The following is a 57,671-nucleotide window of genomic DNA, read 5'->3' on the forward strand; positions in this document are numbered from 1 at the left end:
AATGACAATCCTATGAATGTGCATATAGATAGCAATGATATCAATACCCTAAATCAAAGCTTTGATTTCATGGAAGCTTTAGGAAGTGATTTTACAAATACTTATCTTCAAAATAAAGGTGTAACAGAAATTAAAAATATCCTTCAAGCAAAAACAAACATACAAGCACTCATAAGAAATGTAAACAATCTTGTAAATATCAAAACACCAAAGAAGATCTTGATAAAGCCATTGATGCTTACAATGCTTACGTAGCTTTAATCAATCAAGGTGCAGCAAGTTCTAAAGATGCGGAATTTATTTCACTTAAAAACAAAGTAAATGATCTTTATGCTAAAGCACAAGGATATCTTGATACTTATAAATTTGATGATACTTTAAAATCTTATAAAACACAAGCCTTATCTCAAAGTAATAATCATTTTAGCATCAAAGGAGAATTTGATACTAAACTAGCTTCTTTAGATTCTGTTTTAGATAAGCCAAATAATGAAGGTGGAGATACAAGCAATCCTGAAGCAAATGCTCCACTTCCTTTCTCTGAAGCTTTACTTACTCAAATGGATAAAAGTGTTTTAAAACAAGATGAAGATGATAAAGAACCTACAGTAGATGAAGCCAGCACTCAATTAAGTGGTAATGCTTGTATAGTATCAGATAATTTTAAAGCAGGAAATCCTTGCTCAAGATAATTAAATTCCAAAAGGTTAAAAGCCTTTTGGATCTTGTTAAAAATTAATAAAACAAAATTTAAAGATTAAAAATCAAAAAAGATTGATAATCAATCAAACAAATATAAAAAATAAAGAAAAATAAAAAGATAAAAAGAAAGAAAAAATAAAAACAGAAAAAGCAAAAAATAAAAAAGATTAAAAACTAAATCTATAAAACAAGCTCTTATGAAATCATTAAAAAGGAAAAACACAAATGAAACGCATTATCTTACTATCTAGTTTAGCTATCTTAAGCCTTTATGCTAGCGATACTAAAGATAATAAAAAAACCATACAAATGTTAGAACAATCTCCTTATAAAGAAGATGCTAACTTAAAAAACTACAACAACACTTTAAAAGTAAAAGATGGAGTGATTATCATAGATCATTCTAATACTAGTGATAATAATAATTCAAAAACCATCAACACAAAGAAAAACACTCAAAAAGATAATAACAACACTCAAAAAAATCAACCTAATTTGTCTAATGATAATACTTTAAAAACTAAAACCCCAAATTCAAACACTCCTTCTTTAAAAAATACTTCTAAAGAAGAATCAATTCATAAAGTTAGCTTTAGCTTTCATATTACCAATAAAAACATAAACTTTAAAGATCTAGGTTTAGATGAGCAAGTTTTACAAGAAGCCTTAAACGATTACAAAAAAGAAAGTATTTCAGTTCAAGACTTACAAGATATAGCCAATATTATTTCTTATTATGTTCAAGTTAGTGGTTATCCTGCTGCTACAGCTTATATCCCACAACAAGAATTAAAAGATCAAATTCAAATCAATATCACCTTAGGTGTTTTAGGTAAATATGTGGTTCAAAACAATTCTAGTGTAAGAGATTATGCTATAGAAAGTAAATTACCTAATCATAAAAGGCGAAATCATCACTACTAAATTAGTAGAAGATGCAGTTTATAAAGTCAATGAAATGTATGGGATACAAACTCTTGCTTCTTTAAAAGCAGGAGATAATCTAGGTGACACAGATATAGTGATAGAAACCACCCCTAGTGATAGCTTTGTTTCTGTATTGTTTTATGGGGATAATTACGGTATAAAAGAATCAGGCAGATATAGGGGTGGTACTAGCATGAGTTTTAATAACATAGCTCATCAAGGAGATAGTCTAATGCTTACTTGCAAAGAAGCGATGAAGCACAAACTAACTATGGTATAAATTATACTACTTTCTTGGGGAATTTAAAAATCACTCGAAGCTATTCTAAAGGAAACTATGCTTTATGGGGAATTTGGAGAGAATTTGACTTTATAGGAATTTCTGAAAATCTAGGTATAAATTTAAAATATCCTTTGGGGATTACGACTTATAATTCTTTTTATTTAACTTCAAGTTATTATCATAAAAAGCTTCGTGATTCTAAATTTGATATTTTAACTTTTGATAAAAGCTCTGATACAATAAGCTTTGGTATAGAAGGAGTTTATAATGGTATTGGTAATGATAGTTTTTCTTATAGTGCTAATAAGCTATGGTAATGTTAAAGATGAAGGTATGACTATAGTAGGTATAGGAACAAGCAAAGTAGGTGGAGTAGAATTTGGAAAATTTGCTAAACTCAATGTCAATCTTAACAATGCTTATTTCCTTAATGATACCTTTACTCATCTTTTTAGTTTAAATTATCAACAAGTTATCAATGGATCTACATTAGATAGTAGTGAAACCATATCTTTAGGAGGTCCTTATGGAGTAAGGGCTTATAATAATGGAGATGGAGAAGGAGATAATGCTGTAGTGGCCAGCTTTGGACTTAGAATGGCTACTCCTTTAAAAGATTTTTATATTACTCCTTTTTATGATATAAGTTATTCTTGGTATGAGAATGATTCTTATACAAACTATATGGATGCTTATGGTTTACAACTGCTTTATAATAAAACAGGGAATTTTTATGTCAAGCTTGATTTAGCTAGAGCTTTAAAGAAGTATAAGCTAGATGATGATTATAGTTCTAAAGCTTATGTAATCTTTAGAAAGTATTTTTGAGTTATTTTTGATCAAATATTTAATGCATATAATTTATATTGCCATAAAAGCTTTTAATGTTATAATTTAGCATTAAAAGCAAATGTCAAGGATAAAAATGCAAGAAAATTTACTTGAAAAACAATTTCTAAATCACCCTTTATACGCTAAAATTCAAGAACTTAAAGCTCTCAATCTTGCTTGTAATTTTTCTTTAGATGATAGTGTAAATTTATCTACAAATTCTCAAGCCAAAGATGAAATCTTAGCTATAGCAAAAGAACTTAAACCATGGAGAAAAGGTCCTTTTAAAATAGACGATCTTTTCATCGATACAGAATGGCAAAGTTTTATTAAATTCAACATTCTAAAGCCTTTCATGAACGAAATTTCTCAAAAATGCGTTGCTGATATAGGCTGTAATAATGGTTATTATATGTTTAAAATGCTTGAATTTAATCCTGCAAAACTCATAGGTTTTGATCCTTCTATCAAATACCGTTTGCAATTTGAACTCATTAACGCTTTAGCTAAAACTCCTATAAAATACGAACTTTTAGGCGTAGAAGATCTTCCAAGCTATGGCTTGAAATTTGATGTGATTTTCTGTCTTGGGGTGATTTATCATAGAAGTGATCCTATAAAAATGCTAAAAGATTTAAAAGCAGGACTTAATAAAAATGGAGTTGTTTTTTTAGATACCATGTATATAGAAGATGAGAGAGAAATCGCTCTTGTGCCTAATAAAACTTATTCTAAAATTCCAAATATTTATTTTGTACCAAGCATTAGTGCATTAAAAAACTGGTGTGAAAGAGCAGGATTTAAAGAATTTGAAGTTTTGGCTACAAAAAAAACCGATGAAAACGAACAAAGAAAAACAGAATGGATAGACTCTTTTTCGCTGGAAAATTTCTTAGATCCAAAGGATAAAAATCTTACCATTGAAGGCTATGAAGCACCCAAAAGAGTTTATATACGCATTAAAATATAAATTCTTTTTATTTTTTACCGATATTGAAAATTAGATATTTTGAAGTAGATAAGTAGAATTTAAAGGTTAGATATGGCAAAAAAAGATAATTTTGAAGAATATGCACAACTTGAAGAATACGCATCTGCAGAAGATATATCTCGCGTTAGAGCAGAATTACTCACTTGTCCTGAATTAAACACCTCGCTTGCTGGAACCATTATAGAAATTGATAAAAACTATGCCAAATCAATTTTAATAACCACAAGCGAAATGATAGCAGATGATCAAGGATTGATTTTTGATGCCTTTATTTTCACTGCGGCAAACTATGTAGCACAAGCCTCTATCAATAAAGAATTTTCAGTGATTATTGGATCAAAGTGTTTTTTTTATGCTCCGCTTAAATTAGGCGATGTTTTAGAACTTGAAGCTCATGCACTTTTTGACGAAACCTCCAAAAAAAGAGATGTAAAAGTGGTTGGACATGTTAAAGAAGTTAAAATGTTTGAAGGAACGATACAAGTTGTTAGCACCGATGAGCATATATTTAAACTCAAGCGTCCGCCACTTAACACTGTTAAACCTACAGAAAATCAAGAACAAGGTGCCAAAATCAACAATCCAGAAGCTGTAGCAGCTGCATTAATGGCCTCTGTGGGTGGAAAATAATCAAGGAGTCATTTTAATATCTACCCAATTTTTTGGGCAATCCTTATGATAAGTTCCACTTCCATCATAATACTCTTTACAATCATCATAAAAACGATTTGAAATCCCTCTTTCATTTACAAAACATCCAGAAATTCCTAAAGCTAATAGCACCATTAAAGTATATTTTTTCATGTTTTTCCTTAGAATTTATTGTGTTTTCTCCATTTATAAGGCTCTATAGGATTACTCTCTTTCCAAAGACCTAAATGATTTTTCTTAGCATTTTCTTGTTCTTTGGTATAAGCGTTACTATAGTAAGTATCAGCCCAAGCATAGCCTTTGCTTACCAAAAATCGATTAATATCAACATCATTAAGCTTTACAATAGCAACAATTCTACCATAAGTATCTTTATTTTTATAAATAATTTCAACTTGTTTGCCACTTAAAATTCTACTTAAAGCTTCTTTTGACTGCTTTCCAAAACTTTGTTTAAGTTCTGGTGCATCTATACCAAAAAATCTTATTCTAGCGAGTTTGTTTTCATGATTAACTTCTATAGTATCTCCATCAATAATTCTAACTACTTTTCCTTCAAAACTAGAATTTTGGGCAATATAGTTCTGGATAAAAACAACTACAAGAGTGAAGATTAATACAGAAAAAAGTTTTTTTGGATCACTTAATAATTTTCTTAGATTAAATAATTTTTTATAATTTATTCTCATTTTTTAATCATTTTGCCTTTAAATTTTAAAAAATATGCCATAATTTTATCAAAACAAAGGAGATAAAATGCAAAATGTTATAGAAAATTTTAAACAATTATGCAAAATTCCTCATTGCAGTTATGAAACAGAACAAATGAAAGAATTTTTAAGCTCTTACGCCAAAGATAAAGGCTTTAAGGTGAGTGTAGATAAGGCAGGAAATATCCATGCCATAAAAGGCAAACCAAAAATTTGTCTACAAAGCCATTATGATATGGTCTGTATGGGCGATGCACCGAACTTAGAAGTTTATGAAGAAAATGGCTTTTTAAGAGCCAAAAATTCAAGTCTTGGTGCAGATAATGGCATAGGTATAGCCATCATGATGAGTGCTATGGCTGAATTTGAAAATTTAGAATGTCTTTTTACAAATGATGAAGAAGTAGGACTCATGGGAGTGAATTCACTCGAGCACACTTTAGAATCTAAAATGCTTTTAAATTTAGATCATGAAAGCGATGATGAGATCATGATAGGCTGTGCAGGTGGAGTAGATATAGAAGTAAGTTTGTCTTTTAATACCCTTAGAAAAAAGGGTAAAATTTATGAGCTTTGTGCGCAAAATTTTAAAGGTGGACACTCAGGCATAAATATCATACGCAATGAAAAAAGTTCCATCAAAGAAATGGCTAAATTCATACAAGAAAATGAAGGAGAAATCATTTCTTTTGAAGGCGGAGAAAGAATCAATTCTATACCTAAACACGCCAAAGCTTTAGTGCATTTTAAAGATGAAGTAAAGAGTAATAACTGGATAAAATGTGAATTTAAAGAAGAAGGCGAATTTGAAATTTGCGATCAAAGTAAAAAACTTTTAAGCCTTATAAATTCTTTCACTCATGGAGTTAGAGCTTATGATGAAAATCTAGATATAGTTCAAACAAGCATTAACCTAGCTACTTTAAGAATGCAAGATAACCAAATCAAATTCGCACTTTTTGCAAGATCTAATATACTTGATGGACTTAAGCAAGTAGAATTTGAAACTTTAGAATTTTTCAAGGCTTTTGATTTTAAAGTAAGAAGTTTTAATTTCTATCCACCTTGGGAAGGCAAACCAAACGCACTTAGCGACATGGTTTTTAAAGCGCTTAAAAAAGTATCGCCTAATGCCAAAGTTTCAGCTATCCATGCAGGGCTTGAGTGTGGCATTATAGAGAAAAAACAAGAGCTTTTATGCGCTTCTATAGGCCCAAATATCTATAATCCTCATTCAACTGATGAGCATTGTGAAATCGCTTCAGTTGAAAAAATATCTAAGGTTGTTTTTGAAGTTTTAAAAGACAATGCTTAATTCTTTAATCTTGCTTCTTGCAAAAACGCGTTTTAACAAAAACACGCAAAGCAAGGAACAAGATCCCACTATAGCAAGATAAATACCCAAATACTCTTTATAAAAAGCATTAACTATAAAAGGGGTTAAAAAACCTAAAATCGCATAAGAAATATTATAAGCAAAACTAAGCCCGCTAAATTTCAGTTCACTTTTAAAAATTTGCGTCATAAAAACAGGCGCGAAAGTAATAATACCTTGTGCAAAACAAGCCAGTAAAAAATAAAATAAAAAATTCTCATCATAAAAACTAAAAAGCACACCAAAAATAATAAAAGCTATACTAAAAATAAAACAAATCCTATAGCTTCCCCATTTGCTTGCTAAAAAACCTTGAAATAAAGCTCCAAAAATCACCGCTAAAATAGCAAAATTTTGCACCCATAAAGCAGAAGTTTTACTCATAGCTAAAAGACTTTCAAAATACTTAGGTAAAATCATCAAAGTTGCCACACCGCTTGTTAAAACCATGGTCATTAAAAAACAAACAAGCATACTCATTTTATGAGTTTTTAAAGCTTCGAACAATGGAAAACTTAAAATTTTCTTTTCATTTTGAACTTTTATAAATTCTGGAGTTTCGCTGAGTTTATTTCTTAAAAACAAAGCTAAAATTCCAAAAAATCCTCCTATGATAAAAGGAATTCTCCAAGCATAGCTTTGAACTTCTTCTGGGGTAAAATAAGATCTTATGCCTAAAGTGGCAATATTTCCTAGCAATAAACCTATGGTTAAAGTCGCTGAAATAAAACCAAGAGCTAAAGGAATTTGACGCCCTTTGACAAATTCGCTCACATAAATCCAAGCTCCGCTCACCTCAGTTCCAACGGCTAAACCTTGCAAAATGCGTATAGTAAATAAAATCAAAGTAGCAAATATACCTATACTTTCATAACTTGGCAAAAAAGCTAAAGCAAAACTAGGCAAAACCATCAAAAGCATAGAAATATAAAAAATATTCTTTCTTCCATATCTATCAGCAAAATGTGCCATCACAATAGAACCAAAAGGACGCGCTAAATAAGCAGCACCAAAGGCTATATAAGCATTTATCTGCATCCAAAAAGCATCATTTTGCGGAAAGGATACCTTAGCAAAAATATCCAAAAAAAAGGCAAAAAGCACAAAATCATAAAATTCTAAAATTCCACCCAAAGAAGCATAAATAATATTTTTGTATTTTTTTTGCATATTTTATCCTAAATCAACTAAAGGGCAAAAAGCCCTTTATTAAATTTTTCCACCTTCAATCACTACATCATCGGCCTTAACATCATCTCCAAAATGAGCTTTTAAAGTTTCATCATAAGCCTTGTGAAAAAACTGCTCTTGGCCTAGTTTGATGATCAAATTATCGATAAATTCTTTAAGTTCTTTATCGCCTTTTTTAACCGCTGGTGCGATAACATCTTTGTTACCTAACTCTTTAATACCCATTTTAAAATCAGGATGATCTTTCACCCAAGCAAAAAGTAAGGTATTATCATGACTTAAAGCATCGCCTCTTTTATCCATCAAAGCGGCAAAGGTTTCGGTATTTTGATCATATTTTAAAGTTTTAATATTAGGATAATTTTGCGTAAAATAAGCATCTGCTGTTGTGCCTTTGTTTAAAAGCAAGGTTTTATCTTTTAAATCTTCTACGCTAGTTATATTACTATCCTTTGGTACAGCTACGCCTAAAGCTACCTTCATATAAGGCAAGCAAAAATCAACCTGCTCGGCTCTTTCTGGAGTTTGAGTAAAATTAGCCAAAATAATATCTACTTTATTTGATTTTAAAAACTCAACCCTATTTGCAGCTTCAACAAGAACAAATTGCACCTTATTTTCATCGCCAAAAAGTTCTTTTGCTATGCGTTTAGCTAAAGCTATATCATAGCCTTGATTGTTTCCTTTTTCATCCACATAACCAAAAGGTGGTTTATCGCCAAATACCCCAATCCTAACAACTCCATTTTGCTTGATCTTATCAAGAGAATTTAAAGTTTTAGAGTCAGAATTTCCTCCACAAGCAGCCAATACTACTGCAACAAAGGCCGTTAAAACACTTAGAAGTATTTTTTTCATACATTTCCTTTCTTTAAAAATAAGCTTAAAGCTATTGCAAAAATATATAATAATTGCAAAGTTAATTATACTTAAAATTATAAATAATGCATTTGAAACAAACTAAAAAGATTTTCCTATGTGTAAAAATGTAATTAATCTCACACTCTCTTTTAGCATTGTTTAAATTTTAAGTAAAAAAAGATATAATCTTTTTTTAAATTTTTAAGGAGAAAACTATGAAAAAAGGTATTTTTCTCTCTATTGGAATAGCTGTTTTGTTTTCAGCTTGCGGAAATTCCATAGATGAAAAAACAGTTAAAAAATATGAAAATCAACTAAATCAAACAGTTAAACAAGAAATTGCAAGCCTTTCTCAGGATTCTGGAATAAAGATTGAATTTTCTGATTTTAAATGCAATGCAGATGGTGATTTTATAGCGTGTTTAAGTCCAAATTTTAAAACTCTTACAAAAGATAATAACGATGAGTATCAAGAACTATTTCAAGCAAAAAATATCAAAATTCGCTCAAATGAAATTTACAAAGGCAAAGCAAATGCATCAATTAGCATTAAAGAATATTACAACGATCTTTTTAAAAACCAAAAAAGCATACAATCAAATTTGGTTTTTGAAGATTTTAAACTTGGAGAAAAAGTTGTTAGTGACATCAATGCAAGCTTATTTCAACAAGATCCAAAAATCAGCTCTTTTATCAATAAATTAAGCTCGGATTCTTATACTTTATCATTTGATAACTCCATAAACAAACAAGAAAACAATTATCTAGATAATCTTGATATAAAATTTTATAACGCAAAATTAAATTTCAATACAAATCTAAATATAAATCTAAAAGAAGATTTGCTTAATTACCTTGATTCTAAGGGTATAAAATTTAACACTCAAACTTTAGTTATGGATAAACAAGCTATCAATGAACTTCTTAATATAGCAAACTACGAACAAGCTTCAGATTTTAGCAATACAATCCAAAAATACATCATCTTAAATAATTTTAAAATTGATTCAACTCTTAAAACCGAAGGCGTATTTAGTAGCTATATAGCAACTGCTAAGGAAAATTTACAAACCTTAAAAGCTCAAAGTCAAAATGAAGAACAAGCATTAATCTTTGATAAAGCTTTAGCTATTTTAAACAATATCACTCAAAATGATGATTATAAACTCAATCTTGATTTAAAATTTAAAAACATCCCTGTTAGTGACTATAGCACACAGGGAATCGACAGCATAGAAAAACTAAGCATCAACAATCAAGACGCCACAGAAGCGTTAAAAATTATACTTCCATTTATCATGTTTTCTATGTTAATGGGCGGAGCGTCATTTTAAATTTTAAAATGATAAAAACTTCAAAAACATTAAAAGCAAGATTAAATTCTTTGCTCTTAATGTTTTCATAATATTAACAAAAAAGGCTAAAATGAAAATTTTATTCTCCCCTAGCGAAAGTAAAAATGAAAATTGCGTAAAAAATCCTATCAATGAAAACTCATTTATATTTAAAGAATTATTTCCTTATAGAATGGAAGCTTTAAAGCATTATGAAGAATTTATCAAAAACGCAAGTTTACAGAATTTACAAGAACTTTTTGGCATTAAAAATGAAAATGAAATTGATAAATTTAAACACGACTTAAAACAAGCTCCCACCCAAGAAGCTATATTGCTTTATACTGGGGTAAGTTATGAATATCTTAATTTTAAAGCTTTAGATAAAAAAAGTCAAGCTTATATTTTAGAAAATACTCTTATATTTTCTAATCTTTTTGGCATTGTAAGAGCTAATGATACCCTACCCTTTTATAAATTCAAGCAAGGGGCTAAAATAGGAAATTTTGCCATAGAAAAATTTTATAAAGAACATTTTAGTAAAGCCTTAGATGAATACTTAGAAAATGAAGAAATACTTGACCTTAGAGCAGGATTTTATGATAAATTCTACACCCCAAAAAAGAAATTTTATACTTATAAATTTGTAAAAAATGATAAAGTCATCAGTCATTTTGCTAAAGCTTATAGGGGAATTTTACTCTCCATAAGTGCAAAAAACCAAGTAAAAAACAATAAAGAGCTTTTAGCAAACCTTCCTTCAAACCTAAAACTCAAAGAAATTCAAATCAAAGGTTTAAAGGAAGAAATTGTGCTTGAAATTCTAGATTAGTTTTTATTTTAAGTATTTTAAAGCTAGCTTCGCATAATAACTTGCAGCCCTAGCTAAAAGCTTATCATTAAAAACATAACTAGAATTATGTAAATAAATGTCGTTTTCATTTTCTAAAAAAGCATAGGCACATTTTTTCATTTCGCAAAAAAATCCAAAATCCTCACTTGCCATTAAAGGACGATGATTAAATTCACAATTTTTTTCGCCAAATAATTCTTTTGCAACCTCACTAGCAAAATCCACAGCTTCATCGTTATTCATAGTCACTGGTGCAACAACATTTTTATTGATTTTAATCTCTATATCATTAGCCTGCGCAATACCTTTACAAATTTTATAAATTTTTTCTTCAGTTAGCTTTCTAGTTTCATTATCTAATGCTCTAACACTCATTTTAATCGTTGCAATATCTGGAATGATATTAAAAGCATGTCCTGCATTAAAAGCTCCTATGCTTACAACTGCTGAATTTTGAGGATCAACATTGCGAGATACTATGCTTTGTAAAGCCACAATAAGCAAAGAAGCAGCATAAATAGGATCTTTTGCCTTTTCTGGAGCACTTCCATGACCACCCCTTCCAATAACTTCAATACTATAACTATCCGAAGAAGCCATCATCGCACCTTTTTTAAGATAAAATTTCTTATCGCTACCAAAAGGCATATTGTGCCATCCAAAAACATAATCACTATCAAATTTTTCAAACAATCCATCTTCTATCATTGCCTTAGCACCACCCAAACCCTCTTCAGCAGGTTGAAAATAAAGATTTAGAGCGCCATTAAAATTCTGACTTGCTAAATATTTTGCAGCAAGCAATAAAGAAGTAGTATGTCCATCATGACCACAAGCATGCATTACATTTTCTTTTTTGCTTTTATAAGGCAAATTTGTGCATTCTTGTAAAGGCAAAGCATCCATATCTGCACGAAGTCCTATTTTTTTATCGCTATTTCCCTTTTTTAAAACCCCCACAACGCCTGTTTTTCCTATTTCCTCATAAACCTCATAACCAAATTCTTTTAATTTTTGCGCCACTAATTTTGCAGTACATAATTCATCAAAACCAAGCTCAGGATTTTCATGAATTTGATGACGAATTTTTTCAAATTCGCCTTGTAAGTCTAGTATTTCTGGAATTAAATTCATTCTATTTTTCTCCTTGTATAAATTTTTCTCTTCTAGGTAAAACAAATTGTGCTAAGATCGCTGAAATAAAAATCAAAGCAAAAATATAAACAAAACCCAAAGTAAAACTATGGGTTTTATCAACACTCCAAGATACTACCCATAGATTAAATGATAGTATAACAAAGGTAATACTCCAAAAAGCACTCATAATATAAGCAGTTTGATTTGGATTGGAATTTTTTAGTTCTGAAGGTAAATTAAAGAAAAATGGAAACTACATAGAATAAAAAATGCCTGATAACACAGCAAAAATCTGTATCAATACTAAATTTTGTAAAAATAACATACAAAATCCGCATATAAAAATACACGCTCCTCCAGACAATAGCATTATTTTAAAAGAAATATTTTTTCTTTTAAAAAATAATCCAAGATAAGGACCAAAAATAATAGCAAAATTAGCCAAGGCTGGAATTTCTTTTTTAGCAAAATCAGCTAATTCTTTACTAAAACCTGCATATTGTGCATAAAAAGTTGGTAAAAAAGTAAAAAGAGAATTTAAAAATAAAATAGGCCCTATGTAAAAAATAATCATACCCCAAGTAACACGAGATTTTAGAGCATAAATAAGATCTTTTGCATTATTCTTTTTTTCTTCTTTTTTATTCTCATCTTTACCTACAAAAAGCCACAAAATCAATAAAATCAAATTAATCCAAGCATAAAATGATAAAGAATCTCTCCAATTTCCAAAATAATTTGAGATGCTTTCAGCTAAAACAAGTCCTAGGGTAATGCCTACTAAATTTGAAGTTATGTTAAAACTAATTACAAAATGTAAAGCTTTTTTTCGAACCATTGCTGTGCAATAGGCACTAAGCAAACTAAAGCACAAGCTGAACCAAGCCCTGTTAAAAATCTTATAATCAAAATACCACTATAACTATCTACAAAACTTAAAAATATACCCGAACTCATTAAAATACAGCCTAAAAAATATCCCTTTTTTAATCCGAATTTATAAACCAAAAAAGCAGTAAATGAAGCACCAAAAATTTTCGCAACCACTATCATGCTAGTGATTAAAGTAGCTTGCTGAGTATTTAGGGCAAGATCGTTTGAAATCAAAGGCATTAAAGACCCTGTTGCTGCCCAAGAGATACTAAAAACAGCATAAACACTAAAAATGATAAATTCAACTCCAATGCGTCTAAAATGAAATAAAAGTGATTTTTCCATATTAAAATCCTTTTTAGATATTTATTAAAATATAACATAAAAAAATAAGATATTTATTATCTTTAATTATTTTTTTTAATTTAATTATTTTTTTATATATTTTTTTGTTACTTTTTGAAAATTTATATATAAGTTTAAAGATAAAAAAACTAAAATACAAAATAAAAAACCCGTAAAAGTTTTTTGAAGTATTTAAATGATATATTTCAAAATCTAGTTTTAAAAAGGAAAAATATGGAATTTTTAGCATTTATTTTTTTGATTATTATATTTTTATTTGTAGTCTTTATCATCGTTACTCGCTATGAAAAAAAGATAAAATTACTCAACCAAAACATACAAAATATGAAAGAAGATATAGCCGATCTTAAAGAAACAACTCAAAAAAATCGCTCTTTAATTGAAAAAAATCGCTCTAATATAGAAAATATAATAAAATAAAACTAAGAAAGATTTGCGATAAGCTTATAGTGTTTTTTCTGATTTATCATTAAAGTAAAAATTTTTTCACTTGAATTTTCGCTTTTATTTTTATAAATCATACTTTTTAAAAACGGAAAAAGCATCGTACTAGAAGTTTTACCTTGTAAAATAATATGCATAGAGCCTTTTAAAAATCCGTACTTATAGCTCATACCGCTTGGAAATATATCAAGATTAAAACTTAAACTATCTTCATTACTATCATAATTTAAAATTTCAATTTTAACAAAGCTAATTTCTTGATCTTCTTGAGATAAATTTTTAAAAATTTCAAGTTTTTCATGTTTTTTGATAGTAACAACTTCTTGCTTACTTTCTTTAAAATCAGAAAGAAAATTTTCATTTTTAAAAATTCTTGAAAAAAATTTTAAATTTTTAAATTGCATACTTGTTTGTTTTGTGTTTTCATGTATTATTTTTTCGGATTTTAAGATGTTGTGTTCTATATCATCTTCTTGGTTTTGATTATCTTTGTTTGATTTCATGTCAAAATCTTCAACGATAATCATATCTTCAGTATCACAAATATTAAAATGTTTTACAATTTCTTCAAAAGTAAAACTGTCATCACTAAATTCCAAAAGATCTACATTTGAAGTGATAAAATCAACACCATCTCGTTCTTCAATCTTATCTTTAATCACAAAAGCATCAACACAAAAGCACGATCTTTGAATTTCATATTCAGAACTTTTGCCTTTAAATACTATCTTCATCATCACAAAGCTTTTGCTATAAGTTCTAAAGGACTAGCAAAAACAACCTTGCTTGAATTTTGTTCTAATGCATTTGAAATTTGCATTCTACAAGCTGAACACTCGGCACTTACCACACTAGCCTTACTTTCATCGATCATTTGTGCTTTTTTAAGCCCTACACTTAAAGCTCTATCATAATAATCCGTTTGCATACTCACCCCGCCAAAACCGCAACAAGTATTAGAATTACTCATTTCTACAAAATGATAATTTGTTTTTAAAAGTTCTCTTGGCTCTTTAAAAACCCCTTGCATTTTTCTTGCATGGCAAGGATCGTGATAAGTAATGCTATAATTAAATTTATTTTTTGTTTTTAAAATTTCTTCCAAAGAAGTAAATTTATAAAAATACTCGCTAGCCATATATATCTTAGATGACACACATTTTGCGCGTTTTGCCCAGTCTAAATCATTTTGCATTATAAAAAAATGTTCATAATCTATCTTTAACATAGCCGAACAAGTGGCCTCAGGAACTATAATAGCATCTAATTTTTCTAATTTTTTTTCAAAATACTCAATATTTTTTTTAGCCAAAACTTCAACACTTTTAAAATCACCCGTAAAAAATTGCGGCGCTCCACAACATACTTGTTCTTTCATCAAATCCACATTGATTTTTAATTCCTTAGTGATTTTAAGCACCGCATTAGCCGTATCTATGTAAAAATAATTCGCCAAACAACCTACAAAAAAACCTATTGTTTTTTCTCCATCATTATTGATAAATTTTGGATTAGAATTTAAGAAACTTTTTTTATTAAAACTTGTAAGTAATCTTCCCTTTTTAACAAAAGGCATGGAAAATCTTGCCTTCATACCTGTATTTTCATTCTCATTTTGAATTTTAAACGCACAACTTTGAAACACATAGCCAAGCTTAGCTACCAAATCTAAAATTTTGCGTCTTCTTAAAAAGAAAAAAATAAGTTTTTTATACCAAGCTATACCAAATTTTTTAGCTATATCATAACGAACTTCTTCTATGGCATTATCTACTCTTAATTTACTCGGACATACTTCAACACAATTGGTGCATAAAAAACAAGATTCAAAAACTTTCTTAGCTTCTTTATCAAGCTCTAGACTTCCCTCTTTATAAGCAGTTAAAAGATCTAAAAATCCTCTTGGACTAGTAATTTCATCGCGATTTTCTTCATGTATAGTACAAACAGGTATACATTTGCCACATTTAACGCAAGCATCACTTATTTGACTAAATTTCATCTTACACCGTTTTTGAGAATACTTTTTTATCTTCACTAATGTTTTTCATATAAGCATCAAAACACATAGCAATATTTCTTATAAGCAAAACACCTGTTTCATTGACTTTGATAAAATTTTCATCAAAATTAACAAAATCTTTGTATTCTTCTAAAGCTTTTAAATCCTCTTTAAAATACTCCTTAAAATCAATGGAAAATTCTTTTTCTATTGACTTAATATCAAGCTTAAAATTTGCCATTAACTCCATAATCACTGCTTTTCTAAGCTCATCATCATCGCTTAAAATCACACCTCTTTCAAAAGGTAAAACTCCTCTATCTAATGCAGCTTCATAACTTGACATATCTTTAAAATTTTGTGCATAATGTCTTTGTCCTTCGCCTATACTTGTAAGCCCAACACCGACTAAATCAGCACCGCCTTTGGTGGTATAACCTTGGAAATTTCTATGTAAAGTTCCATTTTCTAAAGCTTTAAAAAGCTCATCATTTTCTTTTGCAAAATGATCCATTCCTATCATTTTATAACCATTTTTGCTTAAAAATTTCTCACAAAATTCTAAAATTTCAAGCTTAACATCAGGACTTGGCAAGGTATTTTCATCAAATTTTCTCATATTTTTCTTAAGCCAAGGCACATGAGCGTAATTAAAAATCGCCAAACGATCAGGGTTTAAAAGCATAACTTTTTCTAAAGTTTGTGTAAAGCTTTGTAAATTTTGATAAGGCAAACCATAAATTAAATCCATATTTACAGACTTTATGCCTTTATTTCTTACAAGATTTAAAGCATTTTGTGTTAATTCAAAAGACTGGATGCGATGAATTTCTTTTTGAACTTTTTCATCAAAATCCTGCACTCCAAAGCTAATACGATTAAAGCCATTTTGCGTTAAAACTATGGCTTGTTCCTCATTTAAAAAACGCGGATCGATCTCACAGCTAATCTCTGCATCTTTAGAAAAATTTCCAAAAACAGATCTGATTTTTAAAATCAAACTTTGAAGTTGTTTAGCGCTAAAAAAAGTTGGAGTTCCGCCACCAAAGTGCATTTGCACCACTTCTCTTTTAGTATCTAAAATGGTACTTAAAATATCAAGCTCTTTAAAAATATAAGTTAAATACCTTTCTTTACTCTCTTCTTTTGCAGTATAGATGACATTGCAACCACAAAAATAACAAGCACTCCTACAAAATGGTAAATGAAAATAAAGCGATAAAGATCTATCTTGTTTTTTTAAAATTTCTATATATTCTTCGTATTTGAAATTTGCATTAAACTCTACTGCTGTAGGATAAGAAGTGTAGCGTGGTCCTGCTTTAGAGTATTTTACAAAAGCTTTATAATCTCTCATTTTGGTTTACCCTTTCTATCATCGCTTGCATATCTACAAATAAATTTGGATGCTCTTGTTTGATTTTAGAAATTAATTTTTCAAGATCAATACTAACTTCCATGGTACCATTTTGCGCCTTTTGCTTGATCTCATCCATAGCAACCGTCCAAACATCGTTAAAATCTACAGGAATTTGTTGATAAATCGCCTTTTCTAAACGCAATTCAAAATTCTCTTTTTGACTTTGTTTTAAACTTTCAAGTATATTCTTAAGACTTTGTAAAGAAAGCAAAGTGTGAATTTCATCGTTTTCATCGATCACAAACCAAGGCTCAGGAGAATCAAAACTTCCATTTTCAAGAACTAAACATTTTTCGTTTTCATTCTCGCTTTGCTTCATTTTAAAAATCGTTCTATCTTTTTTCTTTATTCCTAGATTTTGACTAAATTCATCAATGCGTTTTAAGCAAGTGCTATACTTTTCTAGCTCTTTCATTCTCTTCCTCTCTGATTATCCAAAAAGCAAAGCAAGGCTTTTACCACATAAAGGCGATTTCTTGCTTCTTCAAAAATCACATCTGCATGTTTTTCAAAAATTTCTTCACTCACTTCATAACCCCTATAAGCAGGCAAACAATGAAGCAATATCGCGTCTTTATTGGCAACGCTCATAGCCTTTTCATCGATCATAAATCCTTCAAATTCTTTAATCTTGCGTTCTTTTTCATTCTCTTCGCCCATGGAAACCCAAGTATCGGTAATGACTACATCTTTATCCTTTAAGGCTTCAAATTTATCATAGCCTAAGGAAATTTTAGCTCCTGAAATCAAAGCCTGTTTCATAGCAAATTCCCAAATTTCAGGGCTAATTTTATAGTTTTTTGGCATAGCTATACTAATTTCAAAGCCCAAAATCGCAGCCGTAATAAGCCAAGAATTGCACATATTATTACTATCTCCGATAAAAGCAACTTTTGCTATACCATTTTGCATTTTATTCCATTCTTTGATAGTAAACAAATCCCCTAAAACCTGAGTAGGATGATAAAGCTCGCTTAAAGCATTGATCACAGGAGCTTTAGAATATCTTGCAAATTCGAGTAAAGTTTCATGTTTATTGACCCTCATCATCACAAAATCAACCATCGCCCCTATCACCCTAGCCGTATCCTTTACAGGCTCACCACGACTAAGTTGTAAATCATTGCTGCTTAAAAACAAAGCCTTTCCGCCAAGCTCTGTTATGGCTAATTCAAATGCCATTCTTGTTCTTGTAGAGTTTTTCTCAAAAATCATTGCTAAAGTTTTATCTTGTAAAAGTTTTTTAGGCTCTTTTTTAAGCTCGCTAGCATGATTTACAAGGCTTAAAATTTCCTCCTTAGAAAAATCTCTTAAAGTTAAAAAATGTTTCATTTTTCTCCTTTTAACATTTTAGCTAATTCTTTAGCATGATAAGTGATGATAAGCTTTGCCCCTGCTCTTTTAAAAGCTATTATAGTTTCATACAAAACTTTTTCATAATCAATCACTCCTGCATTTTTAGCTGCCTTTAACATAGCATACTCTCCGCTTACATTATAAATACACAAAGGCAAGTTAGAATGAAGGGATATTTCTTTAACCACATCAAGATAAGCAAGAGCAGGTTTTACCATTAAAATATCAGCTCCTTGTGCTTCATCCTCTAAGCTTTCTTCTAAAGCTTCTTTACCATTAGCAAAATCCATTTGATAGCTTTTTCTATCTCCATAACTTGGAGCTGACTCTGCTACATCTCGAAATGGCCCATAATAACTTGATGCAAATTTAGTAGAATACGCCATTATAGGCAAATTTTCAAAACCTTCCTTATCTAAAGCTTTGCGCAAAGTAGTGATAACACCATCCATCATTCCACTAGGTGCTATCATATCTACCCCTGCTCTTGCATGAACTAAGGCTTGCTTGGCTGAAATTTCTAAAGTTGCATCATTATCTACGCTTTTTATTTTTGGATCGATAATCCCACAATGCCCGTGATCTGTGTATTCGCAAAAACAAAGATCACTGATTATAAAAAGATCTGGAAAATTTTTCTTAATCTCTCTTATACTTCTTGCAACAAGCCCTTCATCATCTAAAGCATCGCTTCCACAACTGTCTTTTTTCTCATTTTCTAAAACACCAAAAAGTATAATGGCTTTAATGCCTAAATTAACTACATTTTGACACTCTTTTAAAATTTCATCTAAACTCATTTGAAACACATCAGGCATAGAAGAAATTTCTTTTTTTATCCCCGTTCCATTAACCACAAAAAGCGGATAAATCAAATCATTTACACTTAAAGAATTTTCCCTTACCATAGATCTTAAGTTTTCATTAAGCCTTAATCTTCTAAATCTTTTAAACATTTTTTTGTCCTTTTTTTGCTAAAATCTTAACATAAATTTGATTATAGAGAGTAGTAAATGGAAATAAAAATTTCAGAAATTGCGAATTTACCTAGCAAATGGGGAAATTTCCAAATGCAAAGTTTCAAAGAAAACGATAAAGAACATTTATGCATATTTAAAAACACTCCAAAAGATACACTCAATCTAAGAATTCATTCAGAGTGCTTAACAGGAGATGCTTTAGGAAGTTTAAAATGCGACTGCGGAGAACAACTTGAATTTTCGCTAAAATATATAGAAAAGAATGGCGGAATGGTGATTTATCTTAGACAAGAAGGAAGGGGTATAGGGCTTTTTAACAAGGTTAATGCTTATGCTTTACAAGATAAAGGTTTTGATACGATTAAAGCAAATCATCAGCTTGGCTTTAAAGCCGATGAGAGAACTTATGAAATTGTAGAATTTATACTCAAACACTATGAAATTTCTAAGGTTAATTTACTCACAAATAACCCTGAAAAGCTAGATTCTATCAAAGAAAAAATCATCACACGCATACCGATTTTAATAGAACCTAATCGTTTTAATGTAGAGTATTTAAACATAAAACAAACTCAAATGGGACATCTTAAATAAATGATTTTTAAAGATTATGATTTTTTGCAAAACTACGATTTAAAAAACTTTGAAGAAAAGGTAAAAATTTATAAAGAATTATTATCTAAATTTAACCGCATTCACAATCTTACTCATTTAAAAAATATAGATGAAAATATCTTTGATAGTATTAAAATTTTAGATTTTTATGATTTTTCTAAAGCAAAAAATATTGCCGATATAGGAAGTGGCGCAGGATTTCCAGTTGTATTTTTAGCTTTTTTACTGCAAAGCAATTTTCATCTTTTCGAACCCAATCCCAAAAAAGCTGCCTTTTTGCGGACATTAAAAATAGAATGTGAACTTCCAAATTTACATATTTACAAAGAAAAAGTTCAAGAATACAAGAATACCTTTAAAGCTGATATCATCACTTCAAGAGCCTTAATGGATGTCAAGCCTTTGCTTGAAATTTGTAAAAATCTAAAAGATGAAAATACAGTTTTTATTTTATGGAAAGGTAGTGAAATTTATCAAGAACTTGAAAATATAAAAGATTATGAAATTTTTGAAAATAATTTAAGAAGATATTGTATTTTAAAGTAGCCCTAAGGCTACTTTTTATTCTGCTAAATCAGCATTAAAACTGATATCCACTAAAGGCCAAGAAATTCCACCATGTCCTGCAGCAACATCGCTTAATGCTTTTAATGCTTTAGAACCATTTTTAAAAGTATGCAAATCAAGTTGTCCTTTAGCTTCAAATTTATTATCTTTGATGGTATAAGTTAAAGGTACAATAGTACTTTTTTTATCCATAGTAATTTTTGCTGAAATAACGCCTTTATTTTCACCCGCAATCACATCTTGAAAAACAACTTTAATATCCGTATCTCCCAATAAAGCAGGGAAAAATACTTTTGTGATATTATTGGTTATAATATCATTGCCTTCACCCATAAAAGCATTGCTTGGCTTTATGGTAGCTTTAGCGCCTTTAAGATAACTTGCCAAATCCTTTATATTTTTAGAAAATTTATATTCTACATTTTTAAATTCACCTTTTGTTCCTATCATATCTTTAGTTTTATATCCTTCAAAAGAAACCTTTAAACTATCTTCTTTAAAAGATACAGCACTTAAAGCCGAAGCTAACAAGCAAGAACTTAAAACACTTACAAGAATTTTTTTCATCTTTATTCCTTTTTAATAAATTTAATTAATGAATTAAATTATATTCTTAGTTGATTAATAAAATAAAATTTTCTAAAATAAAAAATAATTTTTATTACCAAAGTATACCTTTAAAAGCTAAGGTTAAAAAATATCCTCCAAAAATCAAAACAAGCCCTAAAACAAAAGCCAAGCCAAATACCCTAGAGCCACTTTTTAAAAATTTTTTAAAGTCAATTTGCAAGCCTAAAGCTGCCATAGCAAAAACGATACATAAAGTACAAAGTGTTTTACCTAAAGAGATGATATCGCTCGTAGCAATACCTAAAATACTTTCTTTGCTTGCTAAATAAGTATTTAAAACTATCATGCCTAAAAATGCAAAAGCAAAATAAGGTATAGTGATACTTTTTGCAGTTTTTCCACTGCTTGAATGTTGATTTTTAGCGAAAAAATAAGTCACTATAAGCAAAAAAGGCACAAGTAAAATCACTCTCATCATTTTTATAATCACTGCAACATTAGAAGCACCTTGCTCAAATCCTGCCATATCCTTTGCCATTTCAGCAGCACCTGCGACATTTGCCACCTCATGCAACGTAGCTCCCATAAAAACACCCATAGCATTTTGATCAAAAAAAGGAAAAAGATTTAAAGAAAAAGCTATGGGATATAAGAACATAAATACAAGTCCAAAAATCACCACCGTACCTACAGCTAAAATTCCCTTAAAAGGATCACTTTTCAAACTTGACTCTAGTGCTAAAACCGCTGCCGCACCGCAAATCGCACTTCCAGCTCCAACAAGCATAGAAGTTTCTTTATCGAGTTTAAAAATTTTCGTTCCCACAAATAAAGCAATAATAAAAACAAAAAATATCACTATAGCAGAAAGCAAAAATCCTTTCAATCCTACACTTAAAAGCTCAGTTAAAGTGATATTAAAACCATATAAAACAATGCCAAGTCTTAAAAGTTTTTTCGCACTAAAATGCACTCCGGCTTGAAAATGATGTTGGTATTTAAAAAACCAAGGAGAAAGCAACACTCCTATGATAATAGCAAAAGCAGTCGCTGCTAAATGAGTGGTATCTTTGATACTTTGAACACTAGAAAGATACATAGCAAAAATCACTATACAAGCAGTAAAAAGCAAACCCTTAAAATTTGATCGCACTATAGCCACGCTATGTGCTAAAAAACTTGTTTTCATTTATTTTCCTTTTTGTAAATTTTGTGTTATTATATTTTTTTTATTAAAATTATAGAAATATATTATTTTAATTTTTATAATAAATTTTTTTTATTAAATAAAGGAATCACTCATGAAAATCAAAGATATAGAAATATTTTTAGATCTTTTAAACACTCAAAGTCCAACTCATACAGCCAACAATTTTTCCATAACTCAACCTAATGTTTCAATAGTAATTAAAAATTTAGAAAATAAATTTGATGGCATTTTATTTGAAAGACTTGGAAAAAAACTCTTACCTACACCAAAAGCTTTAGAACTAGGAAAAAATTGGTTAAAAATTATACAAGCCTACTACCAAAGCTTAGAAAAATTAAACGACGAAAGTATGCTCTTAGGGGAAATAAAAATAGCCTCAACTCAAAGCATTTCTGAACATTTTTTAGCTCCTATTTTATTTGATTTTAAGGCAGAATTTAAAAACATAGAAATTCGCTCTCAAACGCAGAATTCAAAAGAATGTTTAAATTTACTAAAAAACGGAAATATAGAATTTGCAATCATTGAAGCAGAACTTGATCCAGCTTTAGTGGAGTATGAAAATTTAGAAATAAATTTTTGGCAAGATGATGAACTTATAGTAGCTACAAGTGATAAAAAACTCAATGAAAAAGAATTTTATATCGATGAACTTTTGGAACAAAAGTGGATTTTAAGAGAAGTAGGCTCAGGCTTAAGGGATAAATTTTTAAACGAAATTGGTGCAAGCTCAAAAAAACTTAATATTTTTCTTGAACTTGATAGAATGGCTGCGATTAAAGAACTTGTTTTACAAAAAAAAGCAATCTCTATTTTTTCCAAAAAAAGCATAGAAAAAGAATTAAAAAATTCAACACTTTATGAAATTAAATTAAAAAATATCGACCTAAAGCGTAAATTTTATACCTTAAAAAGAAAAAATTATAATTTTAACAGAGCTTTAGAAAAATTTGAAAAAATATTCAAATCATAAACATAATAACCGATTTATATAGAAAGTTAAGCAATTTTTAGATAAAATCCAAAGCTTATATAAATTTCAAGGATAATCAATGAACGCCAAAACTCAAGAAGCTGAATTAGAAGAATTATTTCAAGAAAATGCAAAAGATTATATCACATATGAAAAATTGGTAAAATATCTTACAAAACAACCAAGTGCATCAACCACTAAAAAAGTGCAAGCATTAATGAAAAAACACAAAGTGCAACTTTTTTCAGCAGCTGAAATTGCACAAATGAAAAACATAGAAGATGCAAAAAGACTTCAAGAAGAAAAACAAAAACTCCAAGATACAAGCCTTGAGAACGAATTTGATTTAGCCAATGAAAACGATTTATTAGAATGGAGCAGATCAGACTCTCCTGTTCGTATGTATTTAAGAGAAATGGGACAAATTGCTTTATTAAACAAAGATGAAGAAATTGAAATTTCCAAAAAAATAGAACTTGGCGAAGATATTATCATTGATGCTTTTTGTTCTGTACCTTATTTGATAGATTTTATTTTAGATTATAAAGAACCTTTAATAAACAGAGAAAGAAGGGTAAAAGAACTATTTAAAAGCTTTGACGATGAAGAAAAAAGTGATGACAAACTTGATGAACTTGATATAGATGAAGATGAAGAAAACGAAACAGAATTAGAATCAGATGAAGAAAATACTAAAAAAAACAGCAAAAAAGAAGATGAAAGAACTTTAAAAGTTATAGAAAAATTTAAAGCTCTAGAAAAAGCTAAAAAAGATTGGCTAAAAACATCCAAAGACAAAGAAAGCGGAGATGAACTTTTAGATAAATTAAGCATTGCGTTCAAAAAAAATATTTTAAAAGAAAAATTAATGGATCTAGGCCCTACTTCAAAACTTATTAGCGAAATCGTAAAATCAATGGAAACTGCACTAAAAAGTGATGAAGAATTTGACAAAGAACTTAAGCGTTTAGAATACCGCTTACCTATGTTTTCTGATGAACTTAAAAAACGCCATGCAGATATTTTAAAAGATATTACAAAATTGAGCAAAGAAGAAATCACAGAGCGAGCTTTAGAAACAACCATGGTAAGCACTTATATGGAAATTAAAAAACTATTTCAAACTAAAGAAGCCAGTGAAAAAAGCTTTGATCTTGAAAAATCACGCTTAAAAGAAATTTTGGAGCAAATTAAACGCGGTAAAAAAATCTCTGATGAAGCAAAAGGAAGAATGGCAAAATCAAACTTGCGCCTTGTTGTAAGCATAGCTAAACGCTACACAAATCGTGGTCTGCCTTTCTTAGACCTTATCCAAGAAGGAAATATAGGTTTGATGAAAGCTGTGGATAAATTTGAATACAAAAGGGGTTATAAATTTTCCACTTATGCAACTTGGTGGATCAGGCAAGCTATTTCAAGGGCTATAGCTGATCAAGCAAGAACCATAAGAATTCCAATCCATATGATAGAAACCATCAATCAAATTAACAAAATTATCCGCGAACATCTACAAAAAGATGGAAAAGAACCTGATGTCAGTGTTATAGCTAAAGAAGTAGGTTTAAGCGTAGATAAGGTTAAACAAGTTATTAAAATCACAAAAGAACCAATTTCTCTTGAAGCTCCAATAGGAAATGAAGATGATGGTAAATTTGGAGATTTTGTTGAAGATAGAAATTCACTTTCTCCAATGGATCATATCTTAAAGGATGATTTAAAAGAACAAATTGATGAAGTTTTAGATCAATTAAACGATAGAGAAAAAGCGGTAATTCGTATGCGTTTTGGTTTAATGGATGATGAAAGTGATAGAACTTTAGAGGAAATTGGAAAGGAACTTAATGTCACTCGAGAAAGAGTGAGACAAATAGAAAGCTCAGCTATAAAAAAACTCAAACACCCTAAAGTAGGAAGAAAACTAAAAAATTATATAGAAGGTTGGAAGTAAGAGTCAATCTCCTTACTAAAAACCCAGATCTTTTTCTTCTTTTAACTTGCGTACATGTTCAAAAAAAACTAATTTTCCGCTATGTTTTTTTAAATTTTTAAATTCCTTAATATCAAATTCTAAACACAAGATAGAAGAAGTTGGAAAAGAAGCTAAACATAGCGAACTTAATAACTCTCCAAGCTCCATTAAACTAGGATTATGACCCACTAAAAATACTTCATTAAACTCATCATCAATATCTTGCAGAATTTTTAGCAAATTTTCAACATTGCAAAGATACAATCTTTCATCAAAACAAATTCTATTTTTATCAAAATTATAAAATTTGGCTATTTTTTTCGCTGTTTTAGCGGTTCTAACAGCAGGACTTGATAGCACCAAATCAGGATGAATTTCATGCGAAGCAAGATTTTTAAAAAGTTTTTTTAAATCTTCCTTTCCACTCTTAGTAAGTTTTCTTTCAAAATCATCGATGTCTTCACTCTTACTTGCTTTTGCATGTCTTATAATATAAATTTTTTTCATTTTACCTCTTTTATTTTAGCTAAAATATAACCACACATAAACCCGAAAATATGACCATACCAAGCAACATTTACCCCCATAAGCAATGGCACAAAACTCATAAGTAAAATTACCACTATAAGTCCTTTTGTGCTATTTTTATCAATAACAGCATAAAAGCCCATTAAAACACAAATTGCACCACTAGCGCCTATGACATTTATATTTTCTCCAAAATATTTAAAATCAAAATACACATAAAAAACACTTAAAAGTGAGCACAACAATCCGCCAATAAAATAAATAAAAATAAAACACAAAGCACCCAAATAAGTTTCTAACATACGCCCAAATTGAAACAAAACTATCATATTTAATATAAGATGAGTTAAATTTCCATGTAAAAACATTGAACTTAAAAGCTGCCAATAAGCTCCATTAAAAAATAAAATATTCAAACCAAGGATATTGTAATAATCATAAGAAATCAAAAAATAACATAAAATATTTAAAAAAATTAAAAAAAATGTAAGCAAAATATAAAACCTTTATTTTTTATAATATTGTCTTAAAATTCACATAAAATTCACATAAATTCTTTACAATTTTACTAAAAAATAATTTAGGAAAAATATTGAAAATTAAATTTTTAAATATTATTACTATTTTAAGCTTATCTTTAAATGCTGATATAATAATTTCTGCTGATAATTTACCGAATGTTTCTAAAGAATTTTTACAACATAATTTCAAAGCGCCTATAGGGATCGTGCAAAAAGACAAAAATTCCTATGAAGTCTATCTTAGCGATGGAACAGAGCTTGAATTTGATATAGATGGAGCTTGGAAGGAAATTGAAAATAAAGCCTTTCCTTTTGATCTAGATTTTTTACCTCAAAATTTAGCCAATATCATCAAAAACGAATTTCCAAATACAAAAGCTAGAGAAATTGAAAGAAAAATCAACCATTATAAGATTAAACTTGATAACGATATAAAAATTCTTATAGATTTTAATGGAACTATCTTATATAAAGAATTTGATGATTAAACATATCATCAAACCTGCATTATATCTTTAACATCGTCATATTCTATCTTTTCTTTTTCAAGCAAAAGCTCTGATAATTTTAAAATTTTATCCTTCATAGAATTTAAAAATTCATCCATTTCTTTTTTTTGTTCACTTAAATTTGACTCTTTCAACATATCAAAACTCAACATATAATCAAGCAATTCTTTAATCTTTAAAAAATCATCTTGCGAGTTAGTATAACTTTCATTGTAAATCAATCTCATGGCTCTAGAACCAGCCAAATAAACTTTTATACGATTGATAAGCTCTGATTTTGATCTTATATTATGCTCATATTCTTTAAAACGATCTTCAATGAGAGTGATTTTTTCAAATCCTATGTCAAAATAATACGCACTCAAAGCTTTTGCAGCTTGATAAGTGGCTTGAATTTTCTTCTCTTCATTATTAAAACTTAAAATCTTTTTCTTACCTAAAAGAACTTTATTTAATACAGCATAAAAATCGCTTTCCTCAACTAAAGCACTATTTCTTCTTAAAGCATTAATTGCTGCTTCATTGACCAAAGTTTCAAGCCCTGCTCCACTAAAACCTACGCTTGCTTTAGCGATTTTATTTAAATTGATATTATTGTTTTTATCTTTCATATAAATTTCTAAAATTTTAAGTCTATCCTTAAAATCAGGCAAAGATAAAAAAATTCTCCTATCAAAACGCCCCGAACGCAATAAAGCAGGATCCATAAGTTCGATTTTATTTGTCGCAGCTATAACTATAACCCCGCTATTGTCCTCAAAACCATCCATTTGAGTTAAAAGTTGATTTAAAGTGCTATCTCTTTCAACATTTGACATTTCTCCTCTTGCCTTACCTACGGCATCTATTTCATCAATAAAAACTATGCTAGGCGCCATCATTTTAGCTTTTGAAAAAAGCTCTCTAACTCTTTTTGCACCCATACCTACATAAATTTCAACAAAACTTGAACCACTTTGATAAAAAAATGGCACCCCTGCTTCTCCTGCAACTGCTTTTGCTATCAATGTTTTTCCTACACCAGGTGGGCCTACCATTAAAACACCTTTTGGCATTTTTACACCAAATTCTTTATATTTTTTAGGATTTTGTAAAAAATCCACAAGTTCGCTTAGCTCCATTTTAACTTCATCAACACCTGCTACATCATTAAAAGTAATATTTGAAATCACAGGTTTTATATGGGAACTTTCTAAATTTATATTTGAATTTTGAGCTTGAGTGTGATTTTGATTCTTATTTGATATTGGATATTTAGCCAACTCTTTTTTACGAGCAAAATAACCAAGACTTATAAAAAGTGCGATAATAAAAATAAGTAAAACAAAAAACACCCAAAGCGTATTATCTTTTTTAACCTCTACGGGAACTTTTGATAAAAGTGTTTTTATATCTATGCCATCTTTTATAATTACGTAATTTTCACCTTCTGCCTTAAGCCAAATTTCGTCTTTATCAATCACAGCTTTTTGGATTAAATTTTGGCTTAATAGACTTTGATAAAGATTTTCATCTATATATTTAGGTTCATTTTTAAAATATAAAATTCCCAAAAGCATACATAAAACCATAAAAGATGCTAAAATTATCTTTTTATTTTTCATTATCTAGCCTTTTAAATTTGTAAAGTTAGACTTTTCTTGTACTTCATATTCAGATATAACGATCCATTCTTTAGCTATATCTTTATCACTTTTAATTTTGATCTTATTAAAAAACTGATCATAACCCTCAAAAAAACCATCTTTTTGATTTTCTACCAAAACTTCAAGTGAAACTTGATTTTTTTTCCTAAATTCATAATTATTTTTTTCTACTATGGATTTTAAAGTGTTTAGCCTTTCTTTAGCTAAAGTTCCATTTATCACATCTTTCATGGTAGCAGAATGCGTGTTGTTTCTAGGGCTAAAAATAAAAGCATGGATATGAGTGAGTGGAAATTCTTTAAAATTTCTTAAAGCTTCTTGCCATAGCTCTTCACTCTCGCCTGGATGAGCTACTATAAAATCCGTCCCTAAAGCATATCCTTTGCTTGCTATAGTATTAAAAAGCTTTAAATCATTATCCGTATGTGATCTTCTTCTCATTATACGAAGCATTTTTTCACTTGTATGTTGCAATGCAATATGCAAATGCCTTTCAAGCCAAGCTTCATCTAAGATTTCTAAAAAACTTTCATCAAGCTGTGCAGGTTCTAAACTACCTAGCCTTATGCGTTTTATACCTAAAATTTGTCCCATTTTTTGCAAAAGCTTGCCTAGGGTTGTGCCATTTTTAAGCCCATATGAACCTATATTAGTCCCTGTTAAAACAATTTCACTATAACCATTAGCTCCCAAAATTTCAACCTGTTTTAAAAGAGCTTTTTCATCCACACTTCTTGATTTTCCCCTCACGCTAGGAATAATACAATAAGAACAAGCAAAATCACAACCTTCTTGAATTTTCACAAAAGCTTTGGTATGATTTTCATACTCACAAACTATATCTTTATCAATAAAATTTAAATTTCCAAGTTCATAAAAACTTGTCTTTGCTCCTAAAAATTCATTGATTTTATCTTTATTTGACGCTCCAAGCACTCCAAAAACTTGCTTTTTATCTAAAAGCTCCTTACCTTTGCTTACAGCACCACAACCTGTAAGTATAACTTTAATGCCTTTTTTTTGCATGGTATTTACATAAGACTTTATCCCGCTATCAGCTCCATTTGTAACCGTGCAAGAATTTACAACGATAATTTGTGCTTTATTCTCATCATTTATAATCTCATAATCTTTTACATAACTTTTTAAAAGCTCTGTATCATAAATATTTGTGCGACACCCAAAGGTTTTAAAAAAAACTTTTTCTTTCAATCCTTATTCCTTGCATGAAAATACATATTTTCATGATGTTGTTCAAAATGATTTTGATTTAAATTTCCTAAATATAAATTTTGCGATGGATAAGCAATTTTTATATCTTTATGCTTATTAAATTCTTTTATAATCTCTTTGCTAATCGTACTTCTTAATACCAAAGCCGCATAAGCATTAGTCATATACCATGCAGAAATTCTCATTCCCCAATGTTCAAAAAACATAAAAAACCTTGGCTCCACTTTAGGATTTTTAATACTATATTCATGTTGTAAACGAGCTATATTTTTTCTAGCAAGCTCAGTATAACCTTTGGCATGGCGTGTAACAATATTTTCCACAATTTCTTGAGCTTTGTCAAGATTGCTATCAAAAGTAACACTTATATCAATGCCATCAAGCACGGTTTTCATACCATGATGGGTATAATTAGCAAGCAAATTTGTAAAAACATAGTTATTAGGAATAAATATAATACGCCCACTACGACGATTTTTATTATAAGTTTCAAGCGTAAGCTCTTCATAAAGAGTAATGCGTAAAAAAGAAATGTCTATAATATCTCCTATATAGGTAGTATCATTTTGAAAAACTTTTACACGATCCCCTACTCTAAAACTTCCGCCAAAAATAATCACACACCATCCAAGCATAGACATAAACATATCTTTCATAGCAATAGCTAAGCCCGCAGAGGCAAAACCAAGTATAGTTACAAGATAAGTAATATTTTCTATATAAGCAAAGAGCAAAATAAGAAAAATAATATTTATATTAATAAAATTAATAATCTTCGTAGCAGTATAATATCTTTCACTATCCTTAATGTATTTTTTAGCAATAAATTTCAACATAAAAGCTATAGCTATAACAATAACAATAGCAACAAGTATATTTACAGCCCTTAAGCTTTGAACTTTAATCTCAGCACTTACTCGAGAAAGCTCTTCATCAATTTTTTTCTCATAAACAGAATAAGAAACACTAGCAAAATTTAAAGCTTGCTCAAATTCTTCCAGCTTTTTATCCGAAGCTTTTAAAGCTTCTATATTCTCAACACTTGGTTTAAGCTCAACTAATTCCTTAAGTTCTGAGTTTTTTTCCCTGATTTTATCTACTAAATTTTTAAAATCATTAAATTTAAATATATACTCTTCCTTTTCTCCTTTTAATTTCTTAATATGAGAAAAAGCTCCTATAATAGCCAAAGGATTAGTAAGCTTAGATAAAGTTTCTATATTATCAGGGGCACTAAGACTTTGTGCAAAATTTAAATCTTTATATTCTTTAAGCAAGTTCAATTGCTCTTCTAAATTTGCTATCTTGCGTTTAAGTTCTTCTTGTTGGTGAATATCGGAAGTCTTTTTTAAATTAAGATTTAAAATGATTAATTCATCATTTATATCTTGATATTTTATAAAATTTTCATAACGTATATTCCAAATACTAGCACTGATTACAGTATTTAAAGTATTAATTTTCTCATTTATATTATTAATAATAGTCCGATTTACATCACCAAAAGCAAAAACAACAAAAAAGGTTAAAATAATAATTTTTTTCATTGGAATTCTCTTAAAGTTGCAATTATATCTTCTTTAGAAATATCACCTTTTATCAAACCCTTACCCAAAGGACTAGCAAGAACAAAATTGATTTTTTTATTAGAGCTTTTTTTATCCATGAAAAAAGCTTCATAAAATTCATCTACATTGTTGATTTTATATGATATTGGCAAACCGAATTTAAGTAAAATATCTTTTATTCTTTGACTTTGCATTTTATCCAAAAGCCCTAAATTTAAAGCCAATTGATTTGCCATAACCATACCTATAGCCACCGCTTCTCCGTGTAAATAAAGCTTATAATCTGTAAAATTTTCTATAACATGAGCAAAAGTATGACCATAATTTAAAAGCATTCTAAGCCTTGATTCTTTTTCATCTTGTTCAACAACCCTTGATTTAAGCTCTATGCTTTTTGCTATAATCTGAGTAAAAATTTCATTCTCACAAGTAGCATTTAAGAAACTTTTTTCATCAATTTTTTCTATAAAATCAAGTATACTATAATCAAACATTACTGCCATTTTAATAAATTCAGCCATGCCTGCAGCAAGTTCTCTAGAGCTCAAAGTCTTTAAAAAAAAACTCTCACAATATACAGCTTTAGGTTGATAAAAAGTGCCAATAAGATTTTTACCAAAATTATTATTAACACCTGTTTTTCCACCTACTGCTGCATCAACACAAGCTAAAAGTGTAGTAGGAATATTTATAAAATCAATACCTCTTTGATAAATACTAGCAGCAAATCCGCCCATATCACTAATCACGCCACCACCAAAACTTATAAGTACGCTTTTTCTATCCAATTTAGAATTAAACATTTGGTTTAAAATTTCTTCCATGGTGCTTAAATTTTTATATTCTTCACCATCTTTCACAGTGGCAATAAAAATTTCTTTTGCCTTAATTTTAGAAAGTAATGTTTTCAAATGAAGACCTGAAATCTTAGGATTTGAAAGTATAAAAACCTTACTATCAAATTCTAATTCTTCAAGTTCATCAATATAAACCTTATAAGCATTTTCTTTTAACTTAACTTCTACTTGCATTGAACTACTCTTTTTGCATTTATTTTATCACATTTAATTAATTATTTATTCTACTGGTATGAAAAGTTGGTAATTTTGTCTCATTTTGTAATAATGCCTATTTAAATTTGTACTTAAATTTCTGGCAAAATCTCTATTTAGTAATTCTTTTTGAAAACTCACAAATTGTAACAAATCTTCGCGATATTGCAAATTTAAAAGAGGGTTTTCATCATTTTTATTAATAATTTGTATATTTTTATCATAAAGCTTAGATAAACTTCTAAAATACTCCTCCATATCTGTAGTATTTTGAGAATTTGGATTATAATAATATAAAATAACTCCAAAATCAAGCTGTTTACTTAAATCAGTAATGACATTTGCATTGTTTTCAAGTTCACTCTCATCAGCACTTAAAATAATCGCTTCTTTAAGCTCATCAAAAGAAGCTTCACCCACCTTCATAATAGGAATTTTTAAATCAAAAAAAGCTTGTTTTTCTTTCTCAAAATTTTTTATATCAGTTACAACTAATCCTATATCATTATTTTGCAACCACATGGAAATTTGTTTAAAATCCGTGTTGAAATAATCAAAAAACACACCTTCTTTATCCTCAGAAAGTTTTTTTAATTTTTCATACATTACCCCTAATTTAGGATTGATAACATGTATAAAAAATCTTTTTGCATTGCTTTTTTGAGTTAATTTTAAAGTAGTATCAAGCACTCTTTCTTGCATATTTTGATTCATATTTTTCATATCAATTAAAGCAAAAACATTACTTCCAAAAGGCATAGGAAATTGCCCTGCTTTGCCTCTTATATTATGAAAAATACTTTGTAAAACAACAGGATCCCCAACGATCAAAATGCTATCATTTGGCTCTAGAACAAAAGATGGTTTTACAAAATAAATTTTAGAATTTCTATAAATAAGGACTATGCGCCACCTTTTTTGTTGTATTGAACTTATGTGCCTATAAGCAAAAATAGACCCTGCTGGAATTTTTACTTCCATAATCTCTCCAACTCCAAGTCCTATATACTGAGCTGTTAAAGCAATATCTGGTAAAAAATCCATAAATCTACGGCTTAAAGTCATTCTAGCATCAGCTAAATTTGCATGAGTATCATTAACACTTAACCCCCAAAAATCCATTATTTCTATTTCTAAATTTGGATTTAAAGAACGCAAAGCCTCATAACTTTTTTTAGTTTCAAATTCATCTTGCATATAAATAAAAGCCTGTTTAAAATCCTTACTCATAATATTTTCAAGACGCGCTGTGCTTGTAGGATCAAAATAATGCAAGTCAATATACTCACTAGAAATATTTAAGTTATTTTTTTCACTATTTTGACACACTACTGTAAAAAAGTAACCTAAGCCTTTTTCAAAACAAAGCCTTTCTAAGAAATGCTTTGCTAAAATACCATCTATTATAATTAAAATATTATTCATTTTAAACTCCAAAAAGGAAATTATAACAAATGGAATTTAAATTAAAGCATAAAGATGGAATGGCAAGGGTTTGTGAAATCACTACCGCACACAGCACTTTTTTAACCCCTGTTTTTATGCCTGTTGGCACAGTAGGAGCGGTTAAAAGTCTTGATGCTAATGATATGAAAAATGAGCTTGATGCAAAAATTATTTTAGCAAATACCTATCACATGTACTTGCGTCCAACTTCCAAAGTAGTAAAAGATTTTGGAGGTTTACATGGATTTACGAAATTTGATAGAAGTTTTTTAACCGATAGTGGTGGTTTTCAAGCTTTTTCTTTAAGTAAAAATTCCAAACATTTTAATGAAGGCATAGAATTTAAAAGTCACATTGATGGAAGTCGTCATCTTTTTACTCCAAAAAGTGTTTTAGATACTCAATATGATTTTAATTCTGATATTATGATGATTTTAGATGATTTAGTAGCCCTACCCGCAACCAAAGAAAGGGTTAAAATTTCTGTTGATCGCACTATACTTTGGGCAAAAGAGGCTATTACTTATCATAAAAATATGCAAAATAAAGGTATAGGTATAGGGCAAAATATTTTTGGTATTATCCAAGGTGGTACAGATTATGAAGAAAGAAAGCGTTGCGCTTTAAGTTTAAATGAAATGCCATTTGATGGTTTAGCTATAGGTGGGCTTAGCGTGGGCGAAGAAAACGCCTTGATGTACGAAACAGTCCAAAACTTAAACCCTTATCTAGATGAAAATCGTCCAAGATATTTAATGGGCGTAGGAACGCCTGAAGATTTAGTAGAAAATGTTGAGCGAGGAGTAGATATGTTTGACTGTGTGATGCCAACTAGAAATGCAAGAAATGGAACATTTTTCACAAGTTTTGGAAAATTTAATATCAAAAAAGCAGAATTTATCAACGATCATGAAGTTATAGATTCTACTTGCTCATGTTATACTTGTCGTAATTTTTCAAGGGGTTATTTAAACCATCTTTTTAAAGCTAAAGAACTTACTTTTTTTCGTTTGGCAAGTCTGCACAATCTACATTATTATCTTGAACTTGCAAGAAAGATGCGTGAAGCAATTTTGAACAATTCTTTTACGCAATTTAAAAGAAATTTTTATCACTTAAGAGGCAAATAAAATGCTAGAACTACACGAAAATCTAAAAAAAATCCTACAAGCAAAGAATTTAGAAACTTTTTATAGTGAAATTTATGGACAAAAAATTTTTGTTTATGTGGGATTAAATTTGGAAACTTGGCTTTTTAACGATGAAAAAATTTATAAACTTCAAGATGGAGAATTTAAGCTTTCTAGCATAGAAGAATTTTCAAATTTTATTAAATCCATTTTAGAAGATTTTAAAGTACAAAATACTCATTTTCAAAACCTTTTAGAACACAAAGAAGGTATTATCTTAAAAGGTGGTTTTGTTAAAAATTTTTACAAAAAATCCTTTGTGTTAAGACAAAAAATCAACAAAAATCTAAAGCAAATTAATCTTCTAAGCGAAGCTTTCAATCTTTTGCTTAGTGAACAAGCACAATATAAAAAACATTTAAAAATTTTAAATTTATCCATCAGCATCTTAAGTAAAAACACCAAAGAACATCTAGCAAGAGTTGATACTCTTTATACATTAACAAATGCAATTAAAAATGAAAAAATGAATAAAAGTATTTATCTTTTAAGTATACTTTCTTCTATTTTCTTGCCTTTAAATTTGATCGTAGGATTTTTTGGAATGAATACTAATAATCTTTTTTTCAAAGATAGCCCTTATGGTACACTTTATATTTTTTCTTTGATTTGCTGTATTTTGATTGTAGGTTTTATATTTTATTATTCAAAAAAGACTAAAGAATTTGATTTAGATGAAGGTAAAAAAGCTAAAAAACAAACAAAATAAGCAAAATTTTGCTTATTTTAAGAATATTTATATATAATTTTAACTTATTTTTGCGCTCATAGCTCAGCTGGATAGAGCATTTGATTGCGGTTCAAAAGGCCAGAGGTTCGAATCCTCTTGAGCGCACCATATTATTTATCTTCTTTAATTTTTCTTTTAGCTAATCCCATATGCTCGTAAGCATCAATTTCTTTTTTGTAAGATCCAGAAATTTTCTTAAGTTCTTTATTTAAGTAACTTACTGTTTGTGCACTTGCATTAATATTTGCAGCCAAAGCAGAAACAAATTCTAGTTTCTTTTTTGCTGCTTCATCTAATTCTTTAGAAGTTTTTGAACCAAGTTTATGTGTCTGCACATAAAGTTTGGCAAGTTCTTTTAATTCAATATCCGTTAGTTTAACATCGGAAGCAGCAATTATCATTTTATCTAAGTCTGTATCAAATTTTTTAGTCTTTTCAGCTACATGCTGCTTTTGGCTAGTTTTTTGCTTTTTAATTGTTTTTTTGCCATCACTTGTAATAAGATAAGCAATCACGCCTAAAAACAATAAAAGCGCTAAAGCAGCACAAAAAATAACCAAAAAAATATGGTTCATTTAAAGTTTGCCCACAAAATTTCGCTTCCTTCTTGCAAAAAAAGCTAAAACCACCATCAATGCAAATCCCCAATAAACATAATTAGGAATTTGAGCCGCTTCGCCTGCAGCGTAAGAATGAAGTCCTGTTAAAAAGTAATTTACTCCAAAATAAGTCATAATAATAACCCAATAAGCAAACATACTCCATAAAGCAAACACAAATTGATTACAATATTTTGGAATCATTCTAAGATGCAAAATTGCTGCATAAACCAAAATGCTAACTAAAGCCCAAGTTTCCTTAGAATCCCAACTCCAATATCTCCCCCAACTTTCATTTGCCCAAATTGCTCCTAAAAAATTTCCTACAGTAAGCAAACAAAGTCCAAAAATCATTGCCATTTCATTAATTCTTGTAGCCTCTGTAATATTTCTCAAAATATTAAGATTATATTTTCCATCTTTCTTAAGAAAACACATTAAGAACAATGTAAAGATACCAAGTAAGGCACAAAGCCCTAAAAATCCATAACTAGCAGTAATAACAGATACATGAATACTAAGCCAATAAGAATTAAGCACAGGAACAAGATTTGTAATTTGCGGATTCATTTCGCTTAAATGCGCAACCATTAATACAACACCAGATAAAATAGAAGTTAATGACAAGGCTATAGGACTTTTTCTGGAGAAAAATATACCCGACAAAGACAATGCCCAAGCTATATACACCATACTTTCATAGCCATTACTCCATGGAGCATGACCTGATAAATAAGCACGAAGTCCAAGACCTACTGTATGAATTACAAAAGCTAAAACATTTAAAACATATACCACTTTAAATATAAAAGAGATTTTTAAATTCGGTACGACCATTTTAGAAAAAACAAGAATCAAGAGTAAAAAACCCGCAATTAAATATACAGGAGCGAGTTTAACGAAAATTTCAGCCTTATTAGAAAAAATTTCCATTTCAACCTTGGTTTTACTAGGCATGACTTTATATCCTATTTTTTCTTGATATTCTTTGATAAATTTCAAGCCTTCATCAGCTCTAGTCCAATTACCATCTTTAAAAGCATTTTCCACGGCACTAAAATAATTCTGTATTAAAGCCAAAACAATATGCCCTTCATCCCCCTTAAGAGTAGTTACAGCAGAAAAAGGTGCAAGCCAAACATTATTTGGATTATTTTGAACAGGAATAAATTTAAATAATTCACCACTAAAAACTAAATTTACAACATTAGCTCTTTCATCTAGTTTTATAATTTCCTTATCAAAAACTCCTCTTGCATTTGGGTTTTTACGATTTGCATTTTCAACATATTTTTGAAGTTTATATCGGTTATTCTCATCAAAGAAATCTTTATAAGAAATATATTTAGCACTAGGAATTTCTAAAATATTTGCAATAGCATCACGAACTGCTTGATTTTGTGGCATTAAAATAAAAGGTTCCATTTGCCATTTATCTACATCAACGAGCATGGAAAGCATAACAGCGTTAGAATTTTGACCCTTATAGCTATCACTTTGATGAATTTTTTCTAAAATTTCTCTTGATAGCGTATCAAAAGGTACCATTCTTCCATCTGCTGATTTTTGAACTATTAAAGTAGCAAGAGCTTTAGCATGATTAGTATTTACCATAGGTAAGGTCGAATTTAAATCTTGAGCAAAAGTCTTTTCAGAACCAAAAGATAACAATAAAATAAAAATAATCACACTTGTATGTTTTAAAGTGTCTTTATTAATCAATCTTGCCAAAGTTCTAAATCTAGAATGTGGATTTAAAAAATTCATAAACATTCCAAGACAAAGCAAAAAATAACCTATATAAGTTGGTATTTTGCCTGGATCTTTATTTACAGATAAAACAGTCCCTTTTTCATCTTGATCATAAGAACTTTGATAAAATCTATAGCCATCATAATCTAAAACATTATTCATAAAAATTCTATAATCAAAATTTTCATTATTATTTTTTACGGTAATTTCACTTGCATAAGAAGCTGGAGACATAGAACCTGGATAACGATCTAATACAAAATCTCTTAAATAAATATCAAAAGGCAATTGTTCATAAGAAAGTGCCCAAGAAATAAAGAATTTTTGACCTGCAAGTTCTATCATAATAGGTTTATTATATTCAAAAATATAAAATTCTTTATTTTCATTTTTATAGCTTAATTCTAATTTCAAAGCATTAGAGCCAGTTAATTCTAAGTTTTTATTCTCATTGCTTAAGGCAAAATCTTTAAAATGCAATAATAAAGAATTTTTCCAATTTTGAGGCTCGCCAAAAGTAGAAATCAACATAGTTCTACCCACTTCTAACCAAGCAGATTTAAACCATAACCAAAAACTTTCATCTTGAGGTCTATTGGAACCTTCTAAAGCTTCTTGCGCGTGCAAAGAAGCAGCTTTAACTACAAAGCTGATATCATTAATTTCATAGAGTCTTCTTTCCTTAGCATTTGCCTTTTCTCCAATTTTAAGGTCTAAATTTTGTCCATCTAGCATACTTAGAAAATGTAAGTTTTCACTTGAACTTAAAGTTAAATTTTCATCAATTTTTACAAAAGGTGCTTTAACATTATCATTCATAAAAGCAAAGTTAACCCCTTCTATATTCTTAACTTCACCTTTTTCAAATTTAACATCAACACCTTGAGATCCTTTTTGAGAAAGCATCAAAACCAATAAAGGATCAGAATTATTATTTTCTTTATAAGTATAATGAGCATTTAAGATTAAATCTTTATATTTTAATACAGCTTGATCATCACCTAAATTAAGTTTTAGTTTAAAAGAATTAGCAAAAGGCAAATTTCCTATATAACGATCATTAACCGCACTATAGCGTTCTCCATCTTTTATAGCAGAAATACGCAAAGAAGTCTTAGAACTTTCTATAAGTGAATTTTGAGTATGCTCTCTAATAGGTAAAATACCTTCAAAACCAGCATATCTTGTCATTGCAGAACCCACTAAAATAAATAAAAAAGAAATATGAAAAATCATTAAAGGTAATTTTTTAAGCCCAAACATTTTATAACGAAACATCCCGCATAGTAAATTAATACCAAGTAAAAGTTGTATATATTCAAACCAAAAAGTATCATAAACCATTGCCCAAGCCGTAGGAGTTCCATAAGCACTTTCAATAAAAGTTGCCAAAGCACAAAAAAGCGCAAAAAGCAAAAACAATACAACCGAAACTCTTAAATCCCCTATGCTTTTTATTATATTTTTCATTCTTTTTCCTTTAAATTTTAAAGCCCTAAATATTTCTTTCTAATCTCATCATCACCTATTAAATTTTTAGCCTCGTTTTCCATTACAATGCGACCATTTTCCAAAACATAAGCATAATCACTTATTTTTAATGCAGAATAAGCATTTTGCTCTACCAAAAGAATAGTTATACCCTCTTCTTTTAAACGCACAATAATATCAAAAACTTCACCCACAATCTTTGGAGCAAGTCCCAAAGAAGGCTCATCCAACATCAAAAGTTTTGGTTCACTCATTAAAGCCCTTGAAATCGCAAGCATTTGCGCTTCCCCTCCACTCAATGTTCCAGCTAAAGCATGCTTTTTACTTGCAAGTCTTGGAAAAAGTTTATACATTTGCTCTCTTAAATGCTCATAATTTTCAGCATTATTAAAAGCACCTATTTTTAAATTTTCCTCTACGCTTAAATTAATAAAAACACGCCTTCCTTCAGGAACTAAAGCTATACCTTTTTGAACTAAAGTATGAGTTAAATGCCTTTTAGTATCATAACCTAAGAAATTAACCTCACCAGTTCTTTTAACTGAGTTTAAAAGCGCATTTAAAGTTGAAGTTTTACCTGCTCCATTTGAACCTATAAGAGAAACAATATGACCTGTTTCCACTTTAAAATCAATCCCTTTAACAGCTTCAATTAATCCATAATAAACATGTAAATCTTTAACTATTAGCATCAAAATCCCCTAAATACGCAGCAATTACTTCTTTATGATTTACAGCATCGCAAAGTTTACCTTCAAAAATTGTTTTTCCATAATCAAGTACCAATACGCGATCACACAATTTATTTACAAATTTCATATCATGTTCTATAAGCAAAACGCTAATTTTATAATCTTTTCGTAATTTAAAAATGAGCTCAGCAAGTTCATCACTCTCAGAGCTATTCATCCCAGCGGCTGGCTCATCAAGCAATAATAATCTTGGTTGAGTAGCCATTGCTCTTGCAATCTCAACTTTTCTTTGTTGTCCATAACTCAAACTAGTAGCCTTTTCATAGGCAAATTCTGCAATACCAAGTTCTTCTAATATTGCATAAGCCTTCTCTTTAAATACTTGTTCTATTTTTCCAAAACGCCCTAAATGCAAAAAGGCTTCAAAAATATTATATTTCATTTGTTTATTAAAACCAATAAGAACATTTTCAAGCACATTCATGCTTGAAAAAAGCCTAATATTTTGAAATGTTCTAGCTATTCCTAAATGCACAATCTTATGAGGTTTTAAGTGATCAATTCTTTCTCCTAGAAATTCAACCGAACCTGAACTAGGTTTATAGTTACCTGTTATAATATTAAAAAGAGTTGTTTTGCCAGCCCCATTAGGTCCAATTAAAGCAAAAATTTCACCCTCATTGATTTTAAAAGAAGTTTCATTAATAGCCTTAACACTACCAAAACTTTTTGAAATTTGTTTTAATTCCAAAATCATTTTTTGCTCCTTTTAAAACGCTTTTTAATCCCTCTAATCACATCACTCAACTCATAATAACCCATTATGCCTTTTCTTGCAAAAAGCATTACTAAAATCAGAACAATAGAAAAAACAACCATTCTAAGCCCTGGCGTTGATTGGATATCAAGATTTAAAGAATCTATTTTTATATTTAACTCATCTAAAAATCTAAGCCACTCACTTCCACCAATAACCAATATCGCACCTATAATAGCACCTGTAGTAGAACCAAGTCCACCTAAAACAATAATAATCAAAAGCTGAAAAGTAAGTAAAAAATCAAATTGAGTTGGAGATACAGTAGTCAACAGACAAGCTAAAAGTCCGCCACCTGCACCTTCTAAAAATGCTGAAGTGCTAAAAGCTAAAGTTTTTATCCAAAAAGTATTTATTCCCATAGCGCTTGCAGCATCTTCATCATCTCTTATAGCCTTCATTGCACGACCATATTTAGAATAAACTATATTTAAAATTAAAATAACCGCTACAATAGCAATACCACCTGTCCAATAGATCGTGGAAAATTGTGGAATATCTACCAGCCCTCTTGAGCCATTAGTAATAGAAGGAAAATTAATAGCAGCTATTTTAATAATTATTCCAAAGCCTAAAGTTACAATAGCCAAATAATCCCCTCTCACGCGAAATACAGCAAAAGCCAAAATCAGGGCAAGTAAAGATGAACAAATTCCAGCCACAATTAAAGCTAGAATAAAGGAATTTGAATGGATAGCTAAAATAAAAGAACTAGGACCATCTAAAAAAAACTGATCATTTTTTGCATCAGCACTTAAAAGAACTAAAGTAGCCGCATAAGCTCCAATCGCAACAAATCCATTGGGTTCTAGTGAAAATTGTCCAGTTACACCATTAATAAGATTGTAACTCACAGCCAAAATAATAAAAATAGCAATTTGATTAACAATGTTTAATCCATAATCCCCAAAAATATAAGGAGAAATGAAAATAAAAATAATTGAAGCAATTAAAAAGATTAAATGTGAAACCTTAATTCTAACCATCATTAAAACCTACTCTTTTCAAAATTTATACCTAAAATTCCCGTAGGCCTAAATAACAATATAAACACCAAAAAAATAAAAGCAAATGCATCTTTAAAGCCTGATAAATCTGGAAAAAAAGCCACAACAACAACTTCAGTAAATCCTATAATAAGTCCACCCAAAACTGCACCTACTACAGAACCTATACCTCCTAAAACTGCAGCAGCAAAAGCTTTTAAACCTATTAAAGTTCCCATAGTAGGTTCAACAGAGTAATAATTTGCAGCCCAAAAAACACCCCCAACTGCTGCCAAAGCTGAACCTAGGGCAAAAACTATAGCAATAATACGATTTGCATCTATACCCATTAAATTTACTGTTTGTATATCAAATGCCAAAGCACGAATAGCTATACCATATTTGCTTTTATACAAAATCCATAACACTGCTATTAAAATAACAAATGTAAGAGCAGGAACCATTAAAGAACCATAAGTTGTTATCACTCCACCAAAATTAACACTTTCCTCAAAATAACTTGGTGGTGTAAAAGTTCTAGGTGTTGAAGTAAAAAGCATATTAAAAAGATTTTGCAAGAAAAAACTAATACCGATTGCTGTAATCAACAATGAAATTCTAGGAGCCTGTCTTAAAGGTTTATAAGCGATTCTATCTGTAGCTATTCCAACACAAGCAGCAAAAATCATTGCTAAAGACAAAGCTCCTAGAAAAGGAACATTTAGATTAGTCATGCAAAAAAGAGCCGCATAAGCACCAACCATCATAATATCGCCGTGAGCAAAATTAATAAGTCTTAACACGCCATAAACCATAGTATAGCCAACAGCAATAAGGGCATACATACTGCCCAAACTAAGTCCATTAACAAGTTGTTGTAAAAATAAAGTAGAATCCATAATCTTTCTATTTTTCCTTTAAGGATTGATAATATCTTTATAATTTTGCTTCTGATTTTTAATTTCTTTAACCACTACAGAACGAGTTGCATTTCCTGTTTGATCAATACTGATAACACCAGAAACACCTTGATAATTTTTAGTTTGGTGAATTTTTTCATTGACACACTTACTAGTAAGATTTTCAACGCAAGCATTCATAGCATTTAGCATTACAAAATACGCATCAGCACCCATAGCCGAAAAATTTGGAACTTCTTTTGTTCCTTTAGCTTTTTCATAAACACTGATAAATTCTTTGCTTAATTTTGTAGTTGGATTATTAGCATCAAAACTATCTGTGAAAATATACCCCTCGCTTGCATCTCCAGCTAAACTAATAAAAGTTTGATCAGCAACTCCATCTGCAGAACCCATAGGAATATTTAAACCTGCGAGTTTTGATTGTCTTGCAAATAAAGAAGCTTCGCTATAATAAAGCGGTAAAAAAATAAATTCTGGATTTAAACTTTTAACTTGAGCTACAATAGCTCTAAAATCTTTATCACCTGAATTAACTCTTAAAATTCTAAGAATTTGACCACCATTAGACTTGTACTGTTTTTCAAAAGCTTTTGCTAAACCTAAGGAATAGTCAGTGCTTTGATCTACTACAATAACAGCACTTTTGTAATTAAGTTTTGAAAAAACATATTTTGCTAAAGATGAACCTTGAAAACTGTCCATAAAACATACTCGAGAAGAATATATTTTTTTATCAAGCAATCTATCACCAGTTGCAGCAGGAGCGATCAATGGAATTTTATTATCTTCTGCTACGCGCATAACTTGCAATGTATTAGCAGTAACCATTTCCCCTATAAGGCCTATAACTTTATCTTGAGAAACTAAACGATTTGCTCCACTCGAAGATTCTAATTTATCACCTTTAGTATCAATAATAGTAAGAGAAACCTTATCTCCATTACTTAAAGCTGATTGCATTGAATTTGCAAGTTTAATCCCTTCTAGTGCGCTTTGTCCATATGCTGCAGTAGCTCCGCTAAGCGGTAAAACAACTCCTATTTTGACTTCCGCAGCACTTAAACTTAAACTTAGAATACTTGCTAAAATTAAACTTTTTTTCATTCTCTACCTTTATTTTAGTAATTATGGATTTATAATTGTTTTATAATTTTGTTTTTGATTTTGAATTTCTTTAATCACAACAGAACGAATGGCATTACCGCTTTCATCTATGCTAATCACACCACCAATAGCTTGAAAATCTTTAGTTTGATGAATTTTGCTATTAATACATTCGCTGCTAAGATTACCAACGCAAGCATTCATAGCATTTAACATTACAAAATACGCATCAGCCCCCATAGCCGAAAATGCTGGAAGTTCTTTTGTTCCTTTAACTTTCTCATAAGCTGCAACAAAATCTTTTCCTAATTGTGTAGATGGATTGTTATAATCAAAACTATCAGTGAAAATTACTCCATTAACAGCACTTCCGCCAAGATCTATAAAAGTTTGATTGTTAACACCATCTCCTGCTGCTAAAAGTTTATCAAAACCAATTTGTCTTGCTTGTCTCGCAATTAAAGCAGCTTCAGGATGATAAATAGGCATATAAACAAAATCAGGATTTAAACTCTTAAGTTGAGAAACCACAGCTCTAAAATCTTTATCTCCTGAATTAATAACAAGTTTTTTTATAATTTTCCCACCATTATTCTTAAAAGAATTTTCAAAAGCTCTTGCCAAACCTAAAGAATAAACATTGCTTTGATCTATGATGATAACAGCATTTTTAAGTCCTAAATCCTTAGATACATAAGTAGCAAATTTATCTCCTTGAAAACTATCTTTAAAACAAACTCTACTTGCATATTTCTTTTTATCTAGCAATTTATCTCCAGATGCCACTGGAGCTATTAGGGGAATTTTTTTCTCTTCTGCTATAGAAATAGCTTGAATGGTATTTGGAGTTGTAGCTTCACCAATAATCCCAAGGACTTTATCTGTTGCTATTAAACGATTAACTCCATTTGAAGTTTCAAGCTTATCTCCTTTTGTATCTATTGTGATAAGTTTAATAACATCTCCATTTGAAAGTTTTGGCTGTAGCTTATTAGCCAGTTCAATTCCGTTAAAAACATCTTGCCCATAAGCTGCCACAGTTCCAGTTAAAGGTAAAACTACTCCTATATTAATATCCTTAGCATATAAGCAATTTACCATAGTTAAAACACTTAAAGTTAAAGTTAGTTTTTTCATAGTATTCCTTTTAATTATAGTTTTTACATTTTATTTTAGAAATATATTATGTTTTGTTTTTTGCGCAGGTTCTTCTTCAAGAAGATCTTTTACTTGCAAATCAAGCGCAAAATTTCCACCTTTAATATAAGCAATAATATTATCTATATCCTCGTGGCTTAAATTTCTAGCATAAAAAGCCATTTGAGAAGCTGTTGTAGAACTGCTACTATCAAGAGTATAACCTATCAAAGCTCCTTTAATATCCTCAGGAGACATATCTTTTAAAATTCTAGATCCTATAACACTCTTTTCAGCATTATCTCCATGGCAAGTATTGCATTTATTTTGAAAATACAAAGCCTTCGCTTTTTCCATATCATATTGCTTATTTGCATCAAAGGTATAAGTAAAAAATGATTTCAAGTTAATACCAAAAAGCGCAACAACAAATATTGAACTAATAAACAACCAGCGTGCAATCATGATTTTCCTTATTTTATTGTAATTTCTGTTTGTGTTTTATTTTGATATCTATGTGTTTTTTTGTTGTATTTTTTTTCTTTTTTAATATCATAGCGATAACGAACAGTCCCTGAAACTTCTATATCTTTAAAGACTTCATCTAACGGAGCTGCAAAAACAAAATGATTTAAAATCATACCAATTAAAAATATTTTTTTCATTTTTATTCTTTAAACACAAAAAAACGATTATATCAAAAAAAGATAATCCTTGTTAATGACCACCTTTGTGTAAAAAATAAAGTCCTACACAAAGAGCTAAAATCGATCCAGCAAGAAAAGCCATATCCACAGGAGTAGCAAATTTCATCTGTAAAACCCTTTGAAAGAAATTTACCACTAAGACCATAATGATAACTTTTGCAAGCTTGTCTTTTAATTGATCTAAGCTATGCACCTCTAAAACCTTGCTTTGTTTTGTTTGTTTAAATTCTTCTATTTCGCTGATAAAAAGCTCATAAACTCCAAAAGAAAAAATAAACAAAACTAAAGCCATAAGATAAAGATCAACAGCTCCTATAATTAAAGCCACCACATCCTCATGCAAATCCACATTAGAACCTGCATCAAAAAAATAATTATAAGTATAAAATATAACTTTTAAAACATCATAACTTGCAATAAAAAACAATACAAAAGCTCCAATTAAACCAAAAATTACGGGTAAAATTGTAACAATACGACTTCTAACAAGTAAAGATTCAAATATTTTCTCTAACATTTTTTTCCTTATTTATTTTTTAATTCTAACCATTTTTGCGCAATACGCACAGCATTTGTTGCAGCACCTACACGAATTTGATCCGCCACACACCAAAGATGGAGTATTTTTTTATCATACACATCAGCACGAATTCTTCCTACATAAGTTTCATTAGTATCGCTAGTCATTAAGGGCATAGGGTATTTTTTATTTTTAGGATCATCTATGACAATAACACTTGGTGCTTTTTCTAAAATTTCTTTAGCTTTTTTTACATCTATTTCTTTTTCAAAATGCATAGTAATGGCTTCGCTATGACTTCTTAAAACAGGCACTCTTACACAAGTTGCCGAAACTTCTAAATTTTTATGTAAAATTTTTTGAGTTTCATTGACCATTTTAAGTTCTTCTTTAGTGTAATCATTATCCATAAAAACATCAATTTGTGGAATAAGATTAAGTGCCAAAGTATAAGGAAAAGTTTGAGGTTCAAATTCATCAAGTTTAAAAGCAAAAAAACTTTGCATGGCTTCAACCAATTCTTGCATTCCTTCTTTTCCTGCTCCACTTGCAGCCTGATAGGTACTTACATCAACACGCTTTAAATTAAATGCATCATTTAAAGGTTTTAAAACTTGCACCATTTGTATAGTAGAACAATTTGGATTAGCAATAATCCCTGTTTTTTTCCAATCTTTAATATCCTCAGGATTGCATTCAGGAACCACCAAAGGAACATCTTTTTCCATTCTAAAATGACTTGTATTATCAATTACAATAGCACCTGATTCTACTGCAAATTTAGCATATTTTTCACTCACACTTCCACCTGCGCTAAAAAAAGCAATATCAATAGGATTTTCTTTAAATACATTTTCGGTAAGTTCTTTGACTTTATAAGCTTTGCCTTTAAATTCTACTTCACTACCTACACTTTTTGCACTTGCTAAAGGTAAAATACTTTCCACTGGGAAATCAAGTTCATCTAAAACATTTAAAAGCTCTTCCCCAACCGCACCAGTAGCACCCACAATGGCTATTTCTTGTTTTTTTGACATTACTTATCCTTTATTTGATATTTTTTAATTTTTTCATTTAAAATTTTTATATCCATACCTAAAATTTGAGAAGCTTGATCCTTTTCATAATCTACACTTAAAAGAACTTCACAAATCAATTCTTTTTCTAAATTCTTTACATCTTTTTTTATACTTCTAGCTTCTAAGAACAAATCTTCACTTGAAATTTCATCATTTTCACTTAAAATACAAGCTCTTTGTACAACGGATATTAATTCTCTAATATTACCAGGAAAATCATATTCAAGTAAAGCATTTTTAGCTTCTTGACTGAGCTGTTTTTCCTTAAAATCATATTCTTTACAAGTATCTTCTAAAACCTTTTGAGCTATACCTAAAATTTCTTCTTTACGCTCTCTTAAAGGCGGGATATTAATAGGAACAGTGTTTAAACGATAATATAAATCTGAACGAAATTCGCCATTTTTTATTTTTTCATCCAAATTTGCATTAGTTGCACTGATAATTCTTACATCTATTTTGATGCTTTTTGTACTTCCAAGTCGCGTAATTTCTTTTTCTTGCAAAGCTCTTAAAAGTTTGGCTTGAATTTCATAAGGCATTTCGCCAATTTCATCTAAAAATAAAGTGCCCTCATTAGCCATTTCAAAAAGCCCTATTTTAGTTGCATTAGCATCAGTAAAAGCACCTTTTTCAAAACCAAAAAGCTCACTTTCAATCAAATTTGCAGGAATGGCTGCCATATTAATAGCAACAAAAGGCTTATTAGAGCGTTTAGAATGAGTGTGAATATAACGAGAAAATACCTCTTTTCCTACTCCACTCTCTCCAAAAAACATTACAGAGGCATCAGTTTTAGCCGCTTTTTGACTTAAATTTAATGTTTTTTCTAAATTAGGAGAAGTTGAAAAAAAATCTTTATTTTCTTCTTTTTTTTCATTTTTTTTGCTTTTTTTATCGGCTGTTTTTTCTCTTATGATTTTAGCACGCTTAATAGCCTCGACTAAAGTATCAACATCAAAAGGCTTGGTTAAAAAATCTTTTACTCCCAAACGAACCGCTTCTATAGCACGGCTTAAAGTAGCATTTCCTGTCATAATAATAAAATCATATTTATTTTCACAGGCTTTAACAAATTCTATGCCATCAATTCCTGGCATATTAATATCTGTAATAATCAAATCTGTATTCTCATCTATTTTTTTTAAAGCTTCAGTAGCAGATTTATAAGATTTAATATTAAATTCTTCATACTCTGCTAATGCAATTTCTAAGGATTTGCGCATATTAATATCATCTTCTACTATGACTAAATTCATCCTAAGCCTTTTAAAAAATTTCTACTATAGTATCCAATTTGCGCTTAATTTTGAATTTACTTTTTTTTAAGATAATAAATTATCGCATTTTGTTCCCCAAATTCCACGGTAAAACGCAAGGGTAAAATTTTAACATAAGTTTCACTTTGAGCACGTAATAAGTCAGTATTAACAATATCCTTAACACTGATTCTAGCCCCTATAAAGCAATCGCTTAACTCATCTTTATGAGAATTTAAAAAATTAAATTTAATTGTTTTTGGCATATTATCATCAATCAATCCTAAAGAAGTTCGAGGTAAAACTTTTAAATCTTGATCACTATAAGAAATTTCACATACCCATTGTTCTTCAACATTTTCGCTTTGCGTCATTGCTAAGGATAAATTTTGATTTTGATGAAAGAGAATGAAATTTTTACTAGAAAGCTCTGCCCAAAAAATAAATTCATCTTGGGCAAAAAGCTTAAAGCTAAGAAAGATTAATAAGCAAACAATTCTTTCCACTTGTCTGCATCGATTTTAAGTTCTAAGTTTACCCTATAAAGCCCTTGATTAAAATTCTGATCAATAATACTTGCATTTTTTATCAAACCATTTACTTGCGCAGTAATAGTTGAACTTCTAAGCATTGCATCTTTTACGGTGTCTTTACCATTCACTTTCACACCATAAAGCTTACTTGCAAGCTGTCTGTAAGCATCTGTAATCGCTGCTCTTTTTGCTAAAGCTAGGGCTTGAGCAGTAGAAACTGTATTCATCGGAGCAATCCCTTCACCAACTGCTGTAAAACTAAGTTCCGTTTCGCTAGCATCTGGAGCCAACATTTTTTCTTCTCTGATAATATCACGCACATCATCTTTATCGACTTTTTGCACGATAACATCTTGAGATGGGGCAGTGCTATTTGCACTTGAATTTTTAGTTGCACTGTTTGCACTTGATACACAACCAGCGAAAATTCCTGCTATTGCTAGCATAAAATAAATTTTTTTCATTTTTACACCTTCAAAATATTGTAATTAGTAAAAAATAAAAAGCAATAAGCGTTCCAACTTTAAACTTATTACAAATCTAAACCAAAGTTTTCATCGCTTAACTCATCCTCATCATTTTCCTCTTTAGGACACTTAGCGATGCTAACCACCTCGTCATTTTCCACATTAACTACAATGACACCACTCGTATTACGCCCTGCTTTTCTAATGCTTTGCATATCAACACGTATCATCTTGCCTGAACTTGTAAGAGCCATCAAATCCATAGTTTCATCTACTATAACTACGCTAATAAGATCTTTGGTTTTTTCTGTAAGTTTCATACAAATTACACCCTTACCACCTCTGCTTTGCAATCTATATTCTCCAGCATTTGTGCGTTTTCCTATACCTTTTGCACTTATGCTTAAAATTTCTTGCTCATCATTTTCTATAACAACTGCACCTACTAATTCGTCATTTTTCTCTTTAAACTTAATAGCCGTCACCCCACGACTTACACGGCCGATTTCACGCACTTTAGCAAGTGGGAATTTGATACACATACCTTTTTTGGTTACTGCAAAGAGCATTTTACCTTGTGTGCTTACACTTTCTTCATTTTCAAGATTTTCATCATCTAAATTTTCAATTTCTTGATTTTCTAAATTTTCTTCACCACCAGTGGCAAAAATTTCATCTTCATCTCTTTGAACAATAATAGCAGTTACCAACTCATCATTTTCATCCAAGTTGATCGCTCTAACTCCTACACTTCTGATATTTTGATATTCACTCAAATTTGTACGCTTTACAATACCATTTTTAGTAAAGAAACATAAAGATTTACTCTCATCAAAATCCGTGGTTGGAATAATAGCCATGATTTTTTCTTCAGCTTGTAAATTAATAAGATTTACCACTGCTTTTCCTTTAGCCGTTCTTGAGCCTTCAGGAATTTTATAAACTTTAAGCCAATAAAGCTGTCCACGATCTGTTACAAACATAAGTGTATCATGTGTATTTGCCGTAAAGAAACTTTCTATAAAATCATCATCATAAGTCGTAACGGCTAATTTTCCTTTTCCGCCTCGTTTTTGCTTTTCATATTGTTTACTAGGCACACGCTTAATATAACCACGATGCGTAATAGTTACAACCATATTTTCATTAGGAATCAAATCTTCAATATCAATATCATCATAATCATCTTCAATTTGAGTAATACGTGGCACATCAAATTTACTTCTAATTTCTTTTAATTCATCGCGAATTAAATTTTCAAGCAAGGTTTCACTTTTTAAAATTTCTTCAAGTCTTGCAATTTCTTTCATTAATTCTGCAAGTTCATTTTCGATTTTTTCTCTTTCAAGTCCTGTTAAACGACCAAGTTTCATATCTAAAATAGCATTGGCTTGAAGCTCACTAAGACCAAATTTAGCTACCAAAGAATCTCTTGCGGTATTATTATCAGAACTATTTTTAATTAAAGCAATCACTTCATCTATATTATCAAGTGCAATTTTAAGACCTTCTAAAATATGAGCTCTTGCTCTTGCCTTTTGAAGTTCAAAAATCGTTCTTCTAATAATAACTGTTTTTCTATGGGTTAAGAAAAGATTTAAAAGTTCTAACAAAGAGAAAATTTTAGGTTCTTTATTGTGAATTGCCAACATAATCACACCAAAAGTACTTTCCATAGTAGTAGATTTAAATAGATTGTTTAAAACAATTTCACTCATAGCCTCACGTTTAAGCTCTATAACAACGCGGATTCCTTCTTTATTGCTCTCATCTCTTACTTCAGATATTCCTTCAATTTGCTTTTCTTTAACAAGCTCTGCAATCTGTTCTATAAGCCTAGCTTTATTGGTTTGATAAGGAAGCTCATCTATAACAATAACATCTTTATTTGTCTTTTTTTCAATATGAGTTTTAGCGCGCACTTTCACGCGACCACGCCCTGTGCGATAAGCTTCTATAATACCTTTTTTACCATAAATTATTCCACCTGTTGGAAAATCTGGACCTTTGATAAACTGCATAATCTCTTCTAAGCTTGCATCTTTACTATCAAGCAAATATAAAAGTCCATCTATCAACTCATTTAAACTATGAGGTGGGATGTTTGTCGCCATACCTACAGCTATACCACTTGAACCATTTAATAATAAATTTGGAACCCTAGAAGGTAAGACATCAGGTTCACTTTCTGAACCATCATAATTTGGAACAAAATCGACCGTATCTTTATCTATATCTTTTAAAAGCTCATGAGAAAGTTTACTCATTTTTGCTTCAGTATAACGCATCGCAGCAGCGCTATCACCATCTATAGATCCAAAGTTGCCTTGTCCTGTAATACTTGGATATCTCATAGAAAAATCTTGAGCCATTCTAACCAAAGCATCATAAACTGCTATATCTCCATGTGGATGATAACGACCTATAACAGCACCCACTATACGGGCTGATTTGACAAAATCTGTTCTACTTTTTGCCTCATCATTTTGCATAGCATATAAAATTCTTCTATGAACAGGCTTTAAACCATCTCTTGCGTCAGGCAAAGCACGACCTATAATAACACTCATAGAATAGTCTAAGTAACTACCTTTTATAGAATTTTCTATATCTACAAGTTCAATATCAGAATCTTTGCTAAAAATATTCTCCATAAAAATCCTTCTATTAGTTCAAAGTTTTGATTATAGCATATTAAACTTTTGCATCAGCTAAAACAAGAGCAAAAAGTACAGAAATTTTATTTTCTTCTAAAACTTTTTTAGCTTCCAAAAGGCTAGAACCAGTCGTTACAATATCATCTACTAAAATTACAGGTTCGTGAATGGTTTTTAAGAGTTTGTAATTTCTTTTATGTTTTTGACGAAATTCTAAACTTTTTCCAGAATATTTAATATGATTTTGTGCTTTTAAAACATTAAAAACAGGTTTTACAAATTTTGTTTTAAGATATCTAGCTAAAATAGCAGAATGCGAATAAAGCATATCTTCAACCTTATCATCTAAAGCTATAACATTAATTATCATTCTAGGATCAAAAAAATCTTTAAATTTTGCAAAACTTAATTTAGCAAGCATTTTATAAACAAAATAACCATAAAAATAATGTTTAGAGTGAAGCAAGTGTTGTATTTCATGGTATTTATAAAAAGAATAGACTTTGAAATTATTATCAAGCTTTCTTACATTTAAGGAAAATTCAGAAAGCTCTAGCTCGCATAATTCACAAAAGCAAAGCAGAGCAAAAGCTCCGCAATTTATACACCTCAAAGTTCAGAGATTAAACTAGCTGCTTTATTTGCCATTTGTTTTATTAACAAATGAGTATAAAAAGTTGTTTCTTTTAAATCATCAAAACCTTGTACATCTTGCTTGGTACGGATTGTAAATTTCTTATTTTTATTTATATCACTAACTTGTAAAACTCCTACTAGTTTTGAATGTAATCCTATAGCATCTTGAGTTGCTCCATAAGATATAAATTCTAAATCAATCTTACTCACATAAGGTGAATTTTGATCGTTATTGTCAAGCACAACTATTCCTCTAGCTTCAAGTTCTTGTTTTAAATAAATATAAAATACCGCATTAAAATTCACATCAACAAATAACTTTTTCCCTTTAGCATTTAAAACCTTTTGCCCTTCTTTTAAATCATAAAATCTATGTAAATAAACCTTTTTCAAAGCAATACCAGTGTCTAAAGTGCGTTTATTGGCACAACATTGAATTCCAACATCGCTAATGTATAAAAGCCCTTTAATCTTTGCTTCAAAACCACCAGGACTTTCACAAGAACTGCATTGAGAATTTTTAGAAATTTGATTAACTTGAGCAAAAGTATCTTGTTTAGTTGCACAAGCACTCAAAAATAAAATAGGCACTATAAAAATCAAAAATTTTTTAAACATTTTTTCTCCTTAGAAAATTATTTTAAAATTGTATTAAAAATACAAGCAAATTTCAAGCCAAGTTTTAAATTTATCATCAATCTATCTTTAAAACACTCAAAAAAGCCTCTTGAGGTAAATTTACCTTACCTATAGCTTTCATTCTTTTTTTACCTTCTTTTTGCTTTTCTAAAAGCTTTCTTTTTCTAGTAATATCCCCACCATAACATTTTGCTGTCACATTTTTACCCATGGATTTAACAGTTTCTCTTGCGATGATTTTATTTCCAATACTTGCTTGAATGGCCACTTCAAAAAGCTGTCTAGGAACTATTTCTTTCATAGCACTAACAAGTTCTCTTCCTTTACTTTGCGCTTTTTCATTAGGCACGATAATGCTTAGCGCATCAACATTTTCACCCGCTACCTTAATATCAAGTTTTACCAAATCCCCTACTCTAAATTCTATAGGCTCATAATCAAAACTCGCATAACCTTTTGTTAAGGACTTTAATTTATCATAAAAATCCATCACAATCTCATTTAAAGGCACATCATATTCTAGCAAAACACGCTCAGGTGTGATATAGTCCATTTTAACCTGTACTCCTCTTTTGCGATTTAAAAGAGTGATTAAATTCCCTAAAAATTCACTTGGAGTAATGATAGTAGCTTTAACATAAGGCTCTTTTATATGATCGATTTTATTAACAGGAGGAAGCTCGCTAGGATTTTGAATTTTAATAAGCTCTCCATCGGTTTGATAAATTTCATAAGTCACAGTTGGAGCTGTAGCAATCAAATCAAGATTAAATTCTCTCTCAAGCCTTTCTTTGATAACTTCCATATGTAAAAGCCCTAAAAATCCTACCCTAAAACCAAAGCCTAAGGCCAAAGAAGTTTCAGGCTCATAAGTAATAGAACTATCATTAAGCTTTAATTTATCCAAAGCATCTCTTAAATCTTCAAATTTATCCGTTTCTATAGGATAAAGTCCCGCAAATACAAAAGCTTTAGCCTTTTCAAAACCACCTATGGCTTCTTTAGCTTTGTTTTTTACCAAAGTGATGGTATCACCTACTTGTACATCACCTACGGTTTTAAGCCCTAAAACCACCACACCTACTTCGCCTGATTGTAAAGATTGAGTTTTAATTGGACTTAAAGGGTGGGGATAAAAAAGATCTTGAACTATATGTTTTTTATCCGTACTCATGACTAAAACTTCATCGTTTTTAGCAATACTTCCTTCATAAATCCTAACCAAAGCCAAAGCACCCAAATAATTATCAAACCAAGAATCATAAATTAAAGCCTTAGTAGGAGCTTCATCATCTGTTTTTGGTGCAGGGATTTTAGTAATAATTGTTTCTATAAGCTCTTTTATACCCACTCCTGTTTTTGCACTCACACAAATTGCATCTTTGCAATCTATACCTATAATATGCTCGATTTCATGCTTTACTTTCTCAACATCAGCATTAGGTAAATCGATTTTATTAATCACAGGAATGATTTCAAGATTATTTTCAAGCGCTATATAAACATTAGCTATAGTCTGTGCTTCAACACCTTGAGAAGCATCTACTACAAGCAAAGCTCCTTCACAACTTGCCAAAGAACGACTCACTTCATAAGAAAAATCCACATGGCCAGGAGTATCAATAAGATTTAAAACAAAATTTTCATTATTAAATTTATAATTTAAACGCACTGATTGTGCTTTTATGGTGATACCACGCTCTTTTTCTATATCCATAGTATCCATAACTTGTGAACTCATCTGCCTATCGCTAATAGCACCACACTCACTAATAATCCTATCTGCAAGAGTAGATTTTCCATGATCTATATGAGCTATAATAGAAAAATTTCTAATATTTTTTACCGACAAAATTTCATCCTAAATATAAAATTTTAAAGCTAGGATTTTAACAAAATTTATGTTTAAAACAAATAAATTTTATTTTATATAAAAAACTTCAATTGAAATTTATATAAAACATATTAAAATATCAAAATGTTTGAAAAATATTTAAAATCAGCTATATTTTTAGCTCTTTATCCCTTAGCAATGTTAGCTTCTAATTTGCACGAATTTATAGCACTAAGTCAAAATAATGAATCCTATCTCATTAAGCAAATGCAAAGCGAACAAGCAAATTTAGACAAAGAACAAGCTTTTAGAAATTACCTACCCTCTCTTAGTCTAAACTCAGCTTATGTAGCCAACAATAAAGATCGCTTCATTATCGATCCACAAGAAAGTTTATTTGCTAAAGTTTCTCTTAATTTTTTGCTTTTTGATGGGGGTGCTAGAGAGGCTAATTTAAGAGCTTTAGAAAGCAGAGAAAAATTAAGCCTTTTAGACAAAGAACAAAATAAAAATTACCTTGCCCTAAATGCAATCACACTTTATTTTAACACCTTAAGTCTTGAAAAAATTTTACTAGCCAATCAACAAAAAGTATCTTTTTTAAAATCAACTTTTGAAAGATTGCAAAAATTTTACGACGCAGGACTTAGCCCTAAAGATGAACTTGAAAGCATTAAGGCTAAATACCATTTAAGCTTATTAGAGCTCAGTCAAAATGAATTAAAACTTGCCAATATACAAAAAGAAATTAAAATTTTAAGCGATACAGATTTTAAAGTGCAAGGGAATGCTTTTTTAGAAAATCCGCAACAAGAAAAAAGTCAAAACTATGAAGTAATGATAGCTAAAGAACAAATCAATCTTGCTAAAGAAAGTGTAAATTTAGCAAAAGCTGAATATTTTCCAAAATTTTATATTCAAGATAATTTTAACTTTTATAAAAACAATTATAATCCAAAAGTTCCAGCTCCTTTTGCAAATTTAACGGATCAATTCTTAGAAAAATATTCTCAAGGTAATCAATTTATTTTAGGTATGGAATGGAAAATTTTTGATTTCAATGCAAGGGCTAAAGAAGTTGAAAAAGAGCGTTTAAATGTTCAAATAGCCAATGCAAATGCAAGATTTAGCGAGAGAAAAAATAAAGAAGAATTAAATTATTTAGACAAAAGTTTAAAAGTTTTACAAGAACAAATTTTAGCTCTTAATCTTAGCTTAAATGCTGCAAATTTAGCTTTTGAAAGTGTAGATAAAAAATACCAAGCAGGACTTGTTTCTTATGTAGAATATCTTCAAGCTTTAGAGGTTAAATTTAAAGCACAAAGCGATTTAGAGCTTGCTAAAAATGAATTTGAAATTACTAAAGCAAATTATTATTTTAATGCGGGTATAGATCTTAATTCAAAGGTTAAAGAATGAAAAAAATTCTATTTTTACTTCTTGTTTTTAATTGCGCCTTTGGCGAAGAAATTTACGCAAGTTTCAATGTAGAAGCATCAAAACAAAGCAAACTTGCCCTTGAAAGCATAGGTTTGGTTCAAAAAATTCCTGTAGAAATTGGACAAAAAGTCAGCAAAGGAGAACTTTTACTTGCTCTTGATCAAGAAAGTGAAAAAATAGCTCTTCAAAATGCTCAAAATTCTTATCAACTTGCCCTTGTAGAATACGAAAATACCAAAAGTAGGATGCAAAAAATCAAAGCTGTAGAAAATGTTATAGACAAACAAAGCTATGAAGATATGAAAGCTAAGTTTGATGCTGCTAATTTAAATTTAAACAAAGCAAAAATCAATATAGCTTATTATAAAAATATCATGGCAAAAAAAGAATTACGCGCACCTTATGATGCTATTATCGCAAACAAATTTATACAAGTGGGCGAAGGAGTAGGAGGAGTAGCTCAACCTTTAATAGAAATTTTTTCCTATCCACAAAGCAAACTGATTTTAAGTTTTGATGAAAAATATAAAGATAAAGTTAGATTAGGCGATGATTTCTTTTATAAAATCGATCAAAATGGTACAGAATTGAAAGGAAAAATCAGCCTTATTTATCCAAGTATAGAAGTAAAAACAAGAAAAATTTATGCTGAAGTGCAAACCACAAATCTAACACCAGGGCTTTTTGGTGAAGGTAGAATCATCACTAAAGATTAAAAATGTTTAAACTAGCTATAAACCGACCTATTACCGTGCTAATGTTTTTCTTAGCTCTTATGATTTTTG

60 protein-coding genes, 1 tRNA gene and 1 pseudogene (2 of these 62 only partly in view) are annotated in these 57,671 nt (G+C 29.8%); 20 read left to right on the top strand and 42 right to left on the bottom strand.

The window, feature by feature from the left end; all coding sequences use genetic code 11:
• From FBF22_RS04725 to FBF22_RS04740, 5 genes and pseudogenes are all read left to right on the top strand, one after another.
• Positions 1–255: the end of a hypothetical protein gene (locus FBF22_RS04725; RefSeq protein WP_002885186.1), read on the top strand. Its footprint begins 258 nt before the window's first position; 255 of the gene's 513 nt are visible here — the last part of the coding sequence; its start codon lies beyond the left edge, outside the window; its stop codon occupies positions 253–255.
• A 305-nt stretch (positions 256–560) separates the two neighbouring features.
• Complete coding sequence (locus FBF22_RS08625; RefSeq protein ID WP_002885185.1) at positions 561–692, top strand: hypothetical protein; 132 nt, start codon at positions 561–563, stop codon at positions 690–692.
• A gap of 319 nt (positions 693–1,011) precedes the next feature.
• Positions 1,012–2,740 (top strand): annotated as a pseudogene (locus FBF22_RS04730) (ShlB/FhaC/HecB family hemolysin secretion/activation protein).
• An 82-nt stretch (positions 2,741–2,822) separates the two neighbouring features.
• Positions 2,823–3,713, top strand: coding sequence for a tRNA 5-methoxyuridine(34)/uridine 5-oxyacetic acid(34) synthase CmoB (gene cmoB / locus FBF22_RS04735; RefSeq protein ID WP_002859209.1), 891 nt, complete (start codon positions 2,823–2,825; stop codon positions 3,711–3,713).
• Between the two features lie 72 nt (positions 3,714–3,785).
• Entirely contained in the window at positions 3,786–4,364 is a 579-nt protein-coding gene (locus FBF22_RS04740) for a PaaI family thioesterase (protein WP_002885184.1), read from the top strand.
• Here the strand turns inward: FBF22_RS04740 and FBF22_RS04745 are convergent, their stop codons facing one another.
• Both FBF22_RS04745 and FBF22_RS04750 read right to left on the bottom strand, forming a co-directional pair.
• Positions 4,365–4,538 (bottom strand): hypothetical protein, encoded by a 174-nt coding sequence (locus FBF22_RS04745; RefSeq protein ID WP_002853638.1) that lies wholly within the window; start codon positions 4,536–4,538, stop codon positions 4,365–4,367.
• Positions 4,539–4,546: 8 nt separating this feature from the next.
• Positions 4,547–5,074 carry a thermonuclease family protein gene (locus FBF22_RS04750; RefSeq protein ID WP_002853671.1) on the bottom strand — a complete coding sequence of 176 codons (528 nt, stop codon included), beginning with the start codon at positions 5,072–5,074 and terminating at the stop codon, positions 4,547–4,549.
• Positions 5,075–5,141: 67 nt separating this feature from the next.
• On the opposite strand from FBF22_RS04750, the gene FBF22_RS04755 reads away from it, so the two are divergent.
• Positions 5,142–6,410 carry a M20/M25/M40 family metallo-hydrolase gene (locus tag FBF22_RS04755; RefSeq protein ID WP_002885183.1) on the top strand — a complete coding sequence of 423 codons (1,269 nt, stop codon included), beginning with the start codon at positions 5,142–5,144 and terminating at the stop codon, positions 6,408–6,410.
• On the opposite strand, the gene FBF22_RS04760 is transcribed toward FBF22_RS04755, so the two are convergent.
• Both FBF22_RS04760 and FBF22_RS04765 read right to left on the bottom strand, forming a co-directional pair.
• Entirely contained in the window at positions 6,393–7,640 is a 1,248-nt protein-coding gene (locus FBF22_RS04760) for an MFS transporter (RefSeq protein WP_002885182.1), read from the bottom strand. The genes FBF22_RS04755 and FBF22_RS04760 overlap by 18 nt on opposite strands.
• A gap of 39 nt (positions 7,641–7,679) precedes the next feature.
• A complete protein-coding gene (locus FBF22_RS04765; protein ID WP_002885181.1) occupies positions 7,680–8,519 on the bottom strand; it encodes a cysteine ABC transporter substrate-binding protein in 840 nt (279 codons plus the stop codon).
• A 218-nt stretch (positions 8,520–8,737) separates the two neighbouring features.
• Here FBF22_RS04765 and jlpA point away from each other — a divergent pair, with 218 nt between their 5' ends.
• Both jlpA and FBF22_RS04775 read left to right on the top strand, forming a co-directional pair.
• Positions 8,738–9,856, top strand: a complete 1,119-nt coding sequence (jlpA, locus tag FBF22_RS04770) for a lipoprotein adhesin JlpA (protein WP_010891898.1) — start codon at positions 8,738–8,740, stop codon at positions 9,854–9,856.
• Between the two features lie 91 nt (positions 9,857–9,947).
• Entirely contained in the window at positions 9,948–10,688 is a 741-nt protein-coding gene (locus tag FBF22_RS04775; RefSeq protein WP_002885179.1) for a YaaA family protein, read from the top strand.
• 3 nt (positions 10,689–10,691) lie between these two features.
• Here FBF22_RS04775 and FBF22_RS04780 read toward each other — a convergent pair whose 3' ends face one another.
• From FBF22_RS04780 to FBF22_RS04795, 4 genes are all read right to left on the bottom strand, one after another.
• Positions 10,692–11,843: a M20 aminoacylase family protein gene (locus tag FBF22_RS04780; RefSeq protein WP_002853394.1), complete on the bottom strand. Its 1,152-nt coding sequence runs from the start codon at positions 11,841–11,843 to the stop codon at positions 10,692–10,694.
• A gap of 1 nt (position 11,844) precedes the next feature.
• Positions 11,845–12,033, bottom strand: a complete 189-nt coding sequence (locus FBF22_RS04785; protein ID WP_002853344.1) for a hypothetical protein — start codon at positions 12,031–12,033, stop codon at positions 11,845–11,847.
• A gap of 66 nt (positions 12,034–12,099) precedes the next feature.
• Positions 12,100–12,684, bottom strand: coding sequence for an MFS transporter (locus tag FBF22_RS04790; protein ID WP_021034298.1), 585 nt, complete (start codon positions 12,682–12,684; stop codon positions 12,100–12,102).
• Positions 12,654–13,064, bottom strand: a complete 411-nt coding sequence (locus FBF22_RS04795) for an MFS transporter (protein WP_021034299.1) — start codon at positions 13,062–13,064, stop codon at positions 12,654–12,656. Before FBF22_RS04795 ends, FBF22_RS04790 begins: the two co-directional genes overlap by 31 nt.
• Positions 13,065–13,298: 234 nt before the next feature.
• On the opposite strand from FBF22_RS04795, the gene FBF22_RS04800 reads away from it, so the two are divergent.
• Positions 13,299–13,505: a membrane protein gene (locus FBF22_RS04800; protein ID WP_002853356.1), complete on the top strand. Its 207-nt coding sequence runs from the start codon at positions 13,299–13,301 to the stop codon at positions 13,503–13,505.
• A 2-nt stretch (positions 13,506–13,507) separates the two neighbouring features.
• On the opposite strand, the gene FBF22_RS04805 is transcribed toward FBF22_RS04800, so the two are convergent.
• Genes FBF22_RS04805 through hemB form a run of 6 tightly spaced genes read right to left on the bottom strand, consistent with a single transcriptional unit; the run spans position 13,508 to position 19,263 of the window.
• A complete protein-coding gene (locus FBF22_RS04805; RefSeq protein WP_079264891.1) occupies positions 13,508–14,269 on the bottom strand; it encodes a DUF5416 family protein in 762 nt (253 codons plus the stop codon).
• A complete protein-coding gene (locus FBF22_RS04810; RefSeq protein ID WP_002853398.1) occupies positions 14,266–15,531 on the bottom strand; it encodes a (Fe-S)-binding protein in 1,266 nt (421 codons plus the stop codon). Before FBF22_RS04810 ends, FBF22_RS04805 begins: the two co-directional genes overlap by 4 nt.
• Before the next feature lies 1 nt (position 15,532).
• The gene (gene hemN, locus FBF22_RS04815) at positions 15,533–16,888 is read right to left on the bottom strand and encodes an oxygen-independent coproporphyrinogen III oxidase (protein ID WP_002853363.1); all 1,356 of its coding nucleotides are present in this window, start codon (positions 16,886–16,888) and stop codon (positions 15,533–15,535) included.
• Positions 16,875–17,366: a DUF2603 domain-containing protein gene (locus FBF22_RS04820; RefSeq protein ID WP_002853412.1), complete on the bottom strand. Its 492-nt coding sequence runs from the start codon at positions 17,364–17,366 to the stop codon at positions 16,875–16,877. The genes hemN and FBF22_RS04820 overlap by 14 nt, the downstream gene beginning before the upstream one ends.
• Positions 17,363–18,283 (bottom strand): ornithine carbamoyltransferase, encoded by a 921-nt coding sequence (argF, locus tag FBF22_RS04825; RefSeq protein ID WP_002858026.1) that lies wholly within the window; start codon positions 18,281–18,283, stop codon positions 17,363–17,365. The genes FBF22_RS04820 and argF overlap by 4 nt, the downstream gene beginning before the upstream one ends.
• On the bottom strand, positions 18,280–19,263 hold the full coding sequence (gene hemB, locus FBF22_RS04830; RefSeq protein WP_002852925.1) for a porphobilinogen synthase: 984 nt from the start codon (positions 19,261–19,263) through the stop codon (positions 18,280–18,282). The genes argF and hemB overlap by 4 nt, the downstream gene beginning before the upstream one ends.
• Positions 19,264–19,320: 57 nt before the next feature.
• On the opposite strand from hemB, the gene ribA reads away from it, so the two are divergent.
• Entirely contained in the window at positions 19,321–19,881 is a 561-nt protein-coding gene (gene ribA, locus FBF22_RS04835; RefSeq protein WP_002853056.1) for a GTP cyclohydrolase II, read from the top strand.
• Positions 19,882–20,448 carry a 16S rRNA (guanine(527)-N(7))-methyltransferase RsmG gene (rsmG, locus tag FBF22_RS04840; protein WP_002853035.1) on the top strand — a complete coding sequence of 189 codons (567 nt, stop codon included), beginning with the start codon at positions 19,882–19,884 and terminating at the stop codon, positions 20,446–20,448.
• A 15-nt stretch (positions 20,449–20,463) separates the two neighbouring features.
• Here the strand turns inward: rsmG and FBF22_RS04845 are convergent, their stop codons facing one another.
• Together FBF22_RS04845 and FBF22_RS04850 are read right to left on the bottom strand one after the other, a co-directional pair.
• Entirely contained in the window at positions 20,464–21,036 is a 573-nt protein-coding gene (locus tag FBF22_RS04845) for a hypothetical protein (protein WP_002859197.1), read from the bottom strand.
• Positions 21,037–21,130: 94 nt separating this feature from the next.
• A complete protein-coding gene (locus FBF22_RS04850) occupies positions 21,131–22,228 on the bottom strand; it encodes a YeiH family protein (RefSeq protein ID WP_002853043.1) in 1,098 nt (365 codons plus the stop codon).
• 112 nt (positions 22,229–22,340) lie between these two features.
• On the opposite strand from FBF22_RS04850, the gene FBF22_RS04855 reads away from it, so the two are divergent.
• Both FBF22_RS04855 and rpoD read left to right on the top strand, forming a co-directional pair.
• The gene (locus tag FBF22_RS04855) at positions 22,341–23,222 is read left to right on the top strand and encodes a LysR family transcriptional regulator (RefSeq protein ID WP_002852976.1); all 882 of its coding nucleotides are present in this window, start codon (positions 22,341–22,343) and stop codon (positions 23,220–23,222) included.
• Positions 23,223–23,301: 79 nt separating this feature from the next.
• Complete coding sequence (rpoD, locus tag FBF22_RS04860; protein ID WP_002852997.1) at positions 23,302–25,170, top strand: RNA polymerase sigma factor RpoD; 1,869 nt, start codon at positions 23,302–23,304, stop codon at positions 25,168–25,170.
• Between the two features lie 15 nt (positions 25,171–25,185).
• Here rpoD and FBF22_RS04865 read toward each other — a convergent pair whose 3' ends face one another.
• Complete coding sequence (locus FBF22_RS04865; protein WP_002852934.1) at positions 25,186–25,698, bottom strand: histidine phosphatase family protein; 513 nt, start codon at positions 25,696–25,698, stop codon at positions 25,186–25,188.
• On the bottom strand, positions 25,695–26,213 hold the full coding sequence (locus FBF22_RS04870) for a rhomboid family intramembrane serine protease (RefSeq protein ID WP_004307669.1): 519 nt from the start codon (positions 26,211–26,213) through the stop codon (positions 25,695–25,697). The genes FBF22_RS04865 and FBF22_RS04870 overlap by 4 nt, the downstream gene beginning before the upstream one ends.
• A 98-nt stretch (positions 26,214–26,311) precedes the next feature.
• Between FBF22_RS04870 and FBF22_RS04875 the strand changes: the two genes are divergently transcribed.
• Positions 26,312–26,728, top strand: a complete 417-nt coding sequence (locus FBF22_RS04875; protein ID WP_002853001.1) for a PepSY-like domain-containing protein — start codon at positions 26,312–26,314, stop codon at positions 26,726–26,728.
• Positions 26,729–26,736: 8 nt separating this feature from the next.
• Here the strand turns inward: FBF22_RS04875 and FBF22_RS04880 are convergent, their stop codons facing one another.
• Genes FBF22_RS04880 through FBF22_RS04900 form a run of 5 tightly spaced genes read right to left on the bottom strand, consistent with a single transcriptional unit; the run spans position 26,737 to position 33,673 of the window.
• Positions 26,737–28,353 (bottom strand): ATP-dependent metallopeptidase FtsH/Yme1/Tma family protein, encoded by a 1,617-nt coding sequence (locus tag FBF22_RS04880; RefSeq protein WP_002852990.1) that lies wholly within the window; start codon positions 28,351–28,353, stop codon positions 26,737–26,739.
• A 3-nt stretch (positions 28,354–28,356) separates the two neighbouring features.
• Positions 28,357–29,607 (bottom strand): tRNA (N(6)-L-threonylcarbamoyladenosine(37)-C(2))-methylthiotransferase MtaB, encoded by a 1,251-nt coding sequence (gene mtaB / locus FBF22_RS04885; protein WP_002858158.1) that lies wholly within the window; start codon positions 29,605–29,607, stop codon positions 28,357–28,359.
• Positions 29,604–31,175, bottom strand: coding sequence for a mechanosensitive ion channel domain-containing protein (locus FBF22_RS04890; RefSeq protein WP_002852957.1), 1,572 nt, complete (start codon positions 31,173–31,175; stop codon positions 29,604–29,606). The genes mtaB and FBF22_RS04890 overlap by 4 nt, the downstream gene beginning before the upstream one ends.
• A complete protein-coding gene (gene aroB / locus FBF22_RS04895) occupies positions 31,172–32,227 on the bottom strand; it encodes a 3-dehydroquinate synthase (RefSeq protein ID WP_004307668.1) in 1,056 nt (351 codons plus the stop codon). Before aroB ends, FBF22_RS04890 begins: the two co-directional genes overlap by 4 nt.
• A gap of 45 nt (positions 32,228–32,272) precedes the next feature.
• Positions 32,273–33,673: a COG3400 family protein gene (locus FBF22_RS04900; protein ID WP_002857878.1), complete on the bottom strand. Its 1,401-nt coding sequence runs from the start codon at positions 33,671–33,673 to the stop codon at positions 32,273–32,275.
• Between the two features lie 29 nt (positions 33,674–33,702).
• Between FBF22_RS04900 and tgt the strand changes: the two genes are divergently transcribed.
• The 3 genes from tgt (at position 33,703) to FBF22_RS04915 (ending at position 35,722) form a co-directional block, all read left to right on the top strand.
• On the top strand, positions 33,703–34,824 hold the full coding sequence (gene tgt, locus FBF22_RS04905; RefSeq protein ID WP_002853029.1) for a tRNA guanosine(34) transglycosylase Tgt: 1,122 nt from the start codon (positions 33,703–33,705) through the stop codon (positions 34,822–34,824).
• A 1-nt stretch (position 34,825) separates the two neighbouring features.
• A complete protein-coding gene (locus FBF22_RS04910; RefSeq protein WP_002912988.1) occupies positions 34,826–35,593 on the top strand; it encodes a magnesium transporter CorA family protein in 768 nt (255 codons plus the stop codon).
• A gap of 52 nt (positions 35,594–35,645) precedes the next feature.
• Positions 35,646–35,722 (top strand) — tRNA-Arg (locus FBF22_RS04915).
• 2 nt (positions 35,723–35,724) lie between these two features.
• Here the strand turns inward: FBF22_RS04915 and FBF22_RS04920 are convergent.
• The 19 genes from FBF22_RS04920 to lepA form a co-directional block, all read right to left on the bottom strand.
• Positions 35,725–36,174 (bottom strand): hypothetical protein, encoded by a 450-nt coding sequence (locus FBF22_RS04920; protein ID WP_014517258.1) that lies wholly within the window; start codon positions 36,172–36,174, stop codon positions 35,725–35,727.
• A gap of 15 nt (positions 36,175–36,189) precedes the next feature.
• Complete coding sequence (gene ccsA / locus FBF22_RS04925; protein WP_004307666.1) at positions 36,190–39,435, bottom strand: cytochrome c biogenesis protein CcsA; 3,246 nt, start codon at positions 39,433–39,435, stop codon at positions 36,190–36,192.
• Positions 39,436–39,452: 17 nt separating this feature from the next.
• Positions 39,453–40,148 (bottom strand): ABC transporter ATP-binding protein, encoded by a 696-nt coding sequence (locus tag FBF22_RS04930; protein WP_002852965.1) that lies wholly within the window; start codon positions 40,146–40,148, stop codon positions 39,453–39,455.
• A complete protein-coding gene (locus FBF22_RS04935) occupies positions 40,135–40,905 on the bottom strand; it encodes an ABC transporter ATP-binding protein (RefSeq protein ID WP_002853599.1) in 771 nt (256 codons plus the stop codon). Before FBF22_RS04935 ends, FBF22_RS04930 begins: the two co-directional genes overlap by 14 nt.
• Entirely contained in the window at positions 40,902–41,954 is a 1,053-nt protein-coding gene (locus FBF22_RS04940) for a branched-chain amino acid ABC transporter permease (RefSeq protein ID WP_032599740.1), read from the bottom strand. The genes FBF22_RS04935 and FBF22_RS04940 overlap by 4 nt, the downstream gene beginning before the upstream one ends.
• Complete coding sequence (locus FBF22_RS04945; RefSeq protein WP_002852952.1) at positions 41,954–42,850, bottom strand: branched-chain amino acid ABC transporter permease; 897 nt, start codon at positions 42,848–42,850, stop codon at positions 41,954–41,956. Before FBF22_RS04945 ends, FBF22_RS04940 begins: the two co-directional genes overlap by 1 nt.
• Positions 42,851–42,868: 18 nt before the next feature.
• Positions 42,869–43,978, bottom strand: coding sequence for an ABC transporter substrate-binding protein (locus FBF22_RS04950; RefSeq protein WP_002888256.1), 1,110 nt, complete (start codon positions 43,976–43,978; stop codon positions 42,869–42,871).
• 21 nt (positions 43,979–43,999) lie between these two features.
• Positions 44,000–45,115 carry an ABC transporter substrate-binding protein gene (locus tag FBF22_RS04955; RefSeq protein ID WP_004307660.1) on the bottom strand — a complete coding sequence of 372 codons (1,116 nt, stop codon included), beginning with the start codon at positions 45,113–45,115 and terminating at the stop codon, positions 44,000–44,002.
• A 30-nt stretch (positions 45,116–45,145) separates the two neighbouring features.
• The gene (locus FBF22_RS04960) at positions 45,146–45,580 is read right to left on the bottom strand and encodes a c-type cytochrome (RefSeq protein ID WP_002853050.1); all 435 of its coding nucleotides are present in this window, start codon (positions 45,578–45,580) and stop codon (positions 45,146–45,148) included.
• An 8-nt stretch (positions 45,581–45,588) separates the two neighbouring features.
• Positions 45,589–45,780, bottom strand: coding sequence for a mini-MOMP protein (locus FBF22_RS04965; protein ID WP_002853004.1), 192 nt, complete (start codon positions 45,778–45,780; stop codon positions 45,589–45,591).
• A 52-nt stretch (positions 45,781–45,832) separates the two neighbouring features.
• Positions 45,833–46,339: a YqhA family protein gene (locus FBF22_RS04970; protein WP_002852919.1), complete on the bottom strand. Its 507-nt coding sequence runs from the start codon at positions 46,337–46,339 to the stop codon at positions 45,833–45,835.
• Positions 46,340–46,347: 8 nt separating this feature from the next.
• The gene (locus FBF22_RS04975; protein WP_004307659.1) at positions 46,348–47,379 is read right to left on the bottom strand and encodes an aspartate-semialdehyde dehydrogenase; all 1,032 of its coding nucleotides are present in this window, start codon (positions 47,377–47,379) and stop codon (positions 46,348–46,350) included.
• A complete protein-coding gene (gene flgR, locus FBF22_RS04980; RefSeq protein WP_165433265.1) occupies positions 47,379–48,680 on the bottom strand; it encodes a fla regulon two-component system response regulator in 1,302 nt (433 codons plus the stop codon). The genes FBF22_RS04975 and flgR overlap by 1 nt, the downstream gene beginning before the upstream one ends.
• Positions 48,681–48,736: 56 nt before the next feature.
• Positions 48,737–49,186, bottom strand: a complete 450-nt coding sequence (gene flgQ, locus FBF22_RS04985) for a flagellar assembly protein FlgQ (RefSeq protein WP_002852929.1) — start codon at positions 49,184–49,186, stop codon at positions 48,737–48,739.
• A complete protein-coding gene (gene flgP / locus FBF22_RS04990; RefSeq protein WP_002859181.1) occupies positions 49,162–49,677 on the bottom strand; it encodes a flagellar assembly lipoprotein FlgP in 516 nt (171 codons plus the stop codon). The genes flgQ and flgP overlap by 25 nt, the downstream gene beginning before the upstream one ends.
• 68 nt (positions 49,678–49,745) lie before the next feature.
• Positions 49,746–52,334 carry a DNA topoisomerase (ATP-hydrolyzing) subunit A gene (gene gyrA, locus FBF22_RS04995; protein WP_002859180.1) on the bottom strand — a complete coding sequence of 863 codons (2,589 nt, stop codon included), beginning with the start codon at positions 52,332–52,334 and terminating at the stop codon, positions 49,746–49,748.
• Positions 52,335–52,374: 40 nt separating this feature from the next.
• Complete coding sequence (locus tag FBF22_RS05000) at positions 52,375–52,950, bottom strand: ComF family protein (protein ID WP_002859179.1); 576 nt, start codon at positions 52,948–52,950, stop codon at positions 52,375–52,377.
• Positions 52,947–53,591: an outer membrane lipoprotein MapA gene (gene mapA / locus FBF22_RS05005; protein ID WP_004307658.1), complete on the bottom strand. Its 645-nt coding sequence runs from the start codon at positions 53,589–53,591 to the stop codon at positions 52,947–52,949. The genes FBF22_RS05000 and mapA overlap by 4 nt, the downstream gene beginning before the upstream one ends.
• A gap of 76 nt (positions 53,592–53,667) precedes the next feature.
• A complete protein-coding gene (gene lepA / locus FBF22_RS05010) occupies positions 53,668–55,464 on the bottom strand; it encodes a translation elongation factor 4 (protein WP_002837927.1) in 1,797 nt (598 codons plus the stop codon).
• 126 nt (positions 55,465–55,590) lie between these two features.
• On the opposite strand from lepA, the gene cmeD reads away from it, so the two are divergent.
• The 3 genes in view from cmeD to cmeF are tightly spaced (at most 2 nt apart) and all read left to right on the top strand, a layout consistent with a single transcriptional unit that may run on beyond the window.
• Entirely contained in the window at positions 55,591–56,865 is a 1,275-nt protein-coding gene (gene cmeD / locus FBF22_RS05015) for a multidrug efflux RND transporter outer membrane subunit CmeD (RefSeq protein WP_052777656.1), read from the top strand.
• On the top strand, positions 56,862–57,602 hold the full coding sequence (cmeE, locus tag FBF22_RS05020) for a multidrug efflux RND transporter periplasmic adaptor subunit CmeE (protein WP_002797145.1): 741 nt from the start codon (positions 56,862–56,864) through the stop codon (positions 57,600–57,602). Before cmeD ends, cmeE begins: the two co-directional genes overlap by 4 nt.
• Positions 57,603–57,604: 2 nt before the next feature.
• Positions 57,605–57,671: the 5' end (the start) of a multidrug efflux RND transporter permease subunit CmeF gene (gene cmeF / locus FBF22_RS05025; protein WP_004307656.1), read on the top strand. 2,951 nt of this gene lie beyond the right edge of the window; 67 of the gene's 3,018 nt are visible here — the first part of the coding sequence; it begins with the start codon at positions 57,605–57,607; its stop codon lies beyond the right edge, outside the window.

Source organism: Campylobacter sp. CFSAN093260 (genome assembly GCF_012890095.1).
Taxonomy (GTDB): domain Bacteria; phylum Campylobacterota; class Campylobacteria; order Campylobacterales; family Campylobacteraceae; genus Campylobacter_D; species Campylobacter_D jejuni.

What these genes read in the sequence shown, in the direction of transcription:
- hemB (WP_002852925.1), bottom strand. Translation starts at nt 19,263, where the DNA reads ATGTTTAAAAGATTTAGAAGATTAAGGCTTAATGAAAACTTAAGATCT.
- FBF22_RS04800 (WP_002853356.1), top strand. Translation starts at nt 13,299, where the DNA reads ATGGAATTTTTAGCATTTATTTTTTTGATTATTATATTTTTATTTGTA.
- FBF22_RS04970 (WP_002852919.1), bottom strand. Translation starts at nt 46,339, where the DNA reads ATGTTAGAGAAAATATTTGAATCTTTACTTGTTAGAAGTCGTATTGTT.
- rpoD (WP_002852997.1), top strand. Translation starts at nt 23,302, where the DNA reads ATGAACGCCAAAACTCAAGAAGCTGAATTAGAAGAATTATTTCAAGAA.
- FBF22_RS04745 (WP_002853638.1), bottom strand. Translation starts at nt 4,538, where the DNA reads ATGAAAAAATATACTTTAATGGTGCTATTAGCTTTAGGAATTTCTGGA.
- FBF22_RS04865 (WP_002852934.1), bottom strand. Translation starts at nt 25,698, where the DNA reads ATGAAAAAAATTTATATTATAAGACATGCAAAAGCAAGTAAGAGTGAA.
- ribA (WP_002853056.1), top strand. Translation starts at nt 19,321, where the DNA reads ATGGAAATAAAAATTTCAGAAATTGCGAATTTACCTAGCAAATGGGGA.
- ccsA (WP_004307666.1), bottom strand. Translation starts at nt 39,435, where the DNA reads ATGAAAAATATAATAAAAAGCATAGGGGATTTAAGAGTTTCGGTTGTA.
- aroB (WP_004307668.1), bottom strand. Translation starts at nt 32,227, where the DNA reads ATGCAAGTAGAAGTTAAGTTAAAAGAAAATGCTTATAAGGTTTATATT.
- FBF22_RS04785 (WP_002853344.1), bottom strand. Translation starts at nt 12,033, where the DNA reads ATGAGTGCTTTTTGGAGTATTACCTTTGTTATACTATCATTTAATCTA.
- FBF22_RS04930 (WP_002852965.1), bottom strand. Translation starts at nt 40,148, where the DNA reads ATGCTAATAGTTAAAGATTTACATGTTTATTATGGATTAATTGAAGCT.
- FBF22_RS04850 (WP_002853043.1), bottom strand. Translation starts at nt 22,228, where the DNA reads ATGAAAACAAGTTTTTTAGCACATAGCGTGGCTATAGTGCGATCAAAT.
- tgt (WP_002853029.1), top strand. Translation starts at nt 33,703, where the DNA reads ATGGAATTTAAATTAAAGCATAAAGATGGAATGGCAAGGGTTTGTGAA.
- FBF22_RS04940 (WP_032599740.1), bottom strand. Translation starts at nt 41,954, where the DNA reads ATGATGGTTAGAATTAAGGTTTCACATTTAATCTTTTTAATTGCTTCA.
- hemN (WP_002853363.1), bottom strand. Translation starts at nt 16,888, where the DNA reads ATGAGAGATTATAAAGCTTTTGTAAAATACTCTAAAGCAGGACCACGC.
- FBF22_RS04820 (WP_002853412.1), bottom strand. Translation starts at nt 17,366, where the DNA reads ATGAAAGAGCTAGAAAAGTATAGCACTTGCTTAAAACGCATTGATGAA.
- FBF22_RS04795 (WP_021034299.1), bottom strand. Translation starts at nt 13,064, where the DNA reads ATGGAAAAATCACTTTTATTTCATTTTAGACGCATTGGAGTTGAATTT.
- FBF22_RS04810 (WP_002853398.1), bottom strand. Translation starts at nt 15,531, where the DNA reads ATGAAATTTAGTCAAATAAGTGATGCTTGCGTTAAATGTGGCAAATGT.
- FBF22_RS04790 (WP_021034298.1), bottom strand. Translation starts at nt 12,684, where the DNA reads ATGGTTCGAAAAAAAGCTTTACATTTTGTAATTAGTTTTAACATAACT.
- FBF22_RS08625 (WP_002885185.1), top strand. Translation starts at nt 561, where the DNA reads ATGGATAAAAGTGTTTTAAAACAAGATGAAGATGATAAAGAACCTACA.
- jlpA (WP_010891898.1), top strand. Translation starts at nt 8,738, where the DNA reads ATGAAAAAAGGTATTTTTCTCTCTATTGGAATAGCTGTTTTGTTTTCA.
- FBF22_RS04775 (WP_002885179.1), top strand. Translation starts at nt 9,948, where the DNA reads ATGAAAATTTTATTCTCCCCTAGCGAAAGTAAAAATGAAAATTGCGTA.
- FBF22_RS04900 (WP_002857878.1), bottom strand. Translation starts at nt 33,673, where the DNA reads ATGAATAATATTTTAATTATAATAGATGGTATTTTAGCAAAGCATTTC.
- flgP (WP_002859181.1), bottom strand. Translation starts at nt 49,677, where the DNA reads ATGAAAAAAATTTATTTTATGCTAGCAATAGCAGGAATTTTCGCTGGT.
- cmeD (WP_052777656.1), top strand. Translation starts at nt 55,591, where the DNA reads ATGTTTGAAAAATATTTAAAATCAGCTATATTTTTAGCTCTTTATCCC.
- FBF22_RS04755 (WP_002885183.1), top strand. Translation starts at nt 5,142, where the DNA reads ATGCAAAATGTTATAGAAAATTTTAAACAATTATGCAAAATTCCTCAT.
- FBF22_RS04760 (WP_002885182.1), bottom strand. Translation starts at nt 7,640, where the DNA reads ATGCAAAAAAAATACAAAAATATTATTTATGCTTCTTTGGGTGGAATT.
- FBF22_RS04945 (WP_002852952.1), bottom strand. Translation starts at nt 42,850, where the DNA reads ATGGATTCTACTTTATTTTTACAACAACTTGTTAATGGACTTAGTTTG.
- FBF22_RS04765 (WP_002885181.1), bottom strand. Translation starts at nt 8,519, where the DNA reads ATGAAAAAAATACTTCTAAGTGTTTTAACGGCCTTTGTTGCAGTAGTA.
- argF (WP_002858026.1), bottom strand. Translation starts at nt 18,283, where the DNA reads ATGAAACATTTTTTAACTTTAAGAGATTTTTCTAAGGAGGAAATTTTA.
- FBF22_RS04965 (WP_002853004.1), bottom strand. Translation starts at nt 45,780, where the DNA reads ATGAAAAAAATATTTTTAATTGGTATGATTTTAAATCATTTTGTTTTT.
- cmeE (WP_002797145.1), top strand. Translation starts at nt 56,862, where the DNA reads ATGAAAAAAATTCTATTTTTACTTCTTGTTTTTAATTGCGCCTTTGGC.
- FBF22_RS04910 (WP_002912988.1), top strand. Translation starts at nt 34,826, where the DNA reads ATGCTAGAACTACACGAAAATCTAAAAAAAATCCTACAAGCAAAGAAT.
- FBF22_RS04975 (WP_004307659.1), bottom strand. Translation starts at nt 47,379, where the DNA reads ATGTCAAAAAAACAAGAAATAGCCATTGTGGGTGCTACTGGTGCGGTT.
- FBF22_RS04880 (WP_002852990.1), bottom strand. Translation starts at nt 28,353, where the DNA reads ATGAAAAATAAAAAGATAATTTTAGCATCTTTTATGGTTTTATGTATG.
- FBF22_RS04935 (WP_002853599.1), bottom strand. Translation starts at nt 40,905, where the DNA reads ATGATTTTGGAATTAAAACAAATTTCAAAAAGTTTTGGTAGTGTTAAG.
- gyrA (WP_002859180.1), bottom strand. Translation starts at nt 52,334, where the DNA reads ATGGAGAATATTTTTAGCAAAGATTCTGATATTGAACTTGTAGATATA.
- FBF22_RS04740 (WP_002885184.1), top strand. Translation starts at nt 3,786, where the DNA reads ATGGCAAAAAAAGATAATTTTGAAGAATATGCACAACTTGAAGAATAC.
- FBF22_RS04855 (WP_002852976.1), top strand. Translation starts at nt 22,341, where the DNA reads ATGAAAATCAAAGATATAGAAATATTTTTAGATCTTTTAAACACTCAA.
- rsmG (WP_002853035.1), top strand. Translation starts at nt 19,882, where the DNA reads ATGATTTTTAAAGATTATGATTTTTTGCAAAACTACGATTTAAAAAAC.
- flgR (WP_165433265.1), bottom strand. Translation starts at nt 48,680, where the DNA reads ATGAATTTAGTCATAGTAGAAGATGATATTAATATGCGCAAATCCTTA.
- FBF22_RS04845 (WP_002859197.1), bottom strand. Translation starts at nt 21,036, where the DNA reads ATGAAAAAAATTCTTGTAAGTGTTTTAAGTTCTTGCTTGTTAGCTTCG.
- FBF22_RS04960 (WP_002853050.1), bottom strand. Translation starts at nt 45,580, where the DNA reads ATGATTGCACGCTGGTTGTTTATTAGTTCAATATTTGTTGTTGCGCTT.
- mapA (WP_004307658.1), bottom strand. Translation starts at nt 53,591, where the DNA reads ATGTTTAAAAAATTTTTGATTTTTATAGTGCCTATTTTATTTTTGAGT.
- FBF22_RS04950 (WP_002888256.1), bottom strand. Translation starts at nt 43,978, where the DNA reads ATGAAAAAAAGTTTAATTTTAGCAAGTATTCTAAGTTTAAGTTTAAGT.
- cmoB (WP_002859209.1), top strand. Translation starts at nt 2,823, where the DNA reads ATGTCAAGGATAAAAATGCAAGAAAATTTACTTGAAAAACAATTTCTA.
- FBF22_RS04780 (WP_002853394.1), bottom strand. Translation starts at nt 11,843, where the DNA reads ATGAATTTAATTCCAGAAATACTAGACTTACAAGGCGAATTTGAAAAA.
- FBF22_RS04890 (WP_002852957.1), bottom strand. Translation starts at nt 31,175, where the DNA reads ATGAAAAAAATTATTATTTTAACCTTTTTTGTTGTTTTTGCTTTTGGT.
- FBF22_RS04955 (WP_004307660.1), bottom strand. Translation starts at nt 45,115, where the DNA reads ATGAAAAAACTAACTTTAACTTTAAGTGTTTTAACTATGGTAAATTGC.
- FBF22_RS04750 (WP_002853671.1), bottom strand. Translation starts at nt 5,074, where the DNA reads ATGAGAATAAATTATAAAAAATTATTTAATCTAAGAAAATTATTAAGT.